Annotated in this window: 52 protein-coding genes and 1 riboswitch (2 of these 53 cut by a window edge); of the genes, 25 read left to right on the top strand and 27 right to left on the bottom strand. The window is 72.1% G+C overall.

Features of this window, described 5'->3' with window-relative positions:
- Together ACFV9Q_RS15610 and ACFV9Q_RS15605 are read right to left on the bottom strand one after the other, a co-directional pair.
- A protein-coding gene (locus ACFV9Q_RS15610) for an RNA polymerase sigma factor (RefSeq protein WP_377235150.1) crosses the window boundary here: on the bottom strand, nt 1–1,395 show its 5' portion. 90 nt of this gene lie to the left of the window's left edge; 1,395 of the gene's 1,485 nt are visible here — the first part of the coding sequence; the start codon lies at nt 1,393–1,395; its stop codon lies off the left edge, out of view.
- 196 nt (nt 1,396–1,591) lie between these two features.
- Nucleotides 1,592–1,981, bottom strand: a complete 390-nt coding sequence (locus ACFV9Q_RS15605) for a hypothetical protein (RefSeq protein WP_377235149.1) — start codon at nt 1,979–1,981, stop codon at nt 1,592–1,594.
- A 434-nt stretch (nt 1,982–2,415) separates the two neighbouring features.
- On the opposite strand from ACFV9Q_RS15605, the gene ACFV9Q_RS15600 reads away from it, so the two are divergent.
- The gene (locus ACFV9Q_RS15600; RefSeq protein WP_377235148.1) at nt 2,416–4,410 is read left to right on the top strand and encodes a class I tRNA ligase family protein; all 1,995 of its coding nucleotides are present in this window, start codon (nt 2,416–2,418) and stop codon (nt 4,408–4,410) included.
- Here ACFV9Q_RS15600 and ACFV9Q_RS15595 read toward each other — a convergent pair.
- Nucleotides 4,407–5,243 (bottom strand): ion transporter, encoded by an 837-nt coding sequence (locus ACFV9Q_RS15595; RefSeq protein ID WP_377235147.1) that lies wholly within the window; start codon nt 5,241–5,243, stop codon nt 4,407–4,409. The genes ACFV9Q_RS15600 and ACFV9Q_RS15595 overlap by 4 nt on opposite strands.
- A gap of 212 nt (nt 5,244–5,455) precedes the next feature.
- Between ACFV9Q_RS15595 and ACFV9Q_RS15590 the strand changes: the two genes are divergently transcribed.
- Together ACFV9Q_RS15590 and ACFV9Q_RS15585 are read left to right on the top strand one after the other, a co-directional pair.
- Entirely contained in the window at nt 5,456–5,722 is a 267-nt protein-coding gene (locus ACFV9Q_RS15590; RefSeq protein ID WP_377235146.1) for a GlsB/YeaQ/YmgE family stress response membrane protein, read from the top strand.
- Between the two features lie 5 nt (nt 5,723–5,727).
- On the top strand, nt 5,728–6,663 hold the full coding sequence (locus tag ACFV9Q_RS15585) for a hypothetical protein (protein WP_377235145.1): 936 nt from the start codon (nt 5,728–5,730) through the stop codon (nt 6,661–6,663).
- A gap of 127 nt (nt 6,664–6,790) precedes the next feature.
- On the opposite strand, the gene ACFV9Q_RS15580 is transcribed toward ACFV9Q_RS15585, so the two are convergent.
- Nucleotides 6,791–7,525, bottom strand: a complete 735-nt coding sequence (locus tag ACFV9Q_RS15580) for a C40 family peptidase (protein ID WP_377232436.1) — start codon at nt 7,523–7,525, stop codon at nt 6,791–6,793.
- A 1-nt stretch (nt 7,526) separates the two neighbouring features.
- A riboswitch (cyclic di-AMP (ydaO/yuaA leader) is annotated at nt 7,527–7,722 on the bottom strand.
- A 163-nt stretch (nt 7,723–7,885) separates the two neighbouring features.
- Here ACFV9Q_RS15580 and ACFV9Q_RS15575 point away from each other — a divergent pair.
- Together ACFV9Q_RS15575 and ACFV9Q_RS15570 are read left to right on the top strand one after the other, a co-directional pair.
- Entirely contained in the window at nt 7,886–8,779 is an 894-nt protein-coding gene (locus ACFV9Q_RS15575; RefSeq protein ID WP_377232435.1) for a hypothetical protein, read from the top strand.
- A gap of 139 nt (nt 8,780–8,918) precedes the next feature.
- Nucleotides 8,919–9,980, top strand: coding sequence for a S8 family serine peptidase (locus tag ACFV9Q_RS15570; RefSeq protein WP_377235144.1), 1,062 nt, complete (start codon nt 8,919–8,921; stop codon nt 9,978–9,980).
- 86 nt (nt 9,981–10,066) lie between these two features.
- Here ACFV9Q_RS15570 and ACFV9Q_RS15565 read toward each other — a convergent pair whose 3' ends face one another.
- From ACFV9Q_RS15565 to ACFV9Q_RS15550, 4 genes are all read right to left on the bottom strand, one after another.
- Complete coding sequence (locus tag ACFV9Q_RS15565) at nt 10,067–10,720, bottom strand: C40 family peptidase (RefSeq protein WP_377235143.1); 654 nt, start codon at nt 10,718–10,720, stop codon at nt 10,067–10,069.
- A gap of 348 nt (nt 10,721–11,068) precedes the next feature.
- Nucleotides 11,069–11,554, bottom strand: a complete 486-nt coding sequence (locus ACFV9Q_RS15560) for an SRPBCC family protein (protein WP_377235142.1) — start codon at nt 11,552–11,554, stop codon at nt 11,069–11,071.
- A gap of 76 nt (nt 11,555–11,630) precedes the next feature.
- Entirely contained in the window at nt 11,631–12,764 is a 1,134-nt protein-coding gene (locus ACFV9Q_RS15555) for a PASTA domain-containing protein (RefSeq protein WP_377235141.1), read from the bottom strand.
- On the bottom strand, nt 12,761–13,402 hold the full coding sequence (locus ACFV9Q_RS15550; protein WP_377235140.1) for a SigE family RNA polymerase sigma factor: 642 nt from the start codon (nt 13,400–13,402) through the stop codon (nt 12,761–12,763). The genes ACFV9Q_RS15555 and ACFV9Q_RS15550 overlap by 4 nt, the downstream gene beginning before the upstream one ends.
- Nucleotides 13,403–13,482: 80 nt before the next feature.
- On the opposite strand from ACFV9Q_RS15550, the gene ACFV9Q_RS15545 reads away from it, so the two are divergent.
- Nucleotides 13,483–14,592, top strand: coding sequence for a DNA glycosylase AlkZ-like family protein (locus tag ACFV9Q_RS15545; RefSeq protein ID WP_377235139.1), 1,110 nt, complete (start codon nt 13,483–13,485; stop codon nt 14,590–14,592).
- A gap of 82 nt (nt 14,593–14,674) precedes the next feature.
- On the opposite strand, the gene ACFV9Q_RS15540 is transcribed toward ACFV9Q_RS15545, so the two are convergent.
- A complete protein-coding gene (locus tag ACFV9Q_RS15540) occupies nt 14,675–15,865 on the bottom strand; it encodes a cytochrome P450 (RefSeq protein WP_377235138.1) in 1,191 nt (396 codons plus the stop codon).
- 131 nt (nt 15,866–15,996) lie between these two features.
- Here ACFV9Q_RS15540 and ACFV9Q_RS15535 point away from each other — a divergent pair, with 131 nt between their 5' ends.
- Complete coding sequence (locus tag ACFV9Q_RS15535; RefSeq protein WP_377230166.1) at nt 15,997–16,512, top strand: GNAT family N-acetyltransferase; 516 nt, start codon at nt 15,997–15,999, stop codon at nt 16,510–16,512.
- Between the two features lie 50 nt (nt 16,513–16,562).
- Here the strand turns inward: ACFV9Q_RS15535 and ACFV9Q_RS15530 are convergent, their stop codons facing one another.
- Both ACFV9Q_RS15530 and ACFV9Q_RS15525 read right to left on the bottom strand, forming a co-directional pair.
- Nucleotides 16,563–17,330 carry a GH25 family lysozyme gene (locus ACFV9Q_RS15530; protein WP_377235137.1) on the bottom strand — a complete coding sequence of 256 codons (768 nt, stop codon included), beginning with the start codon at nt 17,328–17,330 and terminating at the stop codon, nt 16,563–16,565.
- Nucleotides 17,331–17,395: 65 nt separating this feature from the next.
- On the bottom strand, nt 17,396–17,914 hold the full coding sequence (locus ACFV9Q_RS15525) for a DinB family protein (RefSeq protein WP_377235136.1): 519 nt from the start codon (nt 17,912–17,914) through the stop codon (nt 17,396–17,398).
- Nucleotides 17,915–18,005: 91 nt separating this feature from the next.
- On the opposite strand from ACFV9Q_RS15525, the gene ACFV9Q_RS15520 reads away from it, so the two are divergent.
- Nucleotides 18,006–18,263: a hypothetical protein gene (locus ACFV9Q_RS15520; RefSeq protein ID WP_377230169.1), complete on the top strand. Its 258-nt coding sequence runs from the start codon at nt 18,006–18,008 to the stop codon at nt 18,261–18,263.
- A 93-nt stretch (nt 18,264–18,356) separates the two neighbouring features.
- On the opposite strand, the gene ACFV9Q_RS15515 is transcribed toward ACFV9Q_RS15520, so the two are convergent.
- From ACFV9Q_RS15515 to ACFV9Q_RS15505, 3 genes are all read right to left on the bottom strand, one after another.
- Nucleotides 18,357–18,863, bottom strand: coding sequence for an FBP domain-containing protein (locus ACFV9Q_RS15515; RefSeq protein ID WP_377235135.1), 507 nt, complete (start codon nt 18,861–18,863; stop codon nt 18,357–18,359).
- A 384-nt stretch (nt 18,864–19,247) separates the two neighbouring features.
- Nucleotides 19,248–19,610: a DUF3817 domain-containing protein gene (locus ACFV9Q_RS15510; protein WP_377235134.1), complete on the bottom strand. Its 363-nt coding sequence runs from the start codon at nt 19,608–19,610 to the stop codon at nt 19,248–19,250.
- Between the two features lie 64 nt (nt 19,611–19,674).
- Nucleotides 19,675–20,604 carry a DMT family transporter gene (locus ACFV9Q_RS15505; RefSeq protein ID WP_377235133.1) on the bottom strand — a complete coding sequence of 310 codons (930 nt, stop codon included), beginning with the start codon at nt 20,602–20,604 and terminating at the stop codon, nt 19,675–19,677.
- Between ACFV9Q_RS15505 and ACFV9Q_RS15500 the strand changes: the two genes are divergently transcribed.
- Entirely contained in the window at nt 20,603–22,012 is a 1,410-nt protein-coding gene (locus ACFV9Q_RS15500; protein WP_377235132.1) for a PLP-dependent aminotransferase family protein, read from the top strand. The two genes, ACFV9Q_RS15505 and ACFV9Q_RS15500, sit on opposite strands and share 2 nt — an antisense overlap.
- 2 nt (nt 22,013–22,014) lie before the next feature.
- Here ACFV9Q_RS15500 and ACFV9Q_RS15495 read toward each other — a convergent pair whose 3' ends face one another.
- The 3 genes from ACFV9Q_RS15495 to ACFV9Q_RS15485 are packed head-to-tail and all read right to left on the bottom strand — an operon-like array spanning nt 22,015 to nt 23,906.
- Complete coding sequence (locus tag ACFV9Q_RS15495) at nt 22,015–22,344, bottom strand: TfoX/Sxy family protein (RefSeq protein WP_377235131.1); 330 nt, start codon at nt 22,342–22,344, stop codon at nt 22,015–22,017.
- 29 nt (nt 22,345–22,373) lie between these two features.
- The gene (locus tag ACFV9Q_RS15490) at nt 22,374–22,865 is read right to left on the bottom strand and encodes a nitroreductase family deazaflavin-dependent oxidoreductase (protein ID WP_377235130.1); all 492 of its coding nucleotides are present in this window, start codon (nt 22,863–22,865) and stop codon (nt 22,374–22,376) included.
- A gap of 51 nt (nt 22,866–22,916) precedes the next feature.
- A complete protein-coding gene (locus ACFV9Q_RS15485) occupies nt 22,917–23,906 on the bottom strand; it encodes a LacI family DNA-binding transcriptional regulator (protein ID WP_377235129.1) in 990 nt (329 codons plus the stop codon).
- Between the two features lie 242 nt (nt 23,907–24,148).
- Here ACFV9Q_RS15485 and ACFV9Q_RS15480 point away from each other — a divergent pair, with 242 nt between their 5' ends.
- The 3 genes from ACFV9Q_RS15480 (at nt 24,149) to ACFV9Q_RS15470 (ending at nt 27,196) form a co-directional block, all read left to right on the top strand.
- Nucleotides 24,149–25,018, top strand: coding sequence for a carbohydrate ABC transporter permease (locus ACFV9Q_RS15480; protein ID WP_377230177.1), 870 nt, complete (start codon nt 24,149–24,151; stop codon nt 25,016–25,018).
- A gap of 4 nt (nt 25,019–25,022) precedes the next feature.
- Nucleotides 25,023–25,823, top strand: a complete 801-nt coding sequence (locus tag ACFV9Q_RS15475; protein ID WP_377230178.1) for a carbohydrate ABC transporter permease — start codon at nt 25,023–25,025, stop codon at nt 25,821–25,823.
- A gap of 62 nt (nt 25,824–25,885) precedes the next feature.
- Nucleotides 25,886–27,196: an ABC transporter substrate-binding protein gene (locus tag ACFV9Q_RS15470; protein WP_377235128.1), complete on the top strand. Its 1,311-nt coding sequence runs from the start codon at nt 25,886–25,888 to the stop codon at nt 27,194–27,196.
- A gap of 173 nt (nt 27,197–27,369) precedes the next feature.
- On the opposite strand, the gene ACFV9Q_RS15465 is transcribed toward ACFV9Q_RS15470, so the two are convergent.
- Nucleotides 27,370–28,881: an alpha-N-arabinofuranosidase gene (locus tag ACFV9Q_RS15465; protein ID WP_377235127.1), complete on the bottom strand. Its 1,512-nt coding sequence runs from the start codon at nt 28,879–28,881 to the stop codon at nt 27,370–27,372.
- Nucleotides 28,882–29,061: 180 nt separating this feature from the next.
- Here ACFV9Q_RS15465 and ACFV9Q_RS15460 point away from each other — a divergent pair, with 180 nt between their 5' ends.
- The 6 genes from ACFV9Q_RS15460 (at nt 29,062) to ACFV9Q_RS15435 (ending at nt 36,655) form a co-directional block, all read left to right on the top strand.
- Nucleotides 29,062–32,061: a glycoside hydrolase family 2 TIM barrel-domain containing protein gene (locus tag ACFV9Q_RS15460; protein ID WP_377235126.1), complete on the top strand. Its 3,000-nt coding sequence runs from the start codon at nt 29,062–29,064 to the stop codon at nt 32,059–32,061.
- Between the two features lie 133 nt (nt 32,062–32,194).
- A complete protein-coding gene (locus tag ACFV9Q_RS15455; RefSeq protein ID WP_377235174.1) occupies nt 32,195–33,310 on the top strand; it encodes a mannonate dehydratase in 1,116 nt (371 codons plus the stop codon).
- A gap of 51 nt (nt 33,311–33,361) precedes the next feature.
- A complete protein-coding gene (locus ACFV9Q_RS15450) occupies nt 33,362–34,507 on the top strand; it encodes an RDD family protein (protein WP_377235125.1) in 1,146 nt (381 codons plus the stop codon).
- 59 nt (nt 34,508–34,566) lie between these two features.
- The gene (locus ACFV9Q_RS15445) at nt 34,567–35,175 is read left to right on the top strand and encodes a DinB family protein (RefSeq protein ID WP_377229096.1); all 609 of its coding nucleotides are present in this window, start codon (nt 34,567–34,569) and stop codon (nt 35,173–35,175) included.
- Between the two features lie 162 nt (nt 35,176–35,337).
- On the top strand, nt 35,338–35,754 hold the full coding sequence (locus ACFV9Q_RS15440; RefSeq protein WP_377229095.1) for a VOC family protein: 417 nt from the start codon (nt 35,338–35,340) through the stop codon (nt 35,752–35,754).
- 28 nt (nt 35,755–35,782) lie between these two features.
- Nucleotides 35,783–36,655, top strand: coding sequence for an alpha/beta fold hydrolase (locus tag ACFV9Q_RS15435; RefSeq protein WP_377235124.1), 873 nt, complete (start codon nt 35,783–35,785; stop codon nt 36,653–36,655).
- Here ACFV9Q_RS15435 and ACFV9Q_RS15430 read toward each other — a convergent pair.
- Nucleotides 36,630–37,220 (bottom strand): TetR/AcrR family transcriptional regulator, encoded by a 591-nt coding sequence (locus tag ACFV9Q_RS15430; protein WP_377235123.1) that lies wholly within the window; start codon nt 37,218–37,220, stop codon nt 36,630–36,632. The two genes, ACFV9Q_RS15435 and ACFV9Q_RS15430, sit on opposite strands and share 26 nt — an antisense overlap.
- A 54-nt stretch (nt 37,221–37,274) precedes the next feature.
- Here ACFV9Q_RS15430 and ACFV9Q_RS15425 point away from each other — a divergent pair, with 54 nt between their 5' ends.
- Entirely contained in the window at nt 37,275–37,793 is a 519-nt protein-coding gene (locus ACFV9Q_RS15425; RefSeq protein WP_377235122.1) for a GNAT family N-acetyltransferase, read from the top strand.
- Between the two features lie 34 nt (nt 37,794–37,827).
- On the opposite strand, the gene ACFV9Q_RS15420 is transcribed toward ACFV9Q_RS15425, so the two are convergent.
- Both ACFV9Q_RS15420 and ACFV9Q_RS15415 read right to left on the bottom strand, forming a co-directional pair.
- A complete protein-coding gene (locus ACFV9Q_RS15420; RefSeq protein WP_377235121.1) occupies nt 37,828–38,205 on the bottom strand; it encodes a DUF2255 family protein in 378 nt (125 codons plus the stop codon).
- The gene (locus ACFV9Q_RS15415) at nt 38,202–39,089 is read right to left on the bottom strand and encodes a helix-turn-helix domain-containing protein (protein ID WP_377235120.1); all 888 of its coding nucleotides are present in this window, start codon (nt 39,087–39,089) and stop codon (nt 38,202–38,204) included. Before ACFV9Q_RS15415 ends, ACFV9Q_RS15420 begins: the two co-directional genes overlap by 4 nt.
- Before the next feature lie 104 nt (nt 39,090–39,193).
- Here ACFV9Q_RS15415 and ACFV9Q_RS15410 point away from each other — a divergent pair, with 104 nt between their 5' ends.
- Entirely contained in the window at nt 39,194–40,126 is a 933-nt protein-coding gene (locus ACFV9Q_RS15410) for an alpha/beta hydrolase (RefSeq protein WP_377235119.1), read from the top strand.
- An 89-nt stretch (nt 40,127–40,215) separates the two neighbouring features.
- Entirely contained in the window at nt 40,216–41,421 is a 1,206-nt protein-coding gene (locus tag ACFV9Q_RS15405) for a cytochrome P450 (protein WP_377235118.1), read from the top strand.
- 39 nt (nt 41,422–41,460) lie between these two features.
- On the opposite strand, the gene ACFV9Q_RS15400 is transcribed toward ACFV9Q_RS15405, so the two are convergent.
- Nucleotides 41,461–42,738: a cytochrome P450 gene (locus tag ACFV9Q_RS15400; RefSeq protein ID WP_377235117.1), complete on the bottom strand. Its 1,278-nt coding sequence runs from the start codon at nt 42,736–42,738 to the stop codon at nt 41,461–41,463.
- Between the two features lie 41 nt (nt 42,739–42,779).
- Nucleotides 42,780–43,970: an AI-2E family transporter gene (locus ACFV9Q_RS15395; RefSeq protein WP_377235116.1), complete on the bottom strand. Its 1,191-nt coding sequence runs from the start codon at nt 43,968–43,970 to the stop codon at nt 42,780–42,782.
- 201 nt (nt 43,971–44,171) lie between these two features.
- Between ACFV9Q_RS15395 and ACFV9Q_RS15390 the strand changes: the two genes are divergently transcribed.
- Entirely contained in the window at nt 44,172–44,531 is a 360-nt protein-coding gene (locus ACFV9Q_RS15390) for an MmcQ/YjbR family DNA-binding protein (RefSeq protein ID WP_377235115.1), read from the top strand.
- A 3-nt stretch (nt 44,532–44,534) separates the two neighbouring features.
- Here the strand turns inward: ACFV9Q_RS15390 and dnaB are convergent, their stop codons facing one another.
- Complete coding sequence (gene dnaB, locus ACFV9Q_RS15385) at nt 44,535–45,899, bottom strand: replicative DNA helicase (protein WP_285101714.1); 1,365 nt, start codon at nt 45,897–45,899, stop codon at nt 44,535–44,537.
- 381 nt (nt 45,900–46,280) lie between these two features.
- On the opposite strand from dnaB, the gene ACFV9Q_RS15380 reads away from it, so the two are divergent.
- Nucleotides 46,281–47,624, top strand: coding sequence for an MATE family efflux transporter (locus ACFV9Q_RS15380; protein ID WP_377235114.1), 1,344 nt, complete (start codon nt 46,281–46,283; stop codon nt 47,622–47,624).
- A 33-nt stretch (nt 47,625–47,657) separates the two neighbouring features.
- Here the strand turns inward: ACFV9Q_RS15380 and ACFV9Q_RS15375 are convergent, their stop codons facing one another.
- Nucleotides 47,658–48,461: a winged helix-turn-helix domain-containing protein gene (locus ACFV9Q_RS15375; protein ID WP_377235113.1), complete on the bottom strand. Its 804-nt coding sequence runs from the start codon at nt 48,459–48,461 to the stop codon at nt 47,658–47,660.
- 479 nt (nt 48,462–48,940) lie between these two features.
- Here ACFV9Q_RS15375 and ACFV9Q_RS15370 point away from each other — a divergent pair, with 479 nt between their 5' ends.
- The gene (locus ACFV9Q_RS15370; protein ID WP_377235112.1) at nt 48,941–52,951 is read left to right on the top strand and encodes a carboxypeptidase regulatory-like domain-containing protein; all 4,011 of its coding nucleotides are present in this window, start codon (nt 48,941–48,943) and stop codon (nt 52,949–52,951) included.
- A 108-nt stretch (nt 52,952–53,059) separates the two neighbouring features.
- Here the strand turns inward: ACFV9Q_RS15370 and ACFV9Q_RS15365 are convergent, their stop codons facing one another.
- A complete protein-coding gene (locus ACFV9Q_RS15365) occupies nt 53,060–54,151 on the bottom strand; it encodes an inositol-3-phosphate synthase (protein WP_377235111.1) in 1,092 nt (363 codons plus the stop codon).
- Nucleotides 54,148–54,795, bottom strand: coding sequence for a PadR family transcriptional regulator (locus ACFV9Q_RS15360; protein ID WP_377231887.1), 648 nt, complete (start codon nt 54,793–54,795; stop codon nt 54,148–54,150). The genes ACFV9Q_RS15365 and ACFV9Q_RS15360 overlap by 4 nt, the downstream gene beginning before the upstream one ends.
- A 453-nt stretch (nt 54,796–55,248) precedes the next feature.
- Here ACFV9Q_RS15360 and ACFV9Q_RS15355 point away from each other — a divergent pair, with 453 nt between their 5' ends.
- Nucleotides 55,249–55,465 carry the 5' portion of a transglycosylase domain-containing protein gene (locus ACFV9Q_RS15355; protein WP_377235110.1) on the top strand. The gene runs 2,165 nt beyond the window's last position, so the window shows 217 of its 2,382 coding nt (coding positions 1–217); the start codon lies at nt 55,249–55,251; its stop codon lies beyond the right edge, outside the window.

The raw sequence follows: 55,465 nt of genomic DNA, 5'->3' as shown, positions 1-55,465 counted from the left end.
CGTGGTCGTCGCGAGGTCGATGCCGGGCAGGTCGGAGAGTCCGAGGCTGGCCAGCAGGTCGTCCAGGGCGGTGCCGAGACCCGGCGTCTCCTCCTCCGGTTCCTCCGGCACCTCCGGCGGTTCGGCCGGCGGCTCCTCCTCGGTCGGTGGCTCCTCGGGCTCCGTGGGCTCCTTGGGCGGATCCGGCTCGTCGGAGCCGCCGTCCGGGCTCGACCCTGAGCCGGGGTCCGACCCGGGGTCCACGGGCGGGTTCGGGGCGTCGGCGGGGGTGCCGCCGGAGTCCGGCTCGGGCACCGACTCGGCCAGCACCGGCCCGTCGGCGGGCGCGGCGGCGCCGTCCTCCTTGGGCGTCGTCGCGGGGCGCGGCTGCGGGTCCGTCGGCGGGATCGACGGGGGCTTCTCGTCCGTCGACGGCTTCTCCGCGGTGTCGGACGAGTCCGTGCCGCCGCCGCCGTCCCCGCCGGCGCCGCTCCCGGCGCCGCCCGCTCCGCCGCCCTCGCCGGCAGCCCCGGCGTCGTCGGTGGCCTGGACGGGCGGGTCGGCGAGCTGGTTCGCGATCAGGGCAGCGGCGCTGCCGCCGATGGCGAGCGCGGCGAGCACGCTCGCCGCGACCGCGGCCTCCTTCTTGCCGAACCGGGGCTTGGCCGCACCGGCCGCACCCGCCGCGCCCGCGGCGGCGGTGCCGGTGAGCAGTCCGCCGGCGATGAGGTGTTGTCCGAGGTCGCGGAGCATCCAGGAGACCTCGCGGACGTCGATGAACGCGCGGGTGCATTCGCCGCAGCCGTCCATGTGGACTTCCAGGCGGCGTTGCCGGCGCGGCAGGAGGCGGCCCTTGAGGTAGTCGTGCATCGCGGCGCGGGTGGTGCGGCACTCGGGTTCGTTGACGGTCTGGGCGTGCGCGGCGGCGAACGCGCCGGCGAGGCGTTCCTCGGCGCGGCGCAGCCGCATGGTCACGGCGTGGGGGCGGACGCCGAGGCCGGTGGCGATGTCGGTGACGGCCATGTCGTGCACGTGGCGGTCCAGGAGGATCTTGCGGTCCTCGTCGGCGAGGTCGGACAGGGCGGTGCGGAGCATGGAGACGTCGGCCTCGCGCTCGGCGTCCAGCTCCGCCCCCGCGACGGGTGGGGTGAGGCCGTCGAGGGTGTCGTCCTCGACCGGGCGGGCACGGCCTGCCTCGCGGGTCATGGAGATGGCTTCGTTGACCGCTGCGCGTCGCCAGTAGGGGGCTGGGTCGTCGATGGTGCCGCCGGTGGAGACGATCCGGACCATCTTTTCGAGGGCGCGGCTGGTGGCCTCCTCGGCGTCGATGCCGGGTACGCGTGCTGCGACGGAGCGTACGACGTTGGGCCGGTGCACCACCCAGTCGTCAATCCGCAGGTCACCTGTGGTCGTCACGCGAACCTGTTCCCCTCTGCGCATAGTGTCCGGTTTCGACTCGCTCGGCAATGATCGCACCACAGATGCACGTTTGTGCAACTTTCCGGCGTGATCGGACGCCGTGGCGGCGCCGCTGGGGGCCGCGGCCGGCACGGCCTCCGAAGGGGTCCCGAGCGCGGGCTCGGGCGCGGGTCTGGTCGTCTCCATCAGGCACTCACCTCCGGGTGGTCGAGAACGCGGTCGATACTGCGTCGAGGCCCTGCGGTCCGGACGTCGCGTGGATGATCGCGAGCGCGACCTCGCAGGTGGCGGCGATCAGGTCGCTCGCCCCCCACGCGTCGGCCAGGCGGTAGAGGTTGACGGCATCGCCCTCCGCGTACGCGCGCAGGTACTGGGCGCCCAGACGAACGAGTTCGGGGTGCTCGGTGTGTTCCATGCAGCCCAGACGCGCGAGCCGCCCGGATGTCACAGCACTTCTGGAAATTTCTTCGGATTGTTCTGTGACGTCCGGTTCGGGCCGATGTCGGCGTCCGATATGGGTGCCCAGGGCATCGTTCAGCGCGCGCGATCCAATTTCATCCGGTAGGCCTGTGATCCAGGCCACATGTGAATGCATCCAAAAGTGCTGTGACATCCGGGACGTGCCCGCGTCTTAGCTGCGACGCGGACGAAGTTCGGACCTCGCTGGGGGCGGGCCGAGCTCCGGCGCGTCGGGTGGGAGACCGTGGTTCGGAGTGCGCTGGGGGCACGCCGAGCCACGATCTCCCGCTCTCCGGCGTGAGCGCCGGCTCGGACCTCGCTGGCGGCGGACCGATCCGGCGCTCGTGTCCCCGCGCGGCCCCGCCGTCGGTAGGCACGCGAACTTCCTTTACCCGGCTCGGCAGGCCCGCGTACCGTTGAGGCATGCGCTCGGCACACTCGCTGCTTATGTAGCCGCACCGGATTCGCCCTCGATCGGGCACGACCGGTGCGGCCGCCCCTCCTTGCGAGGGGCTTTTTCGTGCCCGGACCCGATCGACGCACCGGAGAGCGAGAACCATGAGCGAGCAGCGCACCACCCCTGAACCCGCCGGCGGCGGTCCGGCCGCGGCCCACCCGTTCGCGGCGTCCGACGACGGCGCGCGGCCGCGCCGCTACCTGCTGACGATGTTCCCGTACCCCTCGGGGGACCTGCACATGGGTCACGCCGAGGTGTTCGCGATCACCGACGTCGTGGCGCGGTACTGGCGCGCCAAGGGCTTCGACGTGCTGAACCCGGTGGGCTGGGACTCGTTCGGCCTGCCGGCCGAGAACGCGGCGATCCGCCGTGGCGAGCACCCGGCCGTGTTCACGGAGGCCAACATCGCGACCCAGGCGGCGTCGATCGAGCGCTACGGCGTCTCGTTCGACTGGTCGCGCCGGCTGCACACCCACGAGCCGGAGTACTACCGCTGGACGCAGTGGCTGTTCGCCCGCCTGCACGAGCGGGGCCTGGCCTACCGGGCCGAGGCGGAGGTGAACTGGTGCCCGCACGACCGCACGGTCCTGGCCAACGAGCAGGTGGTCGACGGCGCGTGCGAGCGCTGCGGCACCGCCGTCGTCGCGCGCAGCCTGACGCAGTGGTTCTTCCGGACCACCGCGTACGCGGACCGGCTGCTGGACGACATGGCGCTGCTGGAGCCGGGCTGGCCCGCGCACGTGCTGACGATGCAGCGCAACTGGATCGGCCGCTCCGCGGGGCCGGACGGCGAGCCCACCTATCGCCTGCACGACTGGCTGGTCTCGCGGCAGCGCTACTGGGGCGCGCCGATCCCGGTGGTGCACTGCCCGGCCTGCGGGGAGGTGCTGGTGCCCGACGACGAGCTGCCGATCGAGCTGCCGCACCTGGAGGGGGACCGCCTGGCCCCGGGCGACGTCTCACCCCTGGCCGCCGCCCGCGACTGGGTGGAGACCACGTGCCCGCGCTGCGGCGGCCCGGCGGAGCGGGACACGGACACGATGGACACGTTCGTGGACTCGTCCTGGTACTTCCTGCGCTACCTGTCGCCCGGGTACGACGGCGGGCCGTTCCGGCCGGAGGACGCCGCCCGGTGGATGCCCGCCGCGCTGTACGTGGGCGGCGTCGAGCACGCGACGATGCACCTGCTGTACGCGCGGTTCGTCACCAAGGTGCTGTACGACATGGGCCTGGTGCCGTCGCCCGAGCCGTACGCGCGGCTGATGAACCAGGGGCAGGTGGTCAACCACGGCCGCGCGATGAGCAAGTCGCTGGGCAACGGCGTGGACCTGGCCGCGGAGCTGGACCGGCACGGGGTCGACGCCGTGCGGCTGGCGATGCTGTTCGCCGGCCCGCCGGAGGACGACGTCGACTGGGCGGACGTCTCGCCGGAGGCGATGCGCAAGTTCCTGGCCCGCGTGCTGCGCCTGGTCCCGGCGGGGTCCGACCCGGGCGGGCCGGGTCCGGGCGGGCGCGCGTCCGACGACCTGCGCCGCACGGTGCACCGGACCGTGCACGACGTCGACGGCCTGGTCGAGGCGGGGCGGTTCAACGTCGCGATCGCGCGCCTGATGGAGCTGGTGGGCGAGGTACGGCGCGCGGCGCCGTCGGACGGTGGCGGGCAAGTTGGCGGGCACGGTGGCGGGGACGACGGCCGGACGCGCGACGGCGCGGAGGCCTACCGCGAGGCGGTCTCCGCCGTCGCGGTGCTGCTGAGCCTGTTCGCGCCGTTCACCGCCCAGGAGCTGTGGGAGCGGCTGGGCCACGCGACGCCGGTCGCGGCGCAGCCGTGGCCGGAGGTGGACCCGGCGTACCTGGTGACGTCCGAGGTCGAGGCCGTGGTCCAGGTGGACGGCAGGGTGCGGGACCGCGTCCTGGTCCCGGCGGACGTCGCCCCGGCCGAGCTGGAGCGGGCCGCCCTGGCGCGGCCGGCGGTCACGCGCGCCGTGGGCGGCCGGGCGGTGCGGCGGGTCGTGGTCCGCCCGCCGCACCTGGTCAACGTCGTGACCGGCCCGGGCATGACGCCCGACGTGACGCCCGGCGTGACGCCCAGCTAGGCGGCCGCGCCGTCGTCCTCGTCGAGCTTCGCGCGCAGGGCGCGGAGCTCGACGAGGATCTCGCGGTTCTGCTCGGCCAGGGCGTCGAGACGCTCGTCCTTCTGCTCGTCGTCCTCGCGCTCCTCCTCCGCGATCTCCTCCATGCCGTTGACGATCACGGCGATGAACAGGTTCAGCACCGCGAAGCTGACCACCAGGATGTACAGCACGAAGAAGATCCACGCGGCGGGATGGGTCTCCATCACCGTGCGCGCGATGTCGGGCCAGGCCTCGCCCGTCATGGCCTGGAAGAGCGTGAACAGCGACGTCCACAGGCTGCCGAAGTACTCCGGGGACGACGTGCCGAACAGGCCGGTCGCGATGACCGCCGACACGTACATGACCAGCACCAGCAGGGCGCCCACGGCACCCATCCCGGGCACGGCCCGCAGCAGCCCGTCCACGACGCGGCGCAGCGCGGGCACCGCCGAGATGACCCGCAGCACGCGCAGCACCCGCAGGGCACGCAGGGCGGACAGCGACTCGGTGGCCGGGAGCACGGCGACGCCCACCACGAGCAGGTCGAACACGTTCCACGGGTCGCGGAAGAAGCGCCAGCCGTACGCGACCAGCCGCAGGAGCAGCTCCAGGACGAAGAAGCCGAGCATGACGTGGTCGATGTTCTGCAGAACCTCGAACGCCTCGCCGTCCACCATCGTCTCCGCGCCCAGGACCAGGGCGTTCGCCAGGATCACCCCGAGCACGAGGTTGGTGACCCACCTCTGGTCGAGGAAGGCACGCAGCCGCTCTCGTCCGGTACGCGGCGCGGCCTGTACGCCGATCTCCTGGTTCATCCGGGTGTTCCTCCACTTTCCCGTGCCCGGAGCCCACGCTCCGGCCTTGCCTCAGGGCCCCTTGCCCGGGCGAACCTTAGCGCGGCGGTGTGTCCCGACTTGTCGGAGCGCAATGTACCGATATGGGGGTGAATCGGCGGGTCCGGTGGCAAGTGAACCAAATCAGTGCTGGAGTAGAGCACAAGCAAGCAACACGACTGGAGGAAAATGCCATGGGCTTCTGGGCCTTTCTCATCCTCGGACTGATCGCCGGTGTCATCGCACGCATCGTCATCCCGGGCAAGCAGCCGGGCGGTTTCTGGGTCACCTTGCTTCTCGGCGTGCTCGGGGCCATGCTCGGCGGCTGGCTGGGCGGACTCATCTTCAACATCGGATTCGACAAGTTCTGGTCCTGGTCGACCTGGCTCTTCGCGGTGATCGGCGCGGTCATCGTCATCCTGATCGCGCAGGCGATCTTCGGTCGGCGCAAGACCGCCTGACCGCTGTGGCCCGCGGCCGCACCACCCTCGTCGTCGTCCTGACGTCGCTGGTCGGGGCGGCCGCGGTCGCATGTTCGGGCGCGCCCGCGCCGTCGTCGACCCTGGGGCCCGTGCCCGACGACATCGCCGACCACCTCAGCGTCCAGGTGGACCAGGGGCGCACGCAGTACGCCGCCCGCGAGATCGTCCTCGCGGTCACCAACGACTCGGACGAGACGATGACGCTGGTGTCGGGTGCCCTGGACGCGGACGGTTTCGGCCCGTCCCAGCCCACCAAGGAGAACCGCACCCCGGCGCTGCGGCCCGGCACCACGCGGGACGTCTACGTCCAGCTCGGCGAGGCGGAGTGCGCGGGCTTCCCGGCGGGACCGGAGGAGCCGGTGCCGGACGCCGCGCCGTCGGCCACGATCACGCTGGCCCTGGGCGAGTTCGACGACCTGGGTCCGGCCTCCGACGTCGTCGTCGCGGAGGTGGGCGATCCCGGCGGGCACCTCGCGCGGAACCACGCGGTGGACTGCGCCACGGCCGCGGTCGCCGCGGGTGCGAGCCTCGCCGTCGATCCGGACATCCCCGTCGAGACGCGCGACGGGGAGCTGACCGCCCTGGTCACGCTGCGGATCGACCCGGTGGACGGCGGGCCCGAGGTCACGATCGACCGGGTCGCCGGGACCACGATCATGAACAACCCCGACCCGGCCGGCAAGGACTCCGGCTGGACCGGCTCCGCGCTCGACGGGCAGCGTTCCGGCAGCGTCACGCTGGCAGTGGTGCCCGCCCGCTGCGACGCCCACGCCGTGGGCGAGGACAAGCGCGGCACCTTCCTGCCCGTGACGGCGAGCGTCGACGGCGTGACGCAGCACGTGATCTACGTGCCCATGCCCGACTCGGCGCGCGCCGACCTGTTCGCCTTCATCGCGGACAGCTGCGACTGGCCGGAGTAGGGATACGCGAGAGGCGCCGCCTCCGCACCGGATACCCGGTGGCGGAGGCGACGCCTCACGAGAAACTCTGTTCAGACAGTGGCTCAGCTCTGCCTTTTGTCGTCAGAGCCTGCGGCTCCGCTCCGGGTCAGACGACGCGGATGAAGGTCGGGCTGTTCTGCCACATCTCGGTGTAGCGCACCGGCATGCCGGCGGCCCAGGCCTCGATGATCATGCCGTTGCCCGCGTAGAGGGCCACGTGGCCGGGCGTCCAGACGATGTCGCCGGGCTCGGGGTACGTGACCTGGTAGCCGGAGCTGAGCAGCGCGCCCGACGAGTGCGGCAGGGAGATCCCGAGCTGGGCGTACGTGTACTGGATCAGGCCCGAGCAGTCCATGCCCTCCGCCGGCGAGTTGCCGCCCAGCACGTAGGTGATGCCCAGGTAGTTGAAGGCGACGTTGACGGCCTGCTGGCCGAGCGGGACGGGGTCCGGCGCGTCGACCGAGACGACGGCGGGGCCCTCGCCCTTCTCGCCGTCGGCGCCCGTGGAGGTGCCCAGGGCTTCCATCTCGATCGGCATCTTCGCGTCGGCCGGGACGGTCACGGTGGGGGCGGCGGCGACGGACTGCTTGGCCACCGCGGTGAGGGAGTTGAGGTCGACCGAGTTGAGCTTCGCGGTCTTGACGTCGGTCTTCAGGTCCATCGCCGGGGCCGCGTGGGCCGTCGTCGCGATGGTGGAGATCAGGACGCCACCGGCGGCTGCGGCGAGCGCGCCGCGGCGGGCAACTGTGCCGGCGTTCTCGGTGGCGGTACGAGCGAGGATGGTCAGCGGTGTCTGGGCCGGGCGGCTGTCACGATGCCGTCCGCGGAGGGAGTTCGTCACCTAATGTCTCCTGTACCGCCTGCGAGGTCAGCTGTCGGGTTCGGGTAGGAGTACAACCCGGCCGCACGGCTACTGGGGGGTTTCCGTCCGGCTTCACCCCGAGGACGACGATCCTGCTGTCGCCCGGGAATGGGTCCCCCGCTCCTGTCTTGAACGTCTGGTCACGAACCGGTGACAGGACTCGGCGTCCGGATCGCGACTCCACCGTGGGGGTGGAGCAGAAGTCAAAGTACACACGTTCACGGAAAAAGTCACGATCGGGTTACGCATTACGGTCTGACCCAACGAAGGCGCAGATTTGCGTCGTTCCGGGCTTCAGGGGTTATGACCGACATCACACATCCGCTAGCGTTCGGCGGCATGGGCGAATCGCACTCCCGTATCTCCGCCTGGTGGGTGTTTCCCATCAGTGCGATCGTCTGGTGGACCTGTGGGTTCCTGCCCTGGCTCGCCCAGCTGTCGTACCAGGTCACCGGCGTCGCGCAGGCTTCTGACGCCGCCGCGGCGGGCCTCCTTCCGCTGCCCTTCACGGCCGACGGCGCAGTGGTCGGCCTCGTCGTGATGGCGCTGCTCGGCGGCGTGCTCGCCGGGGCGACCGCCCGCCTGGCCCGTTCGGCCGGAGGGGGCGCCGGAGCCGCGATCGCCGGCACCCTGCTCGCGATGGCCGGGGCCGGCGGCGCCTCCTGGTGGCTCGCGGCCCGCGAGACCGTCCCGGGTGACGCCATGCCGCTCGGCATGCTCCTGGTCACCTGCGCGGCCGGGATCGTCGGCCTCGGGGCCGGACTCCTGGCGGGCCTCGGGCCGGCGGCGCTGCGCGGCGTCGCCCTCGCCCTGCCGGTCGTGCTCCTCGACGGCTGGTTCTGGGGCTTCGTGCCCGGCAACGAGGTGTCCCCGACCGGCACGTGGTGGGTGTTCGCCGTGGCGCTCGGCATCGCGTTCGGGCTCACCGTGGACAGCAGGCCGATCGAGCTGCTCGGCTGGCTGCCCGCCGCCGGCGCCGTCTGGGTGCTCCAGGCGGCCGGGCCCGCCCTGCTCGCGGTGCAGGAGAACATCTGGCCGGGTTCCGCGCTCACCGAGGACCCGCTGTCCGCCGTGGCCATCGCCGCGGGCAAGATCGCCTCCGCGGCGGTCGTGGCCGACGGGCACCAGCTCGGTGCCTGGGTGGTCGCCCTGCTGCTCGGAGCGGCCATCGCCGCGCTCCGGCTGTCCCGGGAGGCCGGCGACGAGAGCGAGCTCTCCGAGGCGTGGGCCTGACACGTCGCGCCCCTACTGATTGCGATTGTGTAAATTTCACCCCCCACCGGGTGCGAGGCCTGTTCGGCGCCGAGCCCGTCGCCCTAGGTTTGCCCCAGTTCAGGGGTAATCAACCCCTGTGCGAACAATGGGGGCATATATGAACAGGAAGTCATTCGTCGGCGCCGCCACCTCCGCGGCGCTCGTCGTGGCGGCGCTGGTCGCCGTGGCACCGGGTGCGCAGGCCGCGACCAGCGATCCCCTCCGGGACAGGCAGTGGGGCCTGGACCAGATCAACGCCGAGGCGGCCTGGGCGGCCAGCACCGGCGACGGCGTGGTGGTGGCCGTGGTCGACACAGGAGTCGACTTCGACCAGCCCGACCTGGCGGGGCAGCTCCTGCCGGGTGCCACCTTCACGGGCTGCGCGGGCGTCCGCCCGTGCGGCGAAGGGGACTTCAGGGGTCCGGACGGCACCAACGACGGCGACGAGCACGGGACGCACGTGGCAGGCATCGTCGCCGCCGCGACGGACAACGGCATCGGCGTCGCGGGCGTGGCGCCGGACGCGAAGATCCTCCCGGTCAAGGTGCTCGAGGCCGGGTCGGGCTCGTCGCAGGACATCGCGGACGGCATCCGCTGGGCGGCCGACCACGGTGCCGACGTCATCAACCTCTCCCTGGGCTCCGGCCTGGGCGGGCAGCTGCTGACGATCATCGGCGTCGACACCCTGATGCGGGACGCCATCGCCTACGCGCGCGAGCGCGGTGTGCTCACGGTGGCGGCGGCCGGCAACTCGTCGACGCCGCTCTGCAGCGACCCGGCGTTCACCAGCGTCGCGATCTGCGTCGGGGCCACCGACTCGGCCGGGCTCCACTCCTACTACTCGGAGCTGCCGGTCAAGCTGGACCTGAAGAGCGTCTCGGCGCCCGGCGGGTCGGGCGGGCTGACCGGCTGCGACGGTGACGTCTGGTCGACGGTTCCCGTGGGCACGGGTTCCGACACCTGCGCGGGCGGCAGCTACGACTCCTACGCGGGCACGTCGATGGCGACGCCGCACGTGGCCGGGGTCGCGGCGCTCCTGTTCGCGCAGGGGCGCCCGGTCGACGAGGTGGAGAGCGCCATCCTCCGCACGGCCCACGACCCGCTGCTGGGTCTCACCGGGCTGTGGACGCCGCTGTACGGGTACGGCGTCGTCGACGCGGCCGCGGCGGTCGCGTACTGACGCCGGGGGAGCCTGGCGCGCAGGAACACCGCGGCCCACGCCGCGGTGCTCCTGCGCTCTGGTTGTCGGTGCGTTCTCGGTGTGGCTCAGTACGGGCGGATGTAGACCGCGTAGTCCTGCCACTGCTCGGTGTAGCGCACCGGACTGCCGTAGTTGGCGGCCTCGACCACCATGCCGTCGCCGGCGTAGAGGGACACGTGCCCCTGGGTCCACACGATGTCGCCCGGGATCGGCGACGACACCTGGTACCCGGTGGCCACCATCGACGACGACGAGTGCGGCAGCTCGACGCCGAGCTGCGCGTACACGTACTTGACCAGGCCCGAGCAGTCGAACCCGGTGGCGGGCGAGCTGCCGCCGTACGCGTAGGCGATGCCGATGTACTGCATCGCGATCGAGACGGCCTGGGCTCCGATGGAACCGTCGGACGCGTAGTCCGGGGTGGCCGGCTCGGCTTCTTCGGCGGCCGCGGCCGTCGCGGTCACCTGCTCTGTGGTGGTCTCCACGACCGGCTCCGGCTCGGGCTCGGGAGCGGGGGTGACCTTGACGGCCTTGCTCTCGATGGTGAGCCGTGCGTCGTTCGCGACCTGCACCGCCGGTGCCGTCGCGACTTCCTTGGCCAGTCGGTTCGAACCGTCTCCCGCGATCGCGTGTGCGCTTGGTGCGAACGCCGTGGCGAGAAGTCCGGATGATGCCGCGATCACTGCACCGGAACGAGCTGCGGTGCGCGTGACGGACATGAAGTGAGTGCTAGGAGCATGATCGGCGCGGTGTCGACCGCGTCGGACGGTGGTACTCACCGAAGTTCTCCAAGTCGCCGGTTGCGCGGTCCCGTACCGGTCTGGGGAATGGGGCCCGCGGCTGCGCCTCCGGTGGGCGCAACGAATCTGACGCTACATACGGGTACCCACCTTGTCTCGATCAGATAACACTTGTCGTGAAGTATCGGCCTGTCCGAAACGCGCGTAACTTTTCGACCAGATGCCTTTTCCCAGCGTAAGGAGCATTTTCAACACCGAAATGCGGTCCTGACGGCTATGAAAGAACAGTGGACGAAATGATGCGACACGCGCCTCTCCGGCGGTGTGTCAGCCCTTGTCCCCCACCCGGAGCTCCGCCTCGGCCTTGAGATCGGCCAGCTCCGTGTCCGCCAGCTCACGCGACCTGGACCCCACCACCTGGTTGGTCAGCCCGGCGAGCATTCCGCTCTGCGCGACAACCATGGTCACCTCGCACGCGGCACCGCCGTCCCGGCCGTCGACGCCGTCCGGCCCGGCGCCGCGCAGCGGCGTGACCCGGTGCGCGATCCCGGTCCGGACGCCGGGGGTGGAGCTGCTCGACCAGGAGAAGCCCTGCCCGTCGGTGAGGCCGTCCACCTCCCAGGTCGCGGCCGGCAGGCCCGGCTGGTCGATCTCGACCCGGGAGCCCACGACGAGCGCCGTCCCGGGACCGAGCAGCGTCACGCGGCTCATGGCGGTGGTCCACGCGGGCATGTGCTCGACGTCGGACAGGATCTGCCAGACGACGTCGGCAGGCGCATCGATCCTGGTGCTGGTGCGGTAGGCGTGAGCCACGGGCCCCAGGCTACGCCGGGCTCAAGGGCATCCGGCGCAGCCCGGGGCCCGTGGCGGACCTTCGGGTGCGGGCGGGTCAGGGTCCGGTGGAGAGCACCACCGTGACCAGGGCACCCCAGCTGACGAGTGCGCCCTGCACGGGATCGGACGAGACGACGGTCCCCTCGGGCACCGTGTCGGACGCGGCCTCCTCGATCACGCAGGTCAGGTGCTTCTGCTGGCACGCGACCTCGACGTCCTCACGCGTCATGGCAGCGAGGTCGGGCACCTCGATGACGCTGTCGGCGACCTCGTCGGGCAGGTCCGTGAACTCGGTCTCGAGGTAGGTCGTCAGCGAGTGCATCTTGCCGATCGACTCCTCCTGCTCGAGCGGACGGTTCTGCTCCTCGTCGTAGACGATCGTCGTGGTCCGGTCCCACAGCACGAATGTCGCGGACGTGCCCGGGCGGTCCTCGGAGTCCCGGACGTCGTCCTCGACCTGGACGTCGGGGTGGCTGACCAGCAGCTCCCATGCCGCGGCGCGCAGCTCCGGCGAAGCCGGTGCGTCGGTGACCAGCCGGGCCGTGTTGTTGAGCGCCGCCTCCTCGGCCCGGCCCGTCACCTCCAGCTTCTCGAGGAGGACGTCCTGCAGCGCGTCCGGCTCCGTGGGCAGCGCCGCGACGTCCGCCCAGCCGAGGCTGACGGGCGGGTTCCCCTCGAGGCCGAGGAAGGTGTGCTCGTCGCGAAGCGTCGGGCCAAAGCTATGGAGCTCGAAGCTGACCCCGTCGCCGTACCAGCGCTCGATGCCCAGCGGCGTGTCGTCGCTGCCCTCCTCTCCCTCCTTGGTCGACACGACTCGGGTCACGAGGTGGAAGTACGACGCGTCCCGCCAGCCCTCGGGAGGGACGACCGGCTCCTGGGGCACGTTGTCGGTGACGTCGCCGAGCCGGTCCTTCTCGCTCGACGTCAGGGGCGGTCCGGTCGGCGACGGCGACGGCGCGACCGGCATCGTCGTCGACCCTCCAGGCACGACGACGGTGGGCTCCAGCGTGGTGGCCACCCAGGCCCCGCCCCCGAGGGCGAGCGCCAGGGCCAGGGTGATGCCGCCCGCCCGGGCGGCCCGCCGGCGTCGGGCAGCGGGGACGACGCGCGTGACGTCGACGTCGATCTTCGGCGCGACCCGCGTCACCTGGGCGCGCAGGGACTCGGCGAACTGCTCGTCGGGGTTCATGACCCGCTCCTCTCGTTGTCGGTGGGCCGATCGGTCGCGTCGGTCGCGTCGAAGCCCTGCAGGATCTCCCGCAGGCGCCCGATGCCGCGGGACGCGGTGGACTTCACGGTCCCGACCGTCACGCCCAGCGCGTCGGCGACCTCGCGCTCCGGGAGGCCCTCGAGGTGCCGGAGCACCACGATCCGGCGCTGCCGGGTGGGGAGCAGCCGGAGCGCGCGGACCAGCAGGTCCCGCTCGGCGTGCAGGTCGGCGGTGCTCCCGGCGCCGTCCGGCCGGTCGGGCACGGCGTCGGAGGCCATGAGGACCTCCCGGCGCCGGCGCCGCCAGCCGTCGATCCGCAGGTTCGCCAGCACGCGCCGGGCATAGGCGAGCGGCTCGCCCTGGCGGGCCCTCGGCCAGGCCAGGTACGTCTTCATCAGGGCCTGCTGCACCAGTTCCTCGGCCTGGTGCGGGTCGCCGCACAGCAACCAGGCGGTGCGGGCGAGGGCGGGGGCGGAGCGCGACATGAAGGAGGCGAACTCGGCCTCCTTGTCGCGCGCCACCGTGACGTCGACCACCGCGTCGCCGGGGGCGGCGTCGGCGTCGGCGGCGTGGACCGGGTCGGGGCTCGAGCGCCCCGCGACCATTGGCATGCTCATGCCTCCTTCACGGTTCGGCACGGCGAAAGGTTGAGCGGCGCGTCCGGGTGACTGTGGGTGTGCTTCCGTATCCTCGCGGCATGGCCACCCACCGGCTCACCGTGCAGCAGGCGCGTCGCATCGCGCTCCGTGCCCAGCTCCTCGACGCCCACCGGCCGGTCGACCTGGTGCACCTCGTGGAGGACCTCACGTTCCTCGCGGTGGACCCGACGTCGGCGGTGGCCCCGGCGGTGGACCTCGTCGCCTGGTCGCGGCTCGGGAACGAGTACTGGGTTGGCGCGGTCGACGACGCGATCACGGACCGCATGCTGTTCCAGCTCCGCGGCACCGTCCGGTCGATGGGCGACCTGCCGCTGTACCTGGAGCAGATGGGGCAGTGGCCGCAGAACGAGACCATGCGGCAGTGGCTCGCCGACAACGCTGACTTCGAGCGCGAGGTGCTGGCGCTGGTCGAGGCGGAGGGGCCGGTGCTCGCCAAGGACGTGCCCGACACGGCCCGCGTCCCGTTCACCTGGGGCGCCGAGGGCTGGAGCAGCCGCCGCAGCGTTGCCGAGATGCTCGAGGCGCTGAACATGCAGGGCAAGCTCGCGATGGTGGGGCGCAAGGGCCGCCAGCGGCTGTGGGACCTCGCCGACCGGGTCTATCCGCAGGTCGAGGCGGTGCCGCTGGAGGACGCGCTGCGCGAGCGGGTCGACCGTCGGCTGGCGGCGGAGGGCATCGCCCGCAAGCGGGCGCAGGGCCGGTCCGGCGACGGCGCCTGGTGGGTCGACCTGCCGGGCGAGGTGGTCGAGGTAGAGGGCGTGGACGGCGAGTGGCGGGTGGACCCGGAGCTGCTGGAGCACGCGGACGACGAGTTCGAGCCGCGGACCGCCCTGCTGTCCCCGTTCGACGCGATCGCCGCCGACCGCGCGCGGCTGCTCGACCTGTTCGGCTACGAATACACGCTGGAGATGTACAAGCCGAAGGGGAAGCGGCGCTGGGGGTACTTCGCGCTGCCGATCCTGCACGGGGAGCGGTTCGTGGGAAAGCTCGACGCGAAGGCGGACCGCAAGGAGAGCGTGCTGAACGTCTTCGCGGTGCACGAGGACCTGCCGTTCGACGGGGCCACGATGGACGCGGTGCACGCGGAGATCGAGCGGCTCGCGGCGTGGCTCGGCCTGGGGCGCGTGGACTACGCGAGATCCGCCTAGCGGCGCCTGCGCCCGTCCGGGACGGAATCGGCAGGGGGAAAACCACCCGCCGCCGTCCCGCCCGGTGCCTGGCCTGCCACCGTCAGGACAGTCGCGCCGGCAACCGCGCCGGGCCGTTCGCCACGAAGCCGGGCACCTGCCCGTGGTCGCCGTCCGGCTCGACGAGCCGGAGGTCGGGGAACCGCTCGAACAGGGCCGGAAGCGCGACCTCGGCCTCCAGCCGCGCCAGCGGCTCGCCGGGGCAGTGGTGGGCGCCGCCGCCGAACGCGAGGTGCGTGCGGTCCGACCGCGCGGGGTCGAACACCGTGGGCTCCTGGTGCACGGCGGGGTCCCGGCCCGGGGCGCCGAACGCCGCGATGATCGGGTCGCCCTTGCGGATCTGCACGCCGCCGAGCTCCAGGTCCTCGACCGCGAAGCGCAGCGGGATGTAGACCACGGGCGGGGCGACCCGCAGGGTCTCGTCGACCACGGCCGACCAGGAGACCTCGCCCGCGCGGGCCGCGGCCAGCACCTGGGGGTGGGTCAGCAGCAGGCGGGTGGCCGAGGCCAGCAGGTTCACGGTGGTCTCGTGGCCGGCGATCAGCATCAGCCGGACGGTCGAGACGGCCTCCTCGTCCGTGAGCGCCTCGGCGACCGTGCTGGTCAGGTCCTCGCCGGGCGTCTCGCGCTTGGCCTGGACCAGCCCCGCGATGAGCTTGCCCAGCTCGATCTGCGTCGCCAGGGCCTCGGCCGCCGTCGTGCTCGTGTCCATCAGGGCGTCCGCGCACCGGCGCATGTCGCCCCGCACCTCCGCGGGCACCCCGATCAGGTCGCAGATCACCTCGATGGGGATCGGGTAGGCGAACAGCTCGCGCAGGTCCACCACCGCGCCGTCGGCGCCCGCCGCGGCGAGCCGGTCGAGCGTCGCGCCGGTGGCCGCCTCGACCGCGGGCCGCATCTCCCGGGTGCGCCGCGCGGTGAAGGCGCGCGCCACGGACTTGCGCAGCCGGCGGTGCTCGTCCCCGTAGGAGTTGAACATCGACTTGCTCGTGACCCAGGTGTACAGCGGCCACTGCGGGGTGATCGTGCCGTCGGCGAGCGCGGTCCAGTGCTGGTGGGAGTCCTTGGAGATCCGCGGGTCGACCAGCATGGGGCGGAGCAGCGCCACGTCGGTGACCGTCCACGCCTCCACCCCGCCGGGCAGCGTGACGGGTGCGACCGGGCCCGTCGCGCGCAGGCGAGCAGCCTCTTCGAGCACCGCGCCGCCGGCGGGGTCAAGTACCACGGTCTCCACGAGCACTCCTCATGATCAGGTCCAGCAACGGTGGCCTCAGTCTTTTCCGAGATGCCCGCTTTGTCCATAGAGGAAGTGGTTGAATATTTCAGTAGCATCGGATGCTACGAAATCGGACTATCATCCGCGACGTGACATCACAGATGATGGTTGACCTCGTTCCGGTCGGCGAGGACGTGCTCGAAGACCTGCTCGCCCTGGCCGTGGCCGAGGCTCAGCCCGGCGAGGTGATGCCGCCCGCGTCCGGCGAGTCCACGCACGAGGCCCGCACCACGTGGACCGAGCTGCGCAAGGGCGCGTTCCGCGACTACCACCGCCGGTGCCGGGTCAACCTGACCGCCCCGGTCCCCGAGGTGACCTGGGCGGTCAAGGCCCAGGGCCGGATCGTGGGAGCCGCCCGCCTCGCCCTGGTCGACGACGATCCCACGGCGCGCGAGGTCGGTCTCTGGCTGGGCGAGTCCTACCGCGGCCACGGCATCGCGGACGAGGTGGCCTACTGGGCGCTCGCCGCCGCGCGGACCATGGACGCCCGGCGGCTCGTGGCCCGCACCGTGGCGAGCACTCCCGCGCGCAGGACGCTGGAGCGCATCGGCTTCGAGGTGGCCGAGCACGACGACGGCCTGGTCGGGACCATCGCGCTGCCCTGAACTGGACCGCCCTGACCTGCCCTGTCCTGCTCCGACCGTCGCGCCGCAGGTCAGGGCAGCGTGAGGTCCGCCAGCTCCTCGCGCGTCCCCGCGAAGACATTGAGGTCGATGTACGGCTCCACGCCGTCGTACCCGGCCAGCCGGTCGCGGTTCGAGTACTGCCAGACGGTCCAGTCCCGGCCGTCGGACAGCCGGGGTGTCCACGCGACGGACCGGATCCAGACCGGCAGGTCGGGGTAGCGGCCCGCGACGTAGAGGTCGTAGGCATCCTCGGTCGCGTACACGATCGGCGGCACGCCGTAGTGCTCCTCGATGCCCGCGACGAGCGGGTCGAGGATCGCGCGCACCTGTGCCGGCGTCGGCGGGTCGTCGAAGTAGGGCCCGTAGAACTCGAGGTCGATGACGGGCGGGAGCGTGCCCGGGGTCGCGGGCACCTCGCTCGCGAGGTGCGCGGCCTGCTCCGCCCCCGGGCTCTCGAAGCTCATGAAGTGGTACGCCCCCACGAGCAGGTCAGTCCGCGACGCGGCCGCCCAGTTCTCCTCGAACCGCTGGTCGGTGTGGGACGCGCCCTCGGTGGCCTTGATCCACGCGAAGTCGAGGTCCTGTGCGGCGAGCACGTCCCAGTCGATCTCGCCCTGGTAGTGCGAGACGTCCACGCCCCGCACCTCGTAGGCGGCCGCCGGGACCCGGTTCGGCCAGACCGTCCCGGTCGCCACGAGCACGCCGAGGACGGCGACGACGGCCACCCCGGCCCCCGTCGTCCACAGGCCTGTGCGCAGTGCTGACCTGGGCGGACGACCTTCGGGCGGGGTGCGCATGCCCGGAGAGTAGCCGTGAGATGCGCGCGCCGCGGTGGACATCCGTGCAGGTCGTGTGCGGGCGGCTACTCGCCCGTCACGCCGCCCGCGATCTCGGCGGCGATGTCGAGGTGCCCCGCGTGCCGGGCGTACTCCTGCAGCACGTGGAAGCAGATCCAGGCGAGCGTGGGCGGGTCCGCGGTGAACCGGCCGCCGAGCGCCCCGTGCTCCGCGAGGTCGTGCGTGGCGAGCACCTCGCGCGTCGCCTCGCCCCCGGCGTGCAGAGCTGTGAGGAGCTCGTCCGGGCCCACGCCGTCGGGCACTGCCCACGGCCCGTGCGGGTCCTGGCCCGCGTGGTCGCCCCACGGCCGGTCGACCTGCTCGCCCAGGAAACCCCACCGGAACCAGCGGCGCTCCATGTGCACCAGGTGGATCAGCAGCTCGAGCGGCGACCAGCCGGACGGCAGCCGGGAGGCGCGCAGGTCGGCGTCGGACAGGCCGCGCACCTTTCTGTCCACGGCCTGCCGGTAGTAGTCCAGGTAGGCGGCGAACAGGACCGGGGTGTCGGCGGAGTCGAGGCGGGGCTCGCGGTCGGAGAGGGGCACGTGGCGAGATTACGTCGCGACGCCGGGAGACCGCCGCGAAGGAAGTTGCCGAAGTGCTGTGACATCGGCGGGGTCGCCGCGTCTGTACTGCATGACCGCGACGAAGAGCAGGACCTACGGGCTGGCCTCGAACCCCTCGGAGTGGGCCGCGCACCGCCGCGCCGTCGTCTTCTCCGTGCACCGGATGTTCCCCGGGGTGGACGCCGAGCGGGCGGCCACCGAGGGGCTGGGCGAGCTGTGCCGCCAGATCGTGATGCGCGGCGCCGTCGACCGGCCCGCCGTCGTGTGGTGCGAGGCCGCGATCTCGGCCGCCGCGCGCCTGCGGGCCGAGGACGGCGTCCCGGCGTGAACCACCGGAGGTGTGCCCACTCGGCGTCCGCGCCGCACCCCCCGCGGATGTCGGACGCACAGGCCCGCGGGACCTGTGCGCCCGACGCGAAGGTCAGCGCGTACTGCCGACCTCTGCCACGAACCGAGCGGCGCGTTCGCGCAGACCGGCGATGCGGCGGTCGGTGATCAGCTCACGCATGGCCGGGTCGTTGCCGGCCTCGGTGAACGTGGGCGTGCGCCGCACGTTGCGGGAGCAGACGAACTCGGTGCAGATCAGCGTGCCGATCGTGTTGCCGTTGCGCCCCGAGGCGCCGCCCCGCTTGGCGACGTAGAGGGACACGTCCTCGGTGACGACGACGTCCTCGCACCAGGCGCAGACGCCCTTGGTCCGCTTGCCGCCCGCCTTGGCGTCGGTGGAGCGCAGCAGCACCCCGGTCGGTTCGCCGTCGAGCTCGAGCACCACGTACGCGGACAGCGGCGCCTTGCGGTCACGCCATCCGAGGTAGTCGAGGCGCTCCCAGTCGAGGGTGTCGAGGTCGGGGAGGGTCGCCTGTGCGGCCTCCCGCTTGCTCGCGTTCTGGAAGGACGCGCGGATCTGCTTCTCGGTCAGGGGGTTCATCAGGTTTCTCGGCTTCCGGTCGTGCGGAGGCCGCCGGCCGGCTTTCCTGGTCGCGCGGGTGCACGACGTCGCCGCGGGCACCGAGACATTCGGTGCACCGGGCCGGCTGGCGGCAGGGCAGGGGACGATGCCGCGCCTGCCCTCCGAGCCGTATTGCCGGGTCAGAGAGCTGTAGCGCGGGTCCGGGCGCTGCCCGAGCAGGCCGAGACGGCCGCCCCGCATCCCGCGGTGAATGCCCGCATCTCTCGCTCCTCGTGGTCGACCGGTCCGTGTGGGACCGGTGCGTCGGCCGGGCCCTGTGCCGCACAGCCGACACTCGATGCTACGACACCGTTGCCGCGCGGCACATGTGCTTTTCCGCACGTCCCGGCGCGGCCCGTGCGGTCAACGCGTGGGCTGCAGCTCCGCGTCCGGCTCCCGCGCGGCCTCCCGCTCGGCAGGGTCCGCGAGATGGCCCGTCCGCTTCAGCCACCACTCGGCGAGCAGCGTGGTCAGCGGCGGCACCGACGAGGCCAGCGCCACGAGCGTCCGGAACCAGCCCCACCGCAGCCTGATCCCCACGACCAGCGTGACGACCACGAAGAGCACGAACGCCCCGCCGTGCAGGCGCCCGAACAGCCACACCCCGGCCTCGGTGGTCCCGGTCACGTACTTGAGGAACATCCCGACCAGCAGTCCGGCCCAGGTGAACGCCTCGATCCAGGCGACGACGGCGAACAGGCGGCCCAGGCGGGACATCGGGGGCATGCGGGATCCTTCCGGAGGAGGGTCGGGGTGTGCGCCCAGTCTGCCCGACGCCGGACGGTGCGCCTCAGCCGGGCTGCCGCAGGCGGGACCGGACGGCGACGCCGGCGCAGAGGATCACGGCCGCCCCGCCGAGCGCCGTCGGCCAGCCGATCTGCTCGTGCAGGAGCAGCGCCGCCCAGGCGATCCCCAGCACGGGCTGGACCAGCTGCACCTGGCTGACCTGCGCCATCGGGCCGATCGCGAGGCCGCGGTACCAGGCGACGAAGCCCAGGAACATGCTCACCGCCCCGAGGTAGCCGAACAGCGCCCAGTCGAGCGGCGTGCCCGACGGCGGCTGCCGCACCACCGCGACCGCTGTGAGCAGTGCCATCGGCACCGCGGCGAGCACCAGGGCCCAGGAGATCGTCTGCCACGAACCGAGCTCGCGCGAGAGCAGCCCGCCCTCCGCGTAGCCGAACCCGCAGGCGACCACGGCGGCGAGCAGGAGCAGGTCCGACCCGTGCAGGCCGCCGAACCCGTCGCCCTGTACCGAGGCGAACGTGATCGCTGCGACCGCGCCCAGGGCGGCCATCACCCAGAACGACGTCCGGGGACGCTCGTGCCCACGCAGGACGACCAGCACCGCGGTGGCGGCGGGCAGCAGGGCGATCACGACGGCGGCGTGGCTGGCCGACGCGGTGGTCAGCGCGAACGACGTCAGCACCGGGAAACCGACGACCACCCCGGCCGCGACGACCGCGAGCCGCGCCCACTGGACGCCGCGGGGCCGGCGCTGGCGCGTGATCGCGAGCGCGGCCCCCGCCAGGAGCGCCGCCACGACCGCCCGCCCGCACGCCACGAACAGCGGCGACATGGCGCCGGAGCCGACGATCACGCGGGTGAAGGGGAGGGTGAACGAGAAGGCCAGCACCCCGAGGAGCCCCCACCAGAGGCCGGCGCGCGAGGCCGATAGCGGACGGTCCGTCGTGAGGGTAGCGCTACTGTTGGCTGTCATGTATGACGATAGCAGCGGACGGATCGTCGTCGGGTTGCACGACTGGATCGCGGGCGCGGCGCCCGGCGCGCGCCTGCCCTCCAGCCGGGAGCTCGTGGCCCGCTACGGGGCGAGCCCGGTCACGGTGCAGAAGGCGCTGCGCACCCTGGTGGCGCAGGGCGTGGTGGAGACCAGGCCGGGGATCGGCACGTTCGTCCGGGCCGTACGGGTGGCCCGCCCCCACGACTTCGGCTGGCAGACGGCGGCGCTCGGCCCCCGCCGGCAGCCCGCCCAGCAGCTCTCGCGGGCCCAGCACACCGTCCCGAACGACGTCGTCGCGCTGCACTCGGGATACCCGGACCGCGAGCTGCTGCCCGAGCGGCTGGTCCGCGCCGCGTTCACCCGGGCGGCGCGCAGCGAGGCCGCGGTGACCCGGTCGCCCGCCGCCGGGGTCCCGGAGCTGCAGGCCTGGTTCGCGGCCGAGGTCGGCGCCGCGGCGCCCGTCGGCGTCGCGCCGCCCGCGCCGAGCGACATCGTGATCTTCCCCGGAAGCCAGAGCAGCCTGAGCATCACCTTCCGTGCCCTGGTCGGCGCGGGCCGGCCGCTGCTGGTCGAGTCGCCCACTTACTGGGGCGCGCTGCTCGCGGCCGACCAGGTCGGGGTGCGCGTCGTCCCCGTGCCCAGCGGCCCCGAGGGTCCGGACCCGGAGGTGCTCGCGCGCGCGTTCGAGCAGACCGGGGCGCGCGCCCTCTACGCGCAGCCGCACTTCGCCAACCCCACGGGAGCCCGCTGGTCGCCCGACCTGTGCGACGAGGTGCTCCGGCTGGCCCGCCGGCACGGCGCGTACGTGATCGAGGACGACTGGGCGCACGACTTCGGCATCACCGAGGACGTGGTGCCCCTCGCGACCCGGGACGACGACGGCCACGTGGTCTACCTGCGCTCCCTGTCCAAGAGCGTCTCGCCGGCGGTCCGGGTGGCGGGGCTCGTCGCCCGAGGGCCGGCCCGTGACCGCATCCTCGCCGGCGCCCAGGCGGAGTCCATGTACGTGAGCGGCATGCTGCAGGCCGTCGCGCTCGACGTCGTGACCCAGCCCGCCTGGCGCACCCACCTGCGCGGTCTGCGCCAGCAGCTCGCCGGCCGGCGCGACCTGCTGCTCGGCGCGCTGCGGGAGCACGTCCCGGCAGCGCGTGTCGAGGTCGTGCCCCGGGGCGGCCTGAACCTCTGGGTCCGCTTCCCCGACACGACGGACGTCGCCCGCCTGGTCCGGGACTGCGAGGCGTCGGGCGTGATCATCGCGGCGGGCGACGAGTGGTTCCCGGCCGAGCCGACCGGCGCCTACCTGCGGCTCAACTACTCGGGCCCGAACCCGGGCGCGTTCCCGGAGGGTGCCCGCGTGATCGGCGAGATGCTGGCGCGACAGTCGTGAACCTACTTGGCCGGCAGCGACCGGGCGAAACCGACCCCGCGCCGCACCCAGGCGCTGAGCTCCGCCTCCGTGGCGACGGCGGCCGCCGGGACGTCCAGCCAGCCGGCCATGGTCCGGGCGCCCATCACCGCGCGCCCGGCGGCGGTGGTGCGTGCCAGCTCCTCGGCGGCGTCGGCGCCCACCCGGACCAGCAGGCCGTCGTCGCGCACCGCGACGGCGAGGTTGCCGCCCACCAGGAACGACAGCCCGCCGAACATGTGCTTCTCGGAGAGCCCGTCCTCGCCGGCCAGGGCATGCCTGATCTCGTCGGCCAGGACCCGGTCGTACGCCATGCCTGTGAGGTTACGCCCGGCCAGCGAGGCTATGCCCGCTGCGGCCGCTCCAGGCGGAAGAGGCGCACCTCGCGGCCCGACGTCCGCTCGTAGCCGCGGTAGCCCGGCCACTGCCGCTCGATCTGCCCCCAGATCGCGTCGCGCTCGCCGTCCTCCACGAGCGTCGCGTGCACCGGGATGTGGCGGCCGCTCACGCTGATGCTCGCGTCGGGGTGGGCCAGCAGGTTGTAGGTCCACGCGGGGTGCCGGTCCTGGGCGAACGCCGAGCCCGCCACGATCGCCCGGCCCGGGCCGTCGGGCGTGTACATGAGGTAGGTGTCGCGCGGCTTCCCCGACCTCGCGCCGCGGGTGTGCAGCACGAGCGACGGCACCAGCAGCGCGCTGATCTGCAGGCGCCCGCCCGAGCACCAGGCGAGCGCCCGCTCGGCGGGCGGCAGCACCACCGGGCCGACGGAGCGGAAGAACCGCGTGCGGGTGAACGGTGCGACCACCGAGCGGACGGCGTGCAGCAGGCTGGACATCTGCCCATCGTGCGGCCGGACGGCCCCGCCCGCCCCCGGAGCCCCCGGGGGTCAGCGCTCCACGAGCTCGAACGGCACCGTGATGCGGCCGCGGAGGTCCGCGCGCGGACCGGTGAGGAGGTCGAGGATCGTGTCGCTGGACCGCGCGACGCCGGAGTCGACCGACGGCAGCGGCGGGATGGTGTACCGGCCCTCCTCGATGCTGTCGAAGCCGACCACCACGACGTCGTCCGGCACCGTGATCCCACGCACGGCCAGGGTGTACAGCGCCCCGAACGCCAGGGAGTCGTTGAAGCAGAACACGCCGTCGAACGGGACGCCCCGGGCCAGGAGCTCCTCGATCGCGCGCGAGCCCTCGGCGCGGTTGAACCGCTCCACCTCGACCAGCAGGTTCGGGTCGACCTCCAGCCCGCTGGCCCGCATCGCGCGGCGGTAGCCCTCGAAGCGCACCGTGGCGGTGTCGGCGACGTGGGACTGCATGCCGATCACGGCGATGCGCTTGCGGCCGCGGTCGATCAGGTAGCGGGTCGCGGCCTCGGCGGCGGCCACGTTGTCCGGCCCCACGTGCGCCACGCGGTCGGACGCCAGCGCCTCGCCGTGCTCCCCGATGAGCACGAGCGGCACGGTGCTGCGCCGGTTCGCGACGTCCTCGGGCGTGAGGGTGAGCGGGCTGAAGACGAGGCCGTCGAGCGCCGGCAGGTTGGTGCTCTCCAGCATCGCGAGCTCGACCGAGCGCTCGGCCTTGGTCTGCGTGGCGAGCACGGTGAGCCCGCGCCGCTGGGCGGCGCTGACGAACTCCGAGGCGAACTCGGCGAAGTACGGCTCGCCCAGGTTCGGCACACAGAGCCCGAGCAGGCCGCTCGACCCGCTGCGGAGCTGGCGCGCGGCCAGGTTGGGGCGGTAGCCGAGCTCGTCGATGGCGTCGAGCACCCGTTTGCGCACGGGCTCGCTCACCCATCCCGTGCCGTTGACCACGTTCGAGACCGTCTTCGTGCTCACGCCGACCCGCTCGGCGACGTCGGCCAGTCGCACCCGTCCCACAAAGTCTCCCCTCGGTGTGCGCCGGCGGCCGGCGCCGCGGGCACTCGCCCGGGCCCCGGAAGCCCCCGGATTCCAGGCGGCTTTGCTGGCGCAGGGGACATCCTATGCCTGTGCTAGCCTGACCTCCGCCGCTCAGTTCATCGTCGAACTAACCTGACGATCCGGAGGCGGCGACCCCTGCCCCGCAGTCGACAGTGCTGAGGGCCGGCCAATAGTTCAACGCTGTACTAGGAGTCGAGTCAATGAGATCGTTCGGCGGCCGCTGGGCGCCCTACCTCTACGTGGCGCCCATCGTGATCATCGCCGGCGTGCTGCTGTACTTCTCGATCGGGTTCGCCGTCTACGCGAGCCTGACCGACTGGAACGGCCTGACGCGCATGGAGTTCATCGGGCTGGCGAACTACGCCGAGCTGTTCCAGGACCGTACGTTCTACATCGCCCTGGGCAACACGGTGAAGTTCATGATCGCCACGGTCACCCTGCAGGCCGTGCTCGGCCTGCTGATCGCCGTGATCGCCAAGGAGCGCATCCCCGGGAGCAACTTCTTCAAGGCGCTGTTCTTCGCGCCCATCGCGATGGCTCCCGCGATCATCGCGACGGTCTTCAAGTACATGCTCGAGGCCAACTACGGCGCGCTGAACGAGACGCTGCGCGCGCTGGGGCTGCTCGGCGCGAACGACACCATCCAGTGGCTCGGCGCCGACCTCGGCGTCTGGTCCATCTCGGCCATCAACGTCTTCTCGTGGATGGGCTTCTCGATGATGGTCTACTTCGCCGGCCTGATGGCCATCCCCGACGAGCTCTACGAGGCCGCGGAGCTCGACGGCGCCGGGTGGTGGCGCCGCCTGTTCAGCATCACGATCCCGTCGCTGCGCGGCACCACGAGCGTGCTGATCACCCTCGGCATCGTCGGCTCGCTCAAGACCTTCGACTCCGTGTGGCTGACGACGCAGGGCGGGCCGGGCGTCTCGACCCACTTCCTCAGCACCTTCCTCTACCAGGCGCGACTCGACCGGGAGGCCGGCTACTCGTCCGCGATCGGCATCGTCATCCTCGTCGTCGCGTTCGCCCTGGCCGTCGTCCAGATGCGTCTCAGCAACCGGGAGAACTGAACCGATGAAGCGCAAGAGGCTCCTCGCCTGGGTCGCCATGTACGGGGTGCTCGGCATCCTCGCGATCATGTGGATCTACCCCATCGTGGTGGCGATCCAGAAGTCGTTCGCCGTGGGCGGCGTCGGTAACTACGCGGCGGTCCTGAACCACGACCAGTTCAACTACTGGTCGGCGATCGGGAACAGCTTCCTGATGGCCGGCGGGTCCACCGTGGTCATCGTCGTCATCTCCTGCCTGGGCGGCTACGCGTTCTCCCGGATGCGGTTCCCCGGCCGGGTGTTCCTCTACCGGGCGCTGCTCGCATGCCTCGCCGTACCCGTGGCATCCGTGGTGACCCCGCTGTTCTTCTCGATCAACAGCCTCGGGCTCCGCGACAGCTACTTCGGCGTGATCATCCCGCTCGTCGCGTTCAACGTGATGACGATGCTCCTGCTGACCAAGAACCACTTCGACGGCATCCCGACCGAGCTCGTCGAGGCCGCGACCATCGACGGCGCCCGCCCCTTCGGGATCCTGTGGCGCATCTTCCTGCCGCTGAGCGGGCCGCTGCTGGCCAACGTCAGCGTGCTCTCGTTCGTGTACTCCTGGAACGAGTACCTGCTCCCGAACCTGCTCATCTCGTCGCCCGAGAAGTACCCGGTGACCCAGGCCATCGCGCTGCTCCAGTTCGAGCGGATGAGCCAGGAGCAGATCGGCCAGCTCTACGCGGGCCTGATCCTCATGACCATCCCCTCGGTCATCGTCTACCTCTTCAGCCAGCGCTACCTGCAGTCAGGCCTCACGGCCGGCGCCGTCAAGAGCTGAAGGAAACCCCGCGACCCGTTCCAACGGCCCGCACCAGCACTGTTCACCATCAAGGAGGATCAATGTTCAGATCGCCTCGTGCCGTCCCCCGTCGTCTGCTCGCCGCCACCGGTGCGGCGTCCGCCCTCGTCCTGCTCGCCGGCTGCGCCGGGGGCGGGGACGACGGCGCCGCCGAGGACGGCACCGTCACCCTCACCTACCGCACCTGGATCCCGTCGCTCGAGCAGTGGCAGCCGATCGTCGAGGCCTTCGAGGCCGAGAACCCCGACATCAAGATCGACTTCCAGGGCGCGGACGGCGCCAGCGACTACCTCAGCGAGCTCGACAACCTGATCCTCGCGGGCGAGGTGCCGGACATGTACGGCATCCAGACCACGTCGGCGTTCGACGACTACGCGGAGTACGCGCTCGGCACCGATGAGTACGCCGCCGACTGGATCGACGGCGTCAAGCCGGAGCTCCTGGAGGAGACGACCACCACCGACGGCGAGGTCAAGGCGCTGCCGATCCTCACGGCGGGCAGTGAGTTCTACCTCTACAACCAGACCCTGTTCGACGAGCTGGGCCTGGAGCTGCCGACCGACTACGCGAGCCTCGTCGAGGTGAGCAAGGCCGCGCAGGACGCCGGGTACTCCAGCTTCGCGATGGGCGCCGCCGACACCTGGCACGCCGCGGACTTCTTCGTCTGGCTGAGCAACCAGTACGGCGACGGCGGCGAGATCTACGCCGCGGCCGCCGGCGAGACCCCCTGGGACTCGGACACCCTCGTCGAGGCCGCGACCGCGTGGCAGAAGCTGTTCGACGACGGCGTGTTCCAGCAGGCGGCGACGTCGACCACGACCTACCCGTCGGCGCGCGACGACTACCTGCTCGCCCGCAAGTCGCTGGCGATGCCGACCGGCTCCTGGCACGTGAGCGCCACGCTCGCCGGCAATGCCGAGACGCCGGGCAGCGCCGTCGAGGACGACGTCCTCGGCATGGCGCCGTTCCCCACGATCGGTGACAACGAGGCGACGTCGACCAGCGGCGTGGACTACGCGCTCGCGCTGAGCGCCGACCTGGAGGGGCCCAAGCTCGACGCCGCCACCAAGTTCGCGGAGTTCCTCACCGTCGGTGAGGGCCAGCAGATCTGGGTCGACACGCTGCAGGGCTTCCCGGCGGCGACCGACGTCAGCGCCGAGCTGTCCGCGGACGAGAACAAGACCGCGCTGGACAGCGTGCAGCAGGTGACCGACGCCCTCGCGGCCGCCGAGTACCCGCGCAAGCTGGTCTCGGCAGACAACGACGGGCTGGAGAACGACCTCGGCGTCGTGCTGCAGAACATCGCGAACGGCGCGGACCCGGCGAAGGAGCTGGCGACGCTCAACAACTAGCGGGGGCGGCTGACGACCAACTGGCTGACTCGCCATCCCCAGGATGCCGAGTCAGCCAGTTGGTCGTACCACCCTCCTGACTCGACATCCCCGGGATGTCGAGTCAGCCAGTTGGTCGGACTGCGCCCCTGACTCGGCATCCTGTGGACGGCGAGTCAGGGGCGTGGTCATGCTCAGCGGGTCGCGCGGAGGCGCAGGATCGTCCAGGAGACCGGCGGGAGGTCCAGCGTGACCGTGCCATCCGCGACGCGGGCCGTGGTGTTCGGCGTCGGCAGCACCGACGTCGAGTCCTCGGCGGACGCGCGCCAGTGGTGGTCGTCGTTCGCGAGGGTCAGGGCCTCGATCACCTCGACGTCGCCGAACGCGCCGACCGGCACGTCGAGGCGGGTCGCCGCGTCCTGCGCCCGGTTCACGACGAACACGGTCAGCGCCTCGCCGTCCGCGTCCCAGGTCGCCACGGCGTCGACCAGGTCCGAGGTGCCGAACCGCTCGTTCTCGTAGCCCGGGGAGTCGATCGCCACCCGCAGCACCTCGCCCGCGGCGTGGCGCGACGTGAGCGCGAACGGGTGGAACGTCGTCTGCCGCCACGCCGGGCCACCCGGCTCGGTCGCGATGGGCGCGAGCGCGTTGACGAGCTGCGCCTGGCTCGCGGAGTGCACCCGGTCGGTGTTGCGCAGCAGCGAGATGAGCAGGTTGCCCACCACCACGGCGTCCGCGACGGTGTAGACGTCCTCCTCCAGGCGCGGCGCCTTGTCCCACCGGCCGCCCGACGCCTTGATCGGGTCCTCCTCCTGGTGGTACCAGACGTTCCACTCGTCGAACGAGATGGCGATCTTCTTGGTCGACCTGCGGGCCACGCCCACGGCGTCGACCGTCGCGGCCACCGAGGCCACGAAGTAGTCCATGTCGACGGCGCTCGCGAGGAACGAGCCGAGGTCGTCCTCCTCGCGGTAGTAGGCGTGCGCCGAGATCATGTCGACCTCGTCGTACGCCTCGGTGAGCACCGTGCGCTCCCACTCGCCGAACGTCGGCATGCTCGAACCCGAGGACCCGCACGCCACGAGCACCACGGAGGGGTCGAGCTGGCGCATCGCGCGCGCCGTCTCGGCGGCGAGCCGGCCGTACTCCTCGGCGGTCTTGTGCCCGAGCTGCCACGGCCCGTCCATCTCGTTGCCGAGGCACCAGAGCTGGATCGCGTGCGGCTCCTCGACCCCGTGCTCGCGGCGCAGGTCGCTCAGCTCGGTGCCGCGGGGGTGGTTGGCGTACTCCAGGAGGTCGAGCGCCTCGGCGATGCCGCGCGTGCCCAGGTTGACCGCCATCATCGGCGTGGTGCCGGAGGCCTTGGTCCAGGCCATGAACTCGTTCAGCCCGAACTCGTTGGTCTCGATCGAGTGCCAGGCGAGGTCGAGGCGGGTCGGGCGCTCCTCGCGGGGGCCCACGCCGTCCTCCCAGCGGTAGCCCGAGACGAAGTTGCCGCCCGGGTAGCGGACGGTGCTGACGCCCATCTCCCGCACCAGGTCGAGCACGTCACCGCGGAACCCGTGCTCGTCGGCGGTCGGGTGGCCGGGCTCGTAGATGCCCGTGTAGACGCAGCGTCCCAGGTGCTCGACGAAGCTCCCGAAGGTGCCGCGGCGCACGGGGCCGACGACGAAGGAGGGGTCTATCGCGAGGCGGGCGGAGTGCACGTGTGGTCACTGTCCTTCCAGAGGAACGGTCATAGTTCAGCGTTGGACCAAACGGCCCAGGGCGGCGTTCGGTCCAACGGCGGAGGCCAGTATAGTTCAACGTTGAACGCACCCGGGTGTAGCGTCGCGACCGGCACCCGCGCCCGCCTGCTTCCCCGATCGACGCCGCCTGGAGGAGTCATGACCATCACCCACGAGACCGTTGCCGCGCCGGACGGCGTCGTCGCACCGCGGTTCCGCCCGCCGGCCGGCGCGTCGAGCGCCGCGTCGGCGTCGCTCGACGGCGAGTGGCGGTTCCGGCTGTTCCCGCACCCCGACACGGGTGTGGACCGCGCCGAGCCCGGCGCGGACTGGGACCGGCTGACCGTGCCGGGGCACTGGCAGCTCGCCCAGGCCCCGCACGCCTGGCCCTACGGCGTGCCCGAGTACAACAACAAGCTCTTCCCGTTCCCGATCGAGCCGCCGTACGTGCCCGACGACAATCCGACGGGCGAGTACCGCACCACGCTGCGGCTGCCCGCCGACTGGCCGGACGGTGGCCGCACCCTGCTGCGCTTCGAGGGCGTGGACTCCTGGTTCCAGGTGGCGCTCGACGGCGAGCTGCTCGCCACGTCGCACGGCTCGCGCCTGCCCACCGAGATCGACCTGACCGACCGGCTGCGGCCCGGAACCGACCACCTGCTCGCCGTGCGGGTCACCAAGTGGTCGGCGATGTCGTACGTCGAGGACCAGGACCAGTGGTGGCTCTCGGGCATCTTCCGCAGCGTCTCGCTGGAGCACCGGCCGGACGGCGCGCTCGACGACGTCCGCGTGCACGCCGCCTACGACCACACCACCGGCACGGGCACGCTGCGGGTGGACGCCTTCACCGTGGGTGCGGGCGCGGCCGACGCCGGCCGGGACGCCGTCGCGGCCCGGGTCACGGTGCCGGAGCTCGGGATCGACGCGGCGTCGGGCGAAGAGGTCCGGGTGGCCGTCGAGCCGTGGAGCGCCGAGCGCCCGCGGCTCTACGACGTCGTCGTCACGACGGACACCGAGACCGTGACGCTCGCCGTCGGCTTCCGCACCGTCTCGATCGAGGACGGCGTGTTCCTCGTCAACGGGCGGCCCGTCAAGCTGCGCGGCGTCAACCGGCACGAGTTCGACCCGCTGCGCGGCCGGTCCGTGACCCCGGAGCGCATGCTCGAGGACGTGCTGCTCATGAAGCGGCACCACATCAACGCCGTCCGCACGAGCCACTACCCGCCGCACCCGCACTTCCTGGACCTGTGCGACCGCCACGGGCTCTACGTGATCGACGAGAACGACCTGGAGACCCACGGTTTCGAGGACGACCGGGGCTGGGAGGGCAACCCGGTGAACGACCCGGACTGGACCGAGGTGCTGGTCGACCGCGTCACCCGGATGGTCCGCCGCGACGGCCACCACGCGAGCATCATCCTGTGGTCGCTCGGCAACGAGGCGGGCGGCGGCATCAACGTCCCCGCGATGGTGGACGCCGTCCGCGCGCTCGACCCGAGCCGCCCGATCCACTACGAGGGCGACTGGTCCAGCGAGCACGTGGACGTGTACTCGCGGATGTACGCCGAGACCGAGCACGTGAACCTCATCGGGCAGGGGATCGAGCCCGCGCTGGAGCGCGCCGACGCCGACGCGCGTCGCCGGGGCATGCCGTTCCTGCAGTGCGAGTACGCGCACGCGATGGGCAACGGCCCGGGCGGCCTGTCCGACTACGACGCGCTGTTCGACCGCTACCCCCGCCTGATGGGCGGGTTCATCTGGGAGTGGATCGACCACGGCCTGACCCGCACCGACGCCGACGGGAACCTGTTCTCGGCCTACGGCGGCGACTTCGGCGAGCGGTTCCACGACGGCACGTTCATCGCCGACGGCCTGCTGCTGCCCGACCGCACGCCATCGCCGGGCCTGGTGGAGACGGCCGCAGTGTTCGCGCCGGTCCGGATCGACGCACAGCCGGACGGCACGCTGCTGGTGCGCAACCGTTACGCGTTCCGGGACACGAGCCACGCCGAGCTGCGCTGGACGCTGCACCGCGGCGAGGAGGAGCTCGCCTCCGGCGTCCTGGACCTGGTGCTCGGCGCCGGGACCGAGACCGTGGTGCGCCCGCCCGCCGACCTGGTTCTGCCGGAGCCGGGCGACGCGCCCGTCTGGTGGACCCTGCGGGCGGTGCAGCAGAAGGCGGACGCGCTGGAGGAGGCGTGGCTCCAGGAGGGCTTCGTGCTCGGCGCGGGGCAGCTCCTGCTCGTGGAGCCCGCGCCGCTGCCCGCGCCGTCCGGCCGGGTGACGGTCGGGGACGACGGCGGGTACGTGGCCGGTCCGGCGCGCTTCGACCGCCGCGGTGACCTGCGCTCGCTCGCGGGCCGCGAGGTGCACGCGTTCCGGTTCGACGCCTGGCGGGCGTCGACGGACAACGACCGCCGCGCGGGCATGTGGCGCGGCCTGTCCGACGCCGACGTGTGGCGCAGCACGAGCCTGCACCTGCTGGCCGAGCGCAAGGCCGGGGTCGCCGTGCGCGAGGACGGTGCGCTGGAGATCGACGCGCGGATCGCGGGCCCGACGACGCGCGCGGGCTTCGCCACGCGCTACACGTGGCAGCCGGTCACCGACGCGCCCGACGCCGTGGACCTGCTCGTGGACGTGCGGCCGGAGGGCCGCTGGCCGGAGAGTGTCGCGCGGCTCGGCCTGCTGCTCGCCCTCGACGAGCCGCGGGCGGCGGAGGCCCGCGTGCGCTGGACCGGCGTCGGGCCGGAGGAGTCGTACGCGGACTCCCGCGCCGCGGCCCTCGGCGGGGCTTGGGAGCACACGGTCGCCGACTGGCAGACCCGGTACACGCACCCGCAGGAGAACGGCGCCCGGCGCGGCGTCACGAGCGCGGCCGTGTCGTTCGCGGACGGCTCCGGGCTGCGGATCGACTCGGGCGAGGTGACGGTCGGGGGCCGGCCGCAGGTCGGGTTCGAGCTGTCGCTGCGGCCGTGGTCCGACGAGGCGCTCGACCGTGCGGCGCACCCGCACGAGCTCGTGCCGGACGGCCGCCTGTGGCTGCACGTCGACGCCGCGCAGCACGGCGTGGGTAGCGCGGCCTGCGGTCCGGGGGTGCTGCCGAACGCTCAGCTGCACGCGGCACCGGTCCGGATGCGGCTGCGCCTCACGGCGTTCTGAGCCGCTTCCCGGACCGCTGCCGGAAGCGCAGCGCCAACCACTGAGTGAGCATCATGCCCGTCCCGCTCGCCGGGGCGGGCATGATGTATACAAGAGCGGCTGGACAACGACGACGAGGAGAACCGCTGTGAAGATGGGCTTCCGCTGGTACGGCGAGGGCAACGACACCGTGACGCTGGATCACGTGCGCCAGATCCCTGGTGTGGAGACCATCGTGTGGAGCCTGCACCACAAGCAGGCCGGCGAGGTGTGGGAGCAGGCGGAGATCGACGCCGAGATCGCGAAGATCACGGGCCTGTCGGACGAGGCGCGCGCGAAGGGTGTCACGAAGACGTTCGACGCCGAGGTGGTCGAGTCCGTCAACGTGCACGAGTCGATCAAGCTGGGCCGGACCGTGCTCGGGCTGAGCCGCGACGAGGCGATCGAGAACTACATCACGACGATCCGCCGCCTCGGGCAGTCGGGCGTGAAGGTGGTCTGCTACAACTTCATGCCCGTCTTCGACTGGCTGCGCACCGACCTGTGGCACCCGCTGCCGGACGGCTCGACCGCGCTGTTCTACGAGAAGGCCGTGGTCGACAAGATGTCGCCCGAGAGCCTGATCGCCGACATGGAGAAGAACACGCACGGGCTCACCCTGCCGGGCTGGGAGCCGGAGCGGCTGGCGAGCTTCAGCGAGCTCAACGCGGCGTACGAGGGCGTGACCCACGACGACATGTACGCCAACTACAAGTACTTCCTCGACGCGGTGATCCCCACCTGCGAGGAGGTCGACGTGAAGCTCGGCGTGCACCCGGACGACCCGCCCTTCGACGTCTTCGGCTGGCCGCGCGTGGTCTCGACCAAGGAGGGCATCGCGCGGGTGCTCGACCTGAACCCGAGCCCGTACAACGGCCTCACCCTGTGCCTCGGCAGCTTCTCCGCCAACCCGGAGCAGGACCCCGTCGACGCGGTGAAGACGTTCATGGACCGCATCCACTTCTCGCACGTGCGCAACATCAAGCACTTCGACAACGGTGACTTCACCGAGGTGGCGCACCGGGCGTGCGAGGGCAGCGTCGACACCACCGGCATCATGAAGGCCTACGCCGAGGCCGGGTACGAGGGCTACATCCGGCCCGACCACGGCCGCCACCTGTGGGACGAGAACACCACGAACAAGCCGCGCCCCGGGTACGGCCTCTACGACCGGGCGCTGGGTATCCAGTACCTGCTCGGCGCCTGGGACGCGTACCGCTACCAGGGCTGATACCAGGGCTGATTCCTGGCCCGGGGTCGTTTTCGCTGTCATCATCCGGGGATGGAGAGCAGCGAGGGGCCCCGGGCGGACGGTGGCGCGCCGTCCGCTGAAGCAGCGTCCGGCGTCGTCGTCGCGCCAGACGTCGCGCCAGACGTCGTGCCGGACGCCGCGGCCACACCGGCCGCACCGGTAGCCGTCGACGGACCGGCGTACGCCACGTGGGGCCAGCGGGTGGTCGCGGCGATCCTCGACGACGCGGTCCTGGCCGGGGTCACCTGGCTCGCGCTCGGGTCGGGCTTCTCCCCCGTCACGCTCACGCCCGTGTTCGGCGCGGCCGGTACCGGGAGCTGGGGGCGCGGCCCGCTCGTCCTGATCCCGGTGGCGGTCCTCGCGGCACTGCTGGTGCTCCAGGCGCTGACGGGGTGGACGCCGGGCAAGCTGGTGGTCGGCATCAGGGTCGTCCGGGAGGGCGAGCACCGGCCGGCCGGGCTGTGGCGGACCCTGGCGCGCTGGGTACTGCACGTGCTCGACGCGATCCTCCTGATCGGCTATCTGCGACCGCTGTGGCACGCGAAGCGGCAGACCTTTGCCGACTCCGTCGTCCGGACCGTCGTGGTGAGCGAGGGCCTCGACCTCCCGCGGCGGCCGCGCACCGCCGTGTACGTGGCGGCTGCCGTCACCTGCGTGCTCGGGCTCGGCTACTGCGTGCCGATCAGCAGCAGCGGCGGCGAGAGCCTGGTCGCCGCGGGCCCGTGCCGGCTGGAGAACGTCGGACCGGCTCTGACCGGCGGGGAGATCACGCCGGCCGCGTCCGTGTCGACCAACCAGGACCGCCGGCTGTGGACAGTCCGGGAGACCCGTTCGGTCAGCCCGGGCGCGATGATCGCGTGGACCGTCGACCCGTCGGCGCGCGGCACCAGCTACCGGGTCGAGCTCGACGTGCGGCCAGGACCCGGCGAGGAACCGGTCGTCTCCGGGTCCTGGGACATCGGCACGGGCAGCGCCGAGACCTGGGAGGACGACGCCGGGTTCATGCACACCCGGATCGTCGCCGCCGGCGAGGACTGGCACAACGCCGAGGTCAGGCTCACCGGACCGGGCTCCGACCTCGACGTCGACGCCGGCAGGTGGTTCGACGTGCGCCTCCTTGCCGACGGCGCGGAGCTCGCGGCGTGCGGCGGCGCGCCGACCTGGACCGCGCCCTAGCCACCACCCGGCGCCGAAATCCCATGGCCCGCCGCGCCGGCACGGTCCACCCTGGGCAGATGGAGACCCACGAACAGGCCGAAGAGCCCGAGACCACCCGCTGGACCAGCGCCACCGTCTTCCCCGACATGTGGACCGACCCCGACGACGACCCGCGTGAGACCGACACCCCGGTCACCGACGAGCGCGGCATGCTGCTCGACTACCTGCGCTACTACCGGCTCACGCTGGAGATGAAGTGCGCGGGGCTCGACGCCGAGCAGCTCGCCCGCCGTTCCGCGCCGCCGTCCACCATGTCGCTGCTCGGGCTGGTCCGGCACCTCACCGACGGGGAGCGACACCTGCGCCGCGTCCTGGCCGGCGAGGACGCGCCGTCCCTGTACCGCACCGAGGAGGACCGCGACGGCGACTGGACCGGCGCCGTCGCCGACCCGGCCGTCGTCGACGACGCCTGGCGGCAGTGGCACACCGAGATGGCGGCCACCGACCGGTACCTGGACGGCGTCACCGACCTCGCGAGCTGGAACACCGGCGTGTCCGACTTCGGGCCCGAGGGTGGCGACCTGCAGGTACGGGACGGCGTGCTCGGGCACATCGTCGAGTACGCGCGGCACTGCGGCCACGCCGACCTCCTGCGCGAACGGGTCGACGGGCGCGTGGGCCAGTAGCCGGCGTCCGCCCAGGGGCGAAAAGGCCCGCGGGTGATGTCCGGGCCGACTCCCGCCGGCCGCTTGCGCCCGCGCACGACGGTGGCAGTGTGGAAAGGGTCCGGCGCTCCCGACGGGAAAACGCCGTGCGGTCGCCGGTGATCACGAAGGAGTGAGACTGCGATGGTCAACGTGCGAAATGTGCTGCCGACGTTCGCGGCGAACGACATCGACGCGGTGCGCGCGTTCTACGCCGACACGCTCGGGATGAGTGTGTCGACCCTGGACGAGGGGGCCGGCATCGTGCTCGACCTCGGCGACGGCGCCGCCGTCTTCGTCTACCAGAAGGACGACCACGTCCCCGCGCCGTTCACCGTCATGCACCTGACGGTCGACGACGTCGACGAGGTGGTCGACGAGCTCGCCGCCAAGGGCGTGACCTTCCAGCACTACGAAGGGTTCGACCAGGACGAGAAGGGCATCGTGCGCGGATTCATGGAAGGAGGCGACGGCGCCTGGTTCACCGACCCGGCCGGCAACATCATCGGCCTCGCCGACGGCGGCGGCATGGAGGCGTTCCTCGAAAATCCCGGCGGCTGACCGGGCCGCCTGGGTAGCATCTGGCGCCATGTCTCCCACGTTCGTACTGGTCCATGGCGCCTTCGCCAACTCGTTCTCGTTCGCGCCGCTCCAGGCCGAGCTCGCCCTGCACGGGCACCGCTCCGCGGCCGTCGACCTGCCCGGCCACGGGTTCGAGGCCACCTACCCGGCCGCCTACCAGGCGCCGCAGGACCCGGCCGGCCTCGCCACCACGCCCGGCGTCATCAAGGGCGTGACCCTCGCCGACAACGCGGCACACGTCATCGAGGTCCTCGAACGCGCGAAGAAGAACGGCCCCGTGATCCTCGTCGGCCACAGCCGGGGCGGCATGACGCTGACCGCCGTCGGCAACGCCCGCCCCGACCTGGTCGACCGGATCGTCTACGTCTCCGCCTGGGCCCCCGTGGACCTCGACGCCGGCGCCTACTACGCCCAGCCCGAGATGGCCGACGTCGACGCGGGGGCGCTCGCGGCCGTGCTCGCGGGCGACCCGGCGGCGCTGGGCGTGCTGCGTGCCAACTTCCGCACGGCCGACCCGGCGGTGCTTGCCGGCCTCAAGGAGGCGTTCCTCGCGGACGGCACCGACGACGAGCTCCGCGCGTTCCTCGCCACGTTCCAGCCGGACGAGAACCTCGACGTCGGCACGCCGGACGACCGGGCCCAGGCGGAGACCTGGGGCACGATCCCCCGGTCCTACGTGCGCCTCGACGCCGACACGAGCATCCCGCCCGCGATGCAGGACCGGATGATCCGCGAGGGCGACGCCCTCACGCCCGGCAACCCGTACGACGTGCACACCCTCAGCTCCAGCCACCTGTCGTGGCTGGTCCGGCCGCGGGCGGCGGCCGAGGTGCTGGCCGGGCTCGCGGCCGGGCTCAGCGGGGCGCCCGCAGCAGGCTGAGCTGGAGGGTGACGGCCCCGGTGACCCGGGGCTCGTCGTCGGTGGCGAGCAGGTCGAGCAGGGCGCCCCGGAGCACGGCGAGCGCGAGCGTGCGCCGCGCCGCGCCGTCCGGGGCGTCCCGCTCGGGCGCGGGCTGGCGAGCGGACAGGACCGCGAGCCAGTCGTCCACCGTGGTGCGCGCGAACCCCGCCCAGGGCCCGCCAGGTTCCACGAGCGAGCGGGCATAGGCCTCGGCCCACAGGCGCAGCAGCGGCCGGTGCTCGGCGGCGGCCAGCCAGGACCAGACCAGCTCGACGGCCCCGGCCAGGTCCTGGGGCGCGCCGCCGTCGGCCGGGTCGAGGCGGGACAGGAACGCCAGCTCGTCCTCCCGCGCCCGCCGCAGGAGCGCCCTGATCAGGCCGTCCTTGCTGCCCCACAGGAACATCAGCACGCGCGGGCTCGACCCGATGGCCGTGGCCAGGGGGCGCAGGGAGAGGTCGGCCAGGCCGTTGGCCAGCGCGTACGCGTATGCGGCCTCCAGCAGCTCGACCTGGCGTGCGGACGGACCTGGTTCGACGTCGGGCATGGGGTTAGCCTAGTGCTACTGAAACAGTCGTGTCAGTAGCAGCGGGAGGACAGCATGGAGCAGCGAGACCGGCGGCCCGAGGTGCGGGTGCGTCGCGCCGACCAGCCCGGCGACCTGGGCTGGGTGGTGATGGCGCACGGCGAGAGCTACCACCGCCAGTTCGGCTGGGACACGGACTTCGAGGCCCTCGTCGCCCGGATCGTCGCCGACTACGCCGCGGACCACGACCCCCGCACCGAGGCGGCGTGGATCGCCGAGGTCGAGGGCGAGCGCGCCGGCTGCGTGTTCCTGGTGGCCGGCGACGCGCCGGGAGTCGCCAAGCTCCGCATCCTGCTCGTCGCGCCGGAGGCCCGCGGGCTGGGGCTGGGCCGTCTGCTCGTCGGGGAGTGCCTGACGTTCGCGCGCGGGGCCGGGTACGAGCGCGTGACCCTGTGGACCAACGACGTGCTCGCGTCGGCGCGGCACATCTACGAGGCCGTCGGCTTCACGCTCGCCGACGAGGAACGGCACCACAGCTTCGGCCACGACCTCGTGGGTCAGAACTGGGTGCTGGACCTGCCGCGCGCGGGGTGAGGCGCCGGTCTGCCGGTGACGGCGTGCCGGCCGGTCACGCCGGCGAGATGCGCAGGGTCGCGGCGCGGGCAGCCCCGCCGACGGCGAAGGACGCGAGCGACCCGTACTTGCTCCGGTAGGCCGTGTCGACCGCCGGCGCGACCTCCGGCCCGGCGGGCTCGAACCGCACCGCGACGGTCTCGCCGGCCACCCGGACCCGTCCGGATCCGTGGCTGACCGCGGCGCGGTACCACTGCGACGTCGTGCCCCGCTGGGCTCGGACGTAGAGCTCGCCGTCGGCGAGGACCATGCCGACCTCCACCTCCGGGGCGCCGGGGGCGTCGGGATCGACGGAGCCGGCGGGCCCGGCGGAGAGGTGCAGCGACGGCGCGTCGCGGAGCGCCTCCGGCGTGGGTGCGATCCAGGTGGTCATCGCGCGTCCTTCGCGGTCGTCGTGGTGCCGGCCTCTGCCGTCGCGTCCGCCGTCCAGGAGGCCAGGATCCGCAGCGCCTCGTCGGACGGCGAGCCCGCCTCGGCGGTGAGCACCATCAGCCGCTGCCCGCTGCCGTCGGGGCTGGACCAGGTGTCGCAGTCGAGCGTCAGGTCGCCGACCACGCGGTGCCGGTACTGCTTGGTGCCGTACGTGGCGCTGTTCACGCGGTGCTCGGCCCACCAGCGACGGAAGTCGGGGTCGACCACGGCGAGCTCCCCGACGAGCCGGGCGAGCTCGGGGTCGTCGGGGTCGGCGGCGGCCTCCATGCGCAGTGCGGCGACGGCGTCCCGCGCGTCGTGCTCCCACTTGACGTTGAGCGCGCGGACGGTCGGGTCGGTGAAGAGCAGGCGGACGTAGTTGCGTCGCCCGGCGGGGATCTCGCCGAAGTCGATGAAGAGGGCGACCGCGGCGGCGTTCCAGGCGAGGACGTCCATGCGCTTGCCGAGCACGATCGCCGGCGTGTCGGTGAGCCGGTCGAGCAGCCGCCGCATCGCGGGGCGCAGGGCCTGCCGCGCCCGGCGGCGCCGGGGCCGGGCATCGGCCTTGCCGGCGATCTCGTAGAGGTAGCGCTGCTGGTCCTCGTCGAGGCGGAGGGCCGACGAGAGCGTGGCGAGCACCGACGCGGACGCGGCGACGCGCCCCTGTTCGAGGCGGGTGTAGTAGTCCACGCTGATCGCCGCGAGCTGGGCCACCTCCTCCCGGCGCAGCCCGGGCACCTTGCGGCGGGACAGGGTCTCGGGGAGGCCGGCGGCGTGGGGGTCGAGCTCGGCCCGGCGTGCCTTGAGGAACGCGCCGAGCTCGTCCGGATCGACGGGTGGGGTCATACGGACCATTCTGCGAGCGGCCGGGGCGGTGTGGGAGGGCAGGATCCTTCCCCGGCAGGAACCCGACGCTGTTGCGGTGCGAGCGGGCGGCACAACCTGGTCGCATGAACCGAACAGACGTCACCTTCGACAGCGCCGGCATCTCCCTCGCCGGCCACCTCTACCTTCCCTCGTCCGACGGCGCCGCCGGCACCGCCCCGCTCCCCGCGGTCGTCGTCGGCCACCCCGGGACGGGCGTCAAGGAGCAGACCGCCGGGACGTACGCGGCGCGCCTGGCCGAGCAGGGCTTCGTGACCCTCGCCTTCGACGCCGCCTTCCAGGGCGAGAGCGGCGGGCTGCCGCGCGGGCTCGAGGATCCCGCCCACCGCGTCGAGGACCTCAAGGCGGCGGTCTCGTACCTCGCCACCCGCCCCGAGGTGGACGCCGGGCGGATCGGGATGCTCGGCATCTGCGCCTCCGGCGGTTACGGCATCGCGGCGACCGCGGGCGACCACCGGGTGCGGGCGCTGGCCACCGTGAGCGGCGTCGACGTCGGGCGCCAGTTCCGCGAGGGCGCCGACGGCTCCCAGCCCCCGGCCGTGGTCCAGGGGATGCTCGACGCCGCCGCGGCCGCCCGCACCGCGGAGGCGCGCGGCGAGGGCACCGGCATGTTCCCGGTCTTCCCGGAGACCGCGGAGGAGGCCCGGGCGCTCGGCGGCCGGCACGGCTTCGAGGGCTTCGAGTACTACCGCACGGAGCGCGGCGCGCACCCGCGTTCCGCCACGGAGTTCACCTGGTCGAGCGTGGACCGCATCGCGACGTCCGACCAGTTCCGGTTCGTGGGCCTGATCGCGCCGCGTCCGCTGCTCGTCGTGCAGGGGACGGAGGCGGTCACCAGGCACATGGGCACCCTGGCCTTCGCCGAGGCACACGAGCCCAAGGAGCTCCACTGGGTCGAGGGGGCCAGCCACGTCGACCTCTACGACAGGCCCGAGTTCGTGGGTCCGGTCGTCGAGAAGCTGACCGGGTTCTTCGCCCGGGAGCTCGCTACCGCCTAGCCGTCCGCCGAGCGGCCGCCGGCGTGGACAAAGCGGGCATCACGGCAAAGACTGTGGCCTGACCTGCCCGTTCGGTGTGAGGAGTGCCCGTGGAGACCCTGGTCCTGGATGCCGCTGGAAGGGCACCGCTCGAAGAGGTCGCGCGGCTGCGGGAGCGGGGGCCGGTGACGCGGGTCGCGCTGCCGGGCGGCGTGGAGGCGTGGGCCGTGACCGACCTGGGCCTGCTGCGCCCGATGCTGGTCGACCCGCGGGTCTCGAAGGACTCGCGCCAGCACTGGACGGCGCTGGTCGACGGCGAGATCACGCCGCAGTGGCCCCTGTACACCTGGGTCACCGGCGCGTCGATGTTCAACGCCTACGGCAGCACGCACCGCGCGATGCGCAAGGTCGTGGCGCGCGGGTTCACGGCGCGCCGGACGCGCGCGATGGAGCCGCGCGTCACGGCCGCCGTCACCGCGACCCTCGACGAGCTCGCCGCGAAGGGCGCCGACGGCGCGGTCGTGGACCTGCGCGAGGTGTTCGCCTCGTCGATCCCGGTCGAGGTGATCTGCGACCTGCTCGGCGTCCCCGACGAACAGCGGCAGGACATGCGCCGGTGCGCCGACACCCTGATCAACACCGGGGCCACGCGCGAGGCGCAGGGCGCCGCGCAGGCCGAGCTGCGCGAGCTGCTCGGCGCGCTCGTCCGCGACAAGCGGGCGGACCCGGCCGAGGACCTGATCAGCACGGTCGCGGCCGAGCTGGCCGACGACGAGGCGGTCTCCACGAGCAACCTGATGCTGGTCGCCGGCCACGAGACCACCGTGAACCTGCTGGCCTCCGCCGTCCACCTCCTGCTGACCCACCCGCACGTGCTCGCCGCGGTCCGCGCCGGCGAGGTCACGTGGTCCGCCGTGGTCGACGAGACGCTGCGCGTGGCGCCGCCGGTGATCTACATCCCGCTCCGCTTCGCCGTCGAGGACCTGGAGCTCGGCGGGGTGGCGATCAGCAAGGGCGACCCGATCATCGCCGTCTTCGGCGCCCCGGGGCGCGACGAGACCGTGCACCAGGACGCCGCGGTGTTCGACCCGGCGCGCGCCGACCGGACGCACCTGGCGTTCGGCGCCGGCGCGCACCACTGCGTCGGCGAGCCGCTGGCCCGGCTGGAGGCCGAGACCGCCCTGCCCGCGCTGTTCGAGCGCTTCCCCGACCTGCGGCTCGCCGAGCCGGACGGCGACCACGGCCAGGTGCCCGGGTTCGTCGCCAACGGCCCGGCCCGGCTGCCGGCCGTGCTGGGCGCCGAGCGCGCGGGCTGACGCACCGTCGGGCCGGCCGCCGGGTGCCGGCCCCGGACGTCAGCCGCCGACCACGCCGTGGTCGGCGGCCTGCCAGGTCACGGGGAGCCGCTCGGCGTGCCGCACCCACGCCGACGACGCCCAGGGCAGGTCGTCGGGCGACCCGGTGAGCTGCACGTCCATGTGCCGCAGGAGCTGGTCGACGGCGGTGCGGGCGATCAGCCGGGCCAGCCGGGGTGCCGGGCAGGCGTGCGGCCCGGTGCCCCAGGACAGGTGGGAGCGGTTGTCGACCTCGTCCCACACGTCGTCGGTGTGTACGGCCGGATCCCGGTTCGCCGCTGCGATCGCCAGGACCAGGGCGTCGCCCTTGCGGATCCGGTGCCCGCCGAGGTCCATGTCCGTGAGGGCGAACCGCGGCGCGGGCGACTGGGCGATGGGGGACCTGCGCCACAGCACCTCGTCGAGCGTGCCGTCGAGCGTGAGGCGGCCGCCCGCGACCCGGGCGGCGAGGCTCCGGTCCGTCAGGATCTGGTGCAGCGTCTGCGTGATCCACGCGGTGAGGAAGATGGCCGCCGCGCTGACGGGCACGATCGAGCTGCTGGCGATCTCGCCGTCGTGCGCGAAGTTCTTGTGGACCGCGAGGTACGAGACCAGGTCCTCCCCGCCGGTCTCCCGCCGCCGGCGGATGTGCTCCAGGACGATCGCCGCCGTGTTCGCCTGGGCCTGTGCGACCTGGTCGCCGTCGCCGCTCACCACGGCCGCGGCGTCGGCCATGAGCATGGCCCCGGTCTCCAGGTCGAACCCCAGCGTGGTGGTCATCGCGAGGAACCCGATGGGCCGGCAGTACGCCTTCACCAGGTCCCCGCTCCCGGACGGGCCCATCCGGTCGATGACGCGCTCGCACATGTCCGTGGTCCGCTCACGGACCACCCGCTCGTCGAGGGCCGCCAGGGCGTCGTCCAGCGGCTCGCGCAGCCGCTTGCGCTCCTCGCCGTCGTGGTAGAACGCCGTCGGGCGCGGCTGCGCCGGGGTGTAGATGCCGATCGCCGTGCCGGCGGGCAGCAGGTTCTCGGCGTTCCACCGCCAGTTGGCCGCGTTCCGGCTGAAGTCGAACTCGGAGCGCATCACGTGACAGTTCTCGGAGTGGCCCAGGACCAGCCATGCCGGGATCACGACGTCGTCCTTGCGCTCGATCTCGATCGGCGCCACGGGGCCCCACTGCGCGCGGAGCCGGGCGTAGTGCTCCTGCGGGTCCGGGCTGCTGGTGATCTCGGTGAGGGAGGTGAGCCCGGTGTGGCTCTCCAGCGAGGCCGTGCTCCGGGTCGTCTGCGGGATCATGGGCGACATCTGACCACGACGGTCATGCATGCCGGAAGGCCTCAGGATTTCTCATCTCGAAGTCCGGTCACCGTCTCGGGCCGCTTCTGCCGGGCGAAGCGGGCCGGCAGGTCAGGCCCGTCCCACACCTGGATCGCGCGCCAGATCGACGCGGCGACCGGCACGGCGAGGACGGCGCCGGTGATCCCGGCGAGCACGGTCCCCGCGGTCAGGGCGAACAGGATGACGAGCGGGTGCAGGCGCAGGGTCCGGCCCATGACGATCGGCTGGAGGAAGTCGCCCTCGAGCTGGTTCACGGCGACCACGATGGCGACGACGATCAGCGCCTCGACCGGTCCGACCGCGACGAGCGTGACCAGGGCCGCGATGATGCCGGCGAGGGTGGCGCCGACCAGGGGGATGAACGCGAGCAGGAAGACGAGCACGGACAGCGGGACGACGAGCGGCACGCCAACGATCGCGAGGCCGATCCCGATCCCGATCGCGTCGACCAGCGCCACGATCGCCGTGCCGCGCACGTAGCCGCCGAGCGTGCTGACGGTCGCGGCGCCCACGCGCTGCCCGCGCTCGTACCGGTGGCCCTCGAACGGCCGCAGCAGGAACTCCCACATCGCCGGGCCGTCCTTCAGGAAGAAGAACAGGACGACGATCATGATGAAGAAGCCCGCGATGAAGTCGGCGGTCTGGGAGACGCCCGCGATGGCGCCGGAGCCCACGGTGTCGGACTGCAGCAGGTTCAGCGCGGACTCCCGCACCGACGCGATCTGCTCGTCGGTGATCTCGAAGGGCAGGTTCTGGACGTACGTCTCGAGGGAGTCGAACCCGTCGAGCGCCTGCCGGCCCAGCTCTTCCCACTGGTCCGCAACGGCGCGCACCACGAGCCACACGATCCCGGACAGCAGCGCGACCAGGCCCAGGAGCGAGACCCACGTGGCCAGCAGCGAGGGCCACCCGTGACGGCGCAGGTACGACACCAGCGGGGAGATGGCCGCCGCCAGCACGAGCGCGATGAGCACCGGGATGACGACGAGGGTCAGGCGGGTGCCCACGTATCCGAAGACGGCGATGATCGCGACGACCGCGAGGATCTGCAACGCCCGGGTGCCGACGCGGCCGAACCCGTCCGACCACAGCCGGGACGCCGGGCTCTCGACGGGCGCGGCGTGCCCGGTCGCCCGGTCCTGCGTGTCCGTGCCGGCGGGGCGCGGTGCGCGGCGGCCGAAGAGACCCATCGGCTGTCCTCCTCGTACGGGGTCCAGCGTGTGCTGGGTCCGGCGGCGCCGGACATGCCGACGGTATTGCGGCCGCGCCCAGGTCGCGCGACGGCGCGCCCGGTCCGTCGGTACTGGTCGGTCCTGATCGGTTTCCTGGCGATCGATGAGTCCGGACCGCCACGGTCGTCGACGCTCTGAGCGCGACGAGCGGAGTCAGGTATGGCGGAGATCGACGATGTCCGGCCGCTGGGCACCAGCCTGGAACGGTCCTACGAGGTGTACGTGCGCGGCCGCCTGAAGTTCCGCGTCGGTCAGCTCGTCTACGTGGCGTTCTCGCTCGACGAGTCGGTGATGGGCTTCGCCTTCCCGAAGGAGGAGCGGGCGGCCCTCGTCGCGAGCGATCCGACGACGTTCCAGCTGCCCTCCGCGTCGGACATGCGCTTCAACTGGGTGCACGCCGACCTCGCCGCCCTGGACCCGGAGGAGGCCCGTGAGCTCGTCGTCGACGCGTGGCGCATGGTCGTGCCCCAGAAGGTCTTCCGCGCCTACGACGCCGCACATCCTGCCGACGCCGACTGACCGTCAGACCTGCATGTCGACGAACCGCTGGTAGTGGCCCTGGAATGCCACGGTGATCACGTCGGTGGGGCCGTTACGGTGCTTGGCCACGATGAGGTCGGCCTCGCCGGCGCGCGGCGACTCCTTCTCGTAGGCGTCCTCGCGGTGCAGCAGGATCACGACGTCGGCATCCTGCTCAATTGACCCAGATTCCCGCAAATCAGACATCTGCGGTTTCTTGTCGCTGCGCTGCTCGGCGCCACGGTTCAGCTGCGAGATGGCGATCACGGGCACCTCGAGCTCCTTCGCGAGCAGCTTGAGCGACCGCGAGAACTCGGAGACCTCCTGCTGACGCGACTCGACGCGCTTGCCGGACGACATGAGCTGGAGATAGTCGATGACCACCAGCTTGAGGTCGTGCTTCTGCTTGAGACGCCGGCACTTGGCGCGGATCTCCATCAGCGACATGTTCGGCGAGTCGTCGATGAACAGCGGGGCGTCGGAGACCTTGCCCATGGTGGCGGCGAGTTTCTGCCAGTCGCCGTCGTCCATGTTGCCGCTGCGCATCTTGGTGAGCGGCACGCGGGCCTCGGCGGCGAGCATTCGCATGACGATCTCGTTGCGGCTCATCTCCAGGGAGAAGATGACGGAGGCCATGTCGTGGTGAATGGCCGCATGAGATGCGACATTAATGCCCAAAACGGACTTTCCCACAGCAGGCCTGGCGGCCACGACGATCATCTGGCCGCCGTGCAGGCCGTTGGTCAGGCGGTCGAAGTCGGAGTAGCCCGTCGGCACGCCGGTGAGCCCCTCGCCGCGGCCCTGCGCGGCGTCGATCTCGTCGAAGGTCGGCCCGATGATCTCGGCCAGCGGCAGGTAGTCCTCGGACGCGCGCCGCTCGGTCACGGCGTAGACCTCGGCCTGCGCGTTGTTGACGACGTCGTCCACCTCGCCGCCGTCGGTGGCGTAGCCCATCTGCACGATGCGGGTGCCGGCCTCCACGAGGCGGCGCATGATGGCGCGCTCGCGCACGATCTTGGCGTAGTACCCGGCGTTGGCGGCCGTGGGCACGCCCGCCATGAGGTCGTGGATGTACGGGGCGCCGCCCACGCGGGCGTGCTCGCCCCGGCGCTGCAGCTCGGCGACCACGGTGATGGCGTCGGCGGGCTCGCCGCGGCCGTAGAGGTCGATGATCGCGTCGTAGATGGCCTCGTGCGCGGGCCGGTAGAAGTCGTTGCCGCGGATCTGCTCGATCACGTCCGCGATCGCGTCCTTGGACAGCAGCATGCCGCCCAGCACGCTCATCTCCGCGGGGACGTCCTGCGGCGGCGTCCGGTCGAGGCCGGGGCTCCCGCCGGAGTAGCTCGACTCGAGCTCCTCGATCGACATCCGCGCCTCCAGCCTTCCTGATCTTGTGACATCCCGTGACGCCCGGGCACACGCTACGCGTGCGTCCGGTCGATGTCCTACACCTGTTCTACTCCTCGCCACCGACACTCTCGGGACATCGGCACCGACACGCCTTTGTGTCGTGCACGACAGTCCCCGGAAATCAGACCAGCAAGCTAGCTCCGCTGACGCTAGGCCCCCGCGAACCCGAGCGCAACGAGACCTGTGGACAAGCCTGTGCACATCCATGTGGAAAGGTGGCCCAGGCTGTGTACAGCGGGTGGACAACCCTGTCCCCAGTTGTGGATAACCCCTGTGTAAAACATCGACATGCCCTCTGACCTGCGTCGACGTAACCCCCAGCCTGTGGAGGAAAGAAAGTTGGGCGAGCCTCGCCACACCCCCGGTTCCCCGCGGTCCGTCGACCGGGAGATCCTCGCCCTTGCGGTACCCGCCCTCGGCGCCCTGATCGCCGAACCCGTCTTCGTCCTCGTGGACAGCGCGGTCGTGGGCCACCTCGGCACGGCCCAGCTCGCGGGGCTCTCGCTCGCGAGCAACGTGCTGCTCACGCTCGTCGGGCTGTGCGTCTTCCTCGCCTACACCACCACCGCCTCGGTGGCCCGGCTGACCGGGGCGGGCCGGGAACGCCAGGCCCTGCAGTCCGGCATCGACGGGATGTGGCTCGCGCTCGGGATCGGGGTGGTCCTCGTCGTGATCCTGCTGCTCGCCGCCCCGCTGACCGTGACCGCCCTGGGTGCCCACGGCGACGTCGCGCACCATGCCGTGACCTACCTGCGGTGGTCCGCGCCGGGGCTCGCCGGGATGCTCGTGGTCCAGGCCGCGACCGGTGTGCTGCGTGGCCTGCGCGACACACGCACGCCCCTGTTCGTCGCCGCCGCGGGAGCCGTGCTCAACACGGTGCTCAACATCGCGCTCGTGTACGGCGTGGGGATGGGGATCGCCGGGTCGGGCCTCGGGACGGCGATCACCCAGCTCCTCATGGCCGTCGTGCTGGGCGTGATCGTGGTGCGCGGCGCCCGGCGGCGCGGCGCGAGCCTGCGCCCCCACCGCGCCGGCATCCTGTCGGGCGCCCGCGCCGGCGCTCCGCTGATGGTCCGCACCCTCAGTCTGCGCGCCGCCATCCTGGTCACCGTGGTGGTCGCGACCGGCCTCGGCGACGTCGCGCTCGCCGGGCACCAGGTGGTGAGCTCGCTGTGGGGCCTCGCGGCGTTCGCGCTCGACGCGCTCGCCATCGCCGCACAGGCGCTGGTGGGACACGGTCTCGGGGCCGGCGACGTCGGCCACGTCCGGGGCGTGCTGCGCCGCTGCCTGCAGTGGGGCGTGGGCGCGGGAGCCGTGATCGGCCTGCTCCTCGCGGCCGCCGGCTGGTGGATCGCGCCCCTCTTCTCGCCCGACCCCGACGTCCGCGTCGCCATCGCCCTCGGCATCGCCGTGTGCGGCGTGCTCATGCCGATGGCGGGCTGGGTCTTCGTGCTCGACGGCGTCCTCATCGGCGCCGGCGACGGCCGCTACCTCGCCTGGGCGGGCATGGCCACGCTCGTCGTCTATCTCCCGTTCGCGCTCGCGGTCGCCGCCTGGGCGCCCGACGGCGCACGCGGGCTCGCCTGGCTCTGGCTCGCGTTCGCCGGCGTGTTCATGGCCGCGCGCGCCGTGACCACCGGCTGGCGCGCACGCGGTGACCGCTGGCTGGTGACGGGGGCGTGAGGCCCGGCGCGGCCTCGCCCGGCCGGGCGCAGGTCAGGCCCACACCTTGAGCCGGTAGCCCACGCCCCGAACCGACGCGACCTCGACGTCGCGCACCGGCGCGAGCCGCTTGCGCAGCCGCTTGACCGCGGACGTCACCGGGTCGGAGTCACCGAGGTAGGGCAGCTGCCACACCCGTGCCGTGAGCTCGGCGAACGACCACACCCGCCCGGCCTCCAGGGCGAGCGTCGCGAGCAGGTCGAACTCCCGCGCCGACAGGTACACGCGCCGGCCCAGCGCCGTGACCTCGCGCGCGGCGAGGTCCACGAGCAGCGGCCCGGCCACCAGCGGTTCGAGCGTGGGCGGCGCGACCATCGGGATGGCGCCCGTGACGGCAGGAACCGGACCCGTGACGGGCCGCATCGCCTCGGTGACGACCGGCATCGTGCCGGTCGCCGGACGGGCCGGCGCGGGGATCGTCGCCACCGGCAGCACGGGGGACGACGTCCAGTGTGCGGGCAGGAACTCCGGGGCGGGGTGTACCGCCGGGTCGGTGAGGTTGTCCGGGAGTCGGTCGGTCGGGTGCCCGGAGAGGTGCCGGCCGTAGGACCGCTCCTCCGCCGGGCCCGGGTTGTCGAACCGCTCGGGCTGCGTTCCGAGGCCGCGCCAGGGTGCGTCGCCGGGGCGCCGCGGCGCGGTCTGCTGGGTGAGCACGGCGCGTGCCCCGTCGGCGTCGGGCGTGGCGAGCACCGTGGCCTGGCCGCGCAGGAGCCGGGCGATCTCGATGATCTGGTCGGAGGGGAGGCCCACGCAGACGACGAGGCCGGGGGTGGATCCTGGTGCGGGGTCGTGCGTCATTGACTCGCCCTCCATGGTCGACCGTTCAGACGCGGACCGGGTTAAACCTGGCCGGCGCGCGCCAGTTTGCCCCCGAGTCGTACCGCGTGGGTCAATTTTTCGTTACCTGCCCGTTGCGTGCGGGATATGGCGCATTCCCGCCCGGGTGACGGTATTGCGTCAATTGAAGTCATATAGGGTGAACTTTACAGCTCTTGGGGTGAAATTGATTCCGGGCTCTTGACAAGGGCAGCCGTCGGGCTTCGCCCGTGTCTTGACCGGAAACTGACCTTTGCTCGACCGTGAACCGACCTTGTTCCCAGGAGGCGTCCAGCAGACGGTAGGGGGCGATCCACAGCAAGTGGATCGCCGTCGCGCGCTCCCGCCGCATCGCAGCGGGTGCGCCCGAGCATGGAGGCCCCATGTACCGTCGCAGGAAAATTGCAGGGAGGGCGACGACCGCCGTCACAACGGCGCTCGCACTCCTGGCAACCTCAGCGGTGACCGTTGCGCCAGCAGCGCTCGCCCAGACCGTCCCGACGACCACCCTTGCCGCCGCCGACGAGCCCGAGGAGAAGCTCAGCGCCAAGGTCCTCACCCAGCTCGAGGACAAGAAGACCGCGGACTTCTGGATCCAGTTCACGGACCAGGCGGACCTGGCACCGGCCGAGGACATCGCCGACTGGGACGAGCGCGGTCAGTTCGTCTACGACGCGCTGCACGCCACGGCCAAGAAGTCCCAGGCCTCGGTGGCCAAGGAGCTGACGGCGGCCGGCGCGGACTTCCAGAGCTACTGGATCAACAACGCGATCTTCGTCGACGACGGCTCGCTCGCGCTCGCCGAGAGCCTCGCGTCCAGCAGCACGGTCGCCGGCATCCACGAGCAGATCACGATGCAGTACGAGAAGCCGGTCGAGAAGACGCCGTCCGGCGAGAAGACCGCGGCCGCCGTCGAGTGGGGCCTCGACGCGATCAACGCACCCGAGGTGTGGGAGCAGGGCTACACCGGCTCCGGCATCGTGGTGGCGAACTTCGACACCGGCGTGGACGCCACCCACCCGGCGCTGCAGAGCAAGTACCGCGGGTACAACGCCGACGGTACGTACGACAACGACTACAACTACTTCGACATCCCCGACACCTGCGACGGCGGCGCACCCTGCGACTCCGGCCAGCACGGTACCCACACCATGGGCACCATCGTCGGCGGCACGGGCGCCAACCAGATCGGCGTCGCACCCGACGCCACCTGGATCGCGGCGAACTGCATCGACAACGCCGGCTGTGCCTGGGACGACTACCTCGCCAACGCGCAGTGGTTCCTCGCCCCGACCCGCGCGGACGGCAGCGACGCGGACCCGTCGAAGCGGCCGCACGTGGTCAGCAACTCGTGGGGCATCCCGCCGGGCGTCGACCTGCCCGAGGACTGGATGAGCGCCGAGACGCAGGCCTGGAACGCCGCGGGCATCTTCGGTGCCTGGGCCGGCGGCAACGAGGGGCCGTCCTGTGAGTCGGGCCGGTTCCCCGGCTCGTTCACGCACACCTACTCGGTCGGCGCGTTCGACGTGAACGGCGCCATCGCGTCGTTCTCGGCGCGTGGTCCGGGGCGTGAGGGCACCCTGCTGCCGAACATCGCGGCCCCGGGCGTGAACGTGCGCTCCTCCATCCCCGGTGGTGGTTACGCGAACTTCAGCGGCACGTCCATGGCCACCCCGCACCTCGCGGGCGCCATCGCGCTGCTGTGGAGCGCCGCTCCGTCGCTGGTCGGCGACATCGAGGGCACCATCGCGCTCCTCGACGAGACCGCCATCGACACCGAGGACCTCTCCTGCGGTGGTACCCCGGAGCGCAACAACGTCTGGGGCGAGGGCAAGCTCGACGTCGCCGCGCTCGTGGAGGCTGCTCCGACCGCCGGTACCGGCACCGTCTCGGGCACCGTCGCGGACGCCTCCGGCACGCCGATCGCCAACGCGTCGGTCGTCGTCGACGGCGAGCGGGACCGGACGGTCTCCACGGACGAGTCCGGCGCCTGGTCGGCGACGGTCCTCGCCGGCGACTACAGCGTGTCGGCCTCGGCCTTCGGCTACCTCACCTCGGCGCCCGCCGCCGTGACGGTGGACGTGGACCAGGCCGAGACGGTCGCCATCACCCTGGAGTCGGCCCCGCGGCACGCCGTCACGGGTACGGTCCAGCTCGAGGGGTCCGGTGAGCCGGTCGCCGGCACGCCGGTCACGCTCCGCGGCTCACCGTACGAGCCGGTCACGACCGGTGCGGACGGCACGTTCGCGTTCGCCGACGTGCCCGAGGGCACCTACTCCCTGTCCGTCCAGCTGGGCGGTTGCGCCGCTCCTTACGACGGCGAGCTCGTGGTCGACGGCGCGGAGGACGTGGACATCGACATCGTCCCGAACGTCGACGCCGGCGGCTACTCGTGCTCGGTCACGACCGCCGACTACCGCCAGGGCGACACCCTCGTGACCCTGTCGGGCGACGACGCGTCGACGTCCGTGAACCTGCCGTTCTCCTTCCCGTTCTACGGCGAGGAGTACGCCCGGGCGTTCGTGACGACCAACGGCCACATCAACTTCCTGGCCGCCACCAACGCGTACGCCAACACGACGATCCCGTCGGCGGCCGTGCCCAACGCGGCGCTCTACCCGTACTGGGACGACCTCAACCTCGACTCGGCCGCCGGCCTGTACTCGGCGACGACCACGGTCGACGGCGTGGACGCCTACGTGCTGGAGTGGCGCAACATCCGGAAGTACGACACCGCGACCGACCGGCTGAACTTCTCGGTGACGCTGCTGGCCAACGGTGACGTGACCTTCGGGTACGGCGCCGTGACCGACACCGCCGGCGCGAAGGGCAGCTCGGCCACCATCGGTGTGGAGAACGCCGCCGGTACCGTCGCCACGCAGTTCTCGTACAACTCCCCGGTGCTGTCGGAGGGCCTGTCGATCGCGTTCGACGCCCCGCCGGTCGCCACCGTGGCGGGCGTGGTCGAGGACTTCAACACGCAGGAGCCGATCGAGGGCGCCGACGTCACCCTGACCTCGGCGGACGGCACGGAGGTCACCGCGACCACCGCGGCGGACGGCACCTACTCCACCCTGGTGAGCCTGGGTGACTACTCGGTCGAGATCGCGGCGGACGACTACCAGTCGGCCACCAAGACCGCATCCGTGGTCGGCGAGGGCTCCGACGTCACCGTGAGCGCCCAGCTCAAGGCCGGCAAGCTGACGGTCTCGAAGACCGCCATCGACGCCAGCCTGGCGATCGGCGGCTCCGCCTCGCGCAACATCAAGATCACCAACACCGGCTCCGCGCCGGCCGAGGTGGACCTGGCTGCGCGTGGCGGCGAGTACGTCGTGCTCGGTGGCGACACCGCGTCGACGAGCGGCGTCGTGAAGGGTGTCCAGGGCAAGGCGACGGCGGCCAAGCTGCCGTTCTCGTCCGGCGGCAGCAAGCTCACCGGCCTGCGCAGCAGCGCTTCCGCCGGCGTCGCCACGGGCCAGGTCGCCGCGGCGGCCTACCCGGACGTGGCTGCCGACGAGGTCGTCCTGTCGCACTCGACCTCGCACGAGATCGTCGCGGCGAGCTCGGTGGCCTGCCCGTCGGGTGTCACCAAGCTGCTGCGCACCTACACCCCGGGTGACTTCGGCATCACGGCCGGCTTCCAGCCGACCAGCGTCACGTTCGGGATCCAGGAGGTGGCCACGCCGTCGACCACGGCAACGGTCACCCTCTACACGCTGTCGGGCGCGTTCACGTACGCCAACCTGACCCCGATCGGGTCGGGCCAGGTCACCGTGACCGACGACTTCGGCTCCTGGTACACGGTGCCGATCGACGCCTCGGCGACCATCGCCCCGGACGACATCCTCGTGGTCGAGGTCGCGGGCACGGCCATCTACGTGGGCGGCAACCCCGCCGCGGAGACCAGCCCGACCTACCTCGCCTCGGACGGCTGCGGTACCCCGGAGCCGACGACCGCCGACAGCCTGGGCTTCCCGGACTCCAACCTGGTCATCGACGTGACCGGTGAGGTGGCCGGCAGCGGTGGTGGCGTCGAGTGGCTGGACGTCCAGCCGCCGTCGTTCACCCTGGCGCCGGGCAAGAGCGTGACGGCGGTGGCGACCATCACGGCCGCCGTCGACCAGCCGGGCACCTACACGGCGTCCATCAACATCGGTAACAACACGCCGTACGACGTCACCCCGGTGACGGCGACCATGTCGGTGAAGGCGCCCGCGGGCTGGGGCAAGATCACGGGCACGGTGAGCGGCGGCGGTGCGCCGATCGAGGACGCGGTGGTGGCCCTCGACGGTGTCTCGTACGACGTGGTGCTGCGGACCGACGCCGAAGGTACGTACTCGTACTGGATGCAGAAGTCCAACGCCCCGCTGCAGGTGACCGTCTCGGCCGACGGGTTCGTCCCGGCGACCAAGAAGGCCCAGATCATCGCGGGCCAGACCACGGTCTACAACTTCGGGCTGACCGCGCTGTAACAGGCGGTCTCGCGAAACAGGTCGCCCGTCCGGCGGCCGCCCTGTCGAGGTCTGGGTCTCGACAGGGCGTCCGTCCGGGCGGGCGTCCGGCGCGTCAGGCGCTCCGTGTCACCTCTCGATGTCACCGCGGATGAAGGCCTCCAGCTGGGCCCGGCCCGCGGTGTCCTCCATCTGCACGGGCGGCGACTTCATGAAGTAGGTCGCCGCCGACAGGATCGGGCCGCCGACGCCGCGGTCCTTCGCGATCTTGGCCGCCCGCACCGCGTCGATGATGATGCCCGCGGAGTTGGGGGAGTCCCACACCTCGAGCTTGTACTCCAGGTTCAGCGGCACCTCGCCGAAGGCGCGGCCCTCGAGCCGCACGTAGGCCCACTTGCGGTCGTCGAGCCAGGCGACGTAGTCCGACGGGCCGATGTGGACGTTGCGGTCCTCCTTCTTGCCGGCCAGGGGGCCGGTGAGGTTGGACGTCACGGCCTGCGTCTTGGACAGCTTCTTCGACTCCAGCCGGTCGCGCTGCAGCATGTTCTTGAAGTCCATGTTGCCGCCCACGTTGAGCTGGTAGGTGCGGTCGAGGACGACGCCGCGCTCCTCGAACAGCTTGGCCAGCACGCGGTGTGTGATGGTGGCGCCGACCTGCGACTTGATGTCGTCGCCGACGATCGGCACGCCGGCCTCCTCGAACTTCGCGGCCCACTCTGGGTCGGACGCGATGAACACCGGCAGGGCGTTCACGAACGCGACGCCGGCCTCGATCGCGCACTGCGCGTAGAACTTGGCGGCCTCCTCGGAGCCCACCGGCAGGTAGCAGACGAGCACGTCGACCTCGGCGGCGCGCAGTGCGGCGGCGACGTCGACGGCCTCCTTCGTGGACTCGTCGATCGTGGCGCGGTAGTAGTCGCCGAGCCCGTCGAGGGTCGGGCCCCGCTGGACCGTCACGCCGGTCGGCGGGACGTCGGCGATCTTGATCGTGTTGTTCTCGGACGCGTTGATGGCCTCGGCCAGGTCGAACCCGACCTTCTTCGCGTCGACGTCGAACGCCGCGACGAACTCGAGGTCCGACACGTGGTAGTCGCCGAACTGCACGTGCATGAGGCCCGGGACGGTGCTCGCCGGGTCGGCGTCACGGTAGTAGTGCACGCCCTGGACCAGGGACGAGGCGCAGTTGCCTACGCCGACGATGCCCACGCGGATGGAGGTCATCCTCGCTCCTTCTTCGTTTGTTCCTGCTGCGGTGCGGGGCTCTGCGCCGCGGCGCGTCCCCGCTCGGTGGAGATGAGGCTGTCGAGCCAGTGCACTTCGCGCTCGACCTTCTCGAGCCCGAAACGCCGGAGCTCGAGCGCATATTCGTCGAGTCTCGACCGCGGATGGGTCGTGGACTCCCGGAAGGCCTCCAGGCGCTCGGTCAGCCGGGTGCGCCGGCCCTCGAGCACCCGGAGGCGGGTCTCGGCGTCGGTCTGCCCGAACAGCGCGAACCGCACGTCGAAGTTGTCGTCCTCCCAGGCTGCTGGCCCGGCGGTGGCCAGGACGGACTGGAGGTGCTCCTTGCCCTCGGCGGTCAGCTCGTAGACCACCCGACGACGTCCGAGGGGGATGGGTTTGGCGGTCCGGCCGGGGATCCCGGCCTTCCCCTTGCGGGGTGACGACGGCGTCGGCTCGCTCTCGGTGGTCGCGATCAGACCCCGCGTGACCAGGCCCTTCAGGGCCGGGTAGAGCGTGCCGTAAGAGAAGGCACGGAACGAGCCCAGCACCAGGTTGAGGCGCTTGCGGAGCTCGTACCCGTGCAACGGGGATTCGTTCAGGAGGCCGAGGACGGCGGTCTCCAGCACGTCGGACCGACTACGCACGGCGACCTCCCTCCCGGAAGAACCCGGCGGGCCGGGTCAACTTCGTTCTACACGATGTATCGAGTCGATACATCGAGAGAATAAGCACGCCGCCGTCGGCGCGCAATCCGTCGCGGTTGGGCAGGGGTTCCATCGCGGACGTGGAAGAAATGTGAAGTGAGGGCATACGGACTGGGTTGACCATGCGGTGAAATATCCCGCGTGGGGTGATGTGGACGGATCGGGCTACTGCGCTAGAGGGTGAATCCCCTATGGTTTCGGGTGGTCCGCCGTGGCAGGTGCGTCACGCACGCCGGCGGGTCCCCGAGTCCGAACGAGGAAGAGGCTGTTGTGTCGAACTGGAGTCCCCCTCCGATCTGGCCGCAGACACCCCGGCGCCGGGAGGGGATCTGGAACTATCCCCGGCCGTACCGCACCGGGATCCGCGCGTGGGTCCCGTCGTGGCGGTTCGTCGTGGGAACGCTGCTGACCGGCACGTCGCTCGTCGCCGGCGTCCTGATCTCCGCCTGGATCAGCGTGCCCGTCCCGAACGAGCTGGGCACGGTGCGCTCAGAGACGACGACGGTGTACTACTCCGACGGCAAGCCGCTCGGGAAGTTCGCCGCCCAGGACCGCACCATCGTGGCGCTGGCCGACCTCCCGCCCCAGGTGACGCAGGCGATCATCTCGT

The sequence above is a fragment of the Promicromonospora sp. NPDC059942 genome (assembly GCF_042731755.1).
In the GTDB taxonomy this organism is placed as follows: Bacteria; Actinomycetota; Actinomycetes; order Actinomycetales; family Cellulomonadaceae; genus Promicromonospora.
Note: the sequence above shows the minus strand (reverse complement) of the source record. Positions and strands in the feature narration are given on the sequence as shown.

Excerpts from the sequence above, each read along its gene's own strand:
- ACFV9Q_RS15600 (WP_377235148.1), top strand. The coding sequence starts at position 2,416 with ATGAGCGAGCAGCGCACCACCCCTGAACCCGCCGGCGGCGGTCCGGCC.
- ACFV9Q_RS15395 (WP_377235116.1), bottom strand. The coding sequence starts at position 43,970 with ATGGGTCTCTTCGGCCGCCGCGCACCGCGCCCCGCCGGCACGGACACG.
- ACFV9Q_RS15410 (WP_377235119.1), top strand. The coding sequence starts at position 39,194 with ATGAACCGAACAGACGTCACCTTCGACAGCGCCGGCATCTCCCTCGCC.
- ACFV9Q_RS15450 (WP_377235125.1), top strand. The coding sequence starts at position 33,362 with ATGGAGAGCAGCGAGGGGCCCCGGGCGGACGGTGGCGCGCCGTCCGCT.
- ACFV9Q_RS15490 (WP_377235130.1), bottom strand. The coding sequence starts at position 22,865 with ATGTCCAGCCTGCTGCACGCCGTCCGCTCGGTGGTCGCACCGTTCACC.
- ACFV9Q_RS15480 (WP_377230177.1), top strand. The coding sequence starts at position 24,149 with ATGAGATCGTTCGGCGGCCGCTGGGCGCCCTACCTCTACGTGGCGCCC.
- ACFV9Q_RS15595 (WP_377235147.1), bottom strand. The coding sequence starts at position 5,243 with ATGAACCAGGAGATCGGCGTACAGGCCGCGCCGCGTACCGGACGAGAG.
- ACFV9Q_RS15555 (WP_377235141.1), bottom strand. The coding sequence starts at position 12,764 with ATGAACCCCGACGAGCAGTTCGCCGAGTCCCTGCGCGCCCAGGTGACG.
- ACFV9Q_RS15435 (WP_377235124.1), top strand. The coding sequence starts at position 35,783 with ATGTCTCCCACGTTCGTACTGGTCCATGGCGCCTTCGCCAACTCGTTC.
- ACFV9Q_RS15505 (WP_377235133.1), bottom strand. The coding sequence starts at position 20,604 with ATGACAGCCAACAGTAGCGCTACCCTCACGACGGACCGTCCGCTATCG.
- ACFV9Q_RS15445 (WP_377229096.1), top strand. The coding sequence starts at position 34,567 with ATGGAGACCCACGAACAGGCCGAAGAGCCCGAGACCACCCGCTGGACC.
- ACFV9Q_RS15390 (WP_377235115.1), top strand. The coding sequence starts at position 44,172 with ATGGCGGAGATCGACGATGTCCGGCCGCTGGGCACCAGCCTGGAACGG.
- ACFV9Q_RS15440 (WP_377229095.1), top strand. The coding sequence starts at position 35,338 with ATGGTCAACGTGCGAAATGTGCTGCCGACGTTCGCGGCGAACGACATC.
- ACFV9Q_RS15400 (WP_377235117.1), bottom strand. The coding sequence starts at position 42,738 with ATGATCCCGCAGACGACCCGGAGCACGGCCTCGCTGGAGAGCCACACC.
- ACFV9Q_RS15500 (WP_377235132.1), top strand. The coding sequence starts at position 20,603 with ATGTATGACGATAGCAGCGGACGGATCGTCGTCGGGTTGCACGACTGG.
- ACFV9Q_RS15460 (WP_377235126.1), top strand. The coding sequence starts at position 29,062 with ATGACCATCACCCACGAGACCGTTGCCGCGCCGGACGGCGTCGTCGCA.
- ACFV9Q_RS15530 (WP_377235137.1), bottom strand. The coding sequence starts at position 17,330 with ATGCGCACCCCGCCCGAAGGTCGTCCGCCCAGGTCAGCACTGCGCACA.
- ACFV9Q_RS15475 (WP_377230178.1), top strand. The coding sequence starts at position 25,023 with ATGAAGCGCAAGAGGCTCCTCGCCTGGGTCGCCATGTACGGGGTGCTC.
- ACFV9Q_RS15420 (WP_377235121.1), bottom strand. The coding sequence starts at position 38,205 with ATGACCACCTGGATCGCACCCACGCCGGAGGCGCTCCGCGACGCGCCG.
- ACFV9Q_RS15510 (WP_377235134.1), bottom strand. The coding sequence starts at position 19,610 with ATGCCCCCGATGTCCCGCCTGGGCCGCCTGTTCGCCGTCGTCGCCTGG.
- ACFV9Q_RS15455 (WP_377235174.1), top strand. The coding sequence starts at position 32,195 with ATGGGCTTCCGCTGGTACGGCGAGGGCAACGACACCGTGACGCTGGAT.
- ACFV9Q_RS15575 (WP_377232435.1), top strand. The coding sequence starts at position 7,886 with ATGGGCGAATCGCACTCCCGTATCTCCGCCTGGTGGGTGTTTCCCATC.
- ACFV9Q_RS15550 (WP_377235140.1), bottom strand. The coding sequence starts at position 13,402 with ATGAGCATGCCAATGGTCGCGGGGCGCTCGAGCCCCGACCCGGTCCAC.
- ACFV9Q_RS15515 (WP_377235135.1), bottom strand. The coding sequence starts at position 18,863 with ATGAACCCCCTGACCGAGAAGCAGATCCGCGCGTCCTTCCAGAACGCG.
- ACFV9Q_RS15430 (WP_377235123.1), bottom strand. The coding sequence starts at position 37,220 with ATGCCCGACGTCGAACCAGGTCCGTCCGCACGCCAGGTCGAGCTGCTG.
- ACFV9Q_RS15415 (WP_377235120.1), bottom strand. The coding sequence starts at position 39,089 with ATGACCCCACCCGTCGATCCGGACGAGCTCGGCGCGTTCCTCAAGGCA.
- ACFV9Q_RS15520 (WP_377230169.1), top strand. The coding sequence starts at position 18,006 with ATGACCGCGACGAAGAGCAGGACCTACGGGCTGGCCTCGAACCCCTCG.
- ACFV9Q_RS15375 (WP_377235113.1), bottom strand. The coding sequence starts at position 48,461 with ATGACGCACGACCCCGCACCAGGATCCACCCCCGGCCTCGTCGTCTGC.
- ACFV9Q_RS15425 (WP_377235122.1), top strand. The coding sequence starts at position 37,275 with ATGGAGCAGCGAGACCGGCGGCCCGAGGTGCGGGTGCGTCGCGCCGAC.
- ACFV9Q_RS15365 (WP_377235111.1), bottom strand. The coding sequence starts at position 54,151 with ATGACCTCCATCCGCGTGGGCATCGTCGGCGTAGGCAACTGCGCCTCG.
- dnaB (WP_285101714.1), bottom strand. The coding sequence starts at position 45,899 with ATGTCGATCGAGGAGCTCGAGTCGAGCTACTCCGGCGGGAGCCCCGGC.
- ACFV9Q_RS15570 (WP_377235144.1), top strand. The coding sequence starts at position 8,919 with ATGAACAGGAAGTCATTCGTCGGCGCCGCCACCTCCGCGGCGCTCGTC.
- ACFV9Q_RS15565 (WP_377235143.1), bottom strand. The coding sequence starts at position 10,720 with ATGTCCGTCACGCGCACCGCAGCTCGTTCCGGTGCAGTGATCGCGGCA.
- ACFV9Q_RS15495 (WP_377235131.1), bottom strand. The coding sequence starts at position 22,344 with ATGGCGTACGACCGGGTCCTGGCCGACGAGATCAGGCATGCCCTGGCC.
- ACFV9Q_RS15545 (WP_377235139.1), top strand. The coding sequence starts at position 13,483 with ATGGCCACCCACCGGCTCACCGTGCAGCAGGCGCGTCGCATCGCGCTC.
- ACFV9Q_RS15470 (WP_377235128.1), top strand. The coding sequence starts at position 25,886 with ATGTTCAGATCGCCTCGTGCCGTCCCCCGTCGTCTGCTCGCCGCCACC.
- ACFV9Q_RS15590 (WP_377235146.1), top strand. The coding sequence starts at position 5,456 with ATGGGCTTCTGGGCCTTTCTCATCCTCGGACTGATCGCCGGTGTCATC.